This is a genomic window from Anaerococcus sp. HMSC075B03 (assembly GCF_001815585.1).
Lineage (GTDB): Bacteria > Bacillota > Clostridia > Tissierellales > Peptoniphilaceae > Anaerococcus > Anaerococcus vaginalis.
In genome coordinates, this window is the sequence record NZ_KV821187.1 from 1 (window position 1) to 40950 (window position 40950).

Sequence of the window (40950 nt, forward strand, 5' to 3'; positions counted from 1 at the left end):
TTTCATATCTTGTTTCATAAAATCATCCTCTATTAAATTTTATTCAATTTTCCAACCAGTAGCTTTTTCTCTTTTCTCAATAAAGCTCTTGTATATGTGTGATTTTTCCATAAGCTCTTTATGTTTACCAATACTTTCAATATTTCCTTTATCCATAACAACAATTTGATCAGCATTTTTAATAGTTTCAAGTTTATGTGCAATCACAATTACAGTTTTATCTTTTAACAAATTGTTTAAAGCAGTTATAAGTTGTTGTTCATTTTCTGGATCTACACTTGAAGTAGCTTCGTCAAGAATAACAATTCTGCTTGGTTTTAGCATAGCTCTTGCTATAGATATTCTCTGACGCTCTCCTCCAGATAAATTTGAACCACCCTCTTGTAAAACTGTGTCATAACCATCTGACAACTTCATAATAAATTCATGACACTGTGCTTGCTTAGCAACATTAATAACTTCCTCATCACTAGCTTCTGGATTTCCGAACTTAATGTTGTTTTTTATAGTGTCATCAAATAAATAGACGTCTTGAAAAACAAAAGTGAAATTAGATAACAGATTGTCATACCTAAAATCTTTTATGTTATTATCATCAATCAATATTTCTCCAGAATCTACATCCCAAAATCTAGCTATCAAATTACAAAGTGTTGTTTTTCCACTTCCAGAACCACCTACAATTGCTGTAGTCTTACCTTTTGGAATATCTAAATTTAAACGGTTAAATAAGTTCTGTTCGTCATATGAGAAGTCAACGTCCTTTAGATTTATATCTCCTTTTTCAAAGCTTGTTCTTGTGCCTTCTGAAATTGTTGGTAAATTCCTAAGTTTAGCAATTGAATCCAAGTTTTGTATAGCTATTCCTCTAACGTTTTGCATACTTCCAGCCATTTCAAAACCAGAAAAAACAATAAAACTTGACACTACAAGCATTACAGCTTTATAGTGATCAATTTCTCCTATACAAAATCTATAAATAGCTGAAAATATAATAAGACAAATCCCTAATTTAAATATAATTAGAAATATCAAAGCAGCAGGTGCTACAGTTTTTTCAACATTTATAAAGCCTCTTCTATTTTTATAAATCTCTCTGTCCAATTCTTTAGTCATTTCACCACTTTTTCCAAACGACTTAATGACGCTAATACCTTTAACATACTCTAAAGTAGATGCATTTAGATTTATTTTTAACGCTTGTAATTTTTTAGTCAACTCATCTGATTTCTTTTGAAAGATAACATTGCATAACATTCCTAAGAATAAAGTTCCTAAAATTATAGAACCTGTAACTATATCAAACGGAATCATAAATATCGCCATTATTATAGTTTGAATTACTCCCACAAATAAAGTTTCTATTATATTAACTCCTACGGTTTCAAGTTCACCTATAACTGTGGTTAATCCGCCTGAAATGTTTCCAAGGCGATTACTGCTAAAATATCCCATATTCACTTTTTTTAGCTGATCACCTATATATAGCCTGTTTTCTGCTCCCATATTGTAAGTTGCGATGTATTTATTTCTATCAGCCATATAACTAGATAATATTTTCCCTACTACACTTAGTAGAGCTATTGCAAATACGACATAGATGTCTTCTTGTGTAATATTTCTTCCTTCAAATATATTTTGAAATATTTTAAGTAAAAGCAACATTGTAGCTCCAAGGGATATTCCTTCAAATATACTTTTTAATACTTCAAAGAAAAACATCTTGCTAATTTTGGAAGATTCTTTTCCAGCGACCCAATATAACTTGTGAATTAATTCTTTCATTTACTCACCCCTATCGTTTGATAAACTTATGTGTGATTTCCACATTTTTGCATATGTTTCACTTTTTCCAAGAAGTTCTTTATGAGTTCCTTCTGCTTCAATTTCCCCATTGTTTAATACTATGATCTTATCGGCTCCTATTATTGTAGAAAGCCTATGAGCAATCATAATAACCGTTTTGTTTTCAACTAATGCATCTATAGATTTTTGAATTTCAGCTTCATTATCTGGATCAGAATATGCTGTAGCTTCGTCTAATAAAACTATTGGGCTATCTTTAAGCAAAGCTCTTGCTATTGTAAGTCTTTGTCTCTCTCCTCCAGACAAGTTGCTCCCAGATTCTCCAATTATGGTTTCATATCCATTAGGAAGACTCATAATAAAGTCATGACAAGAAGCTTTTTTACAAGCGTCTTTTATCTCTTCAATACTAGCATTTTGATTTGCCATTCTCATATTATCTATAATACTTTTTCTAAATAGATAATTTTCTTGTGATACATAGGTTACAAGTTCCATGTTCTTTTCAAGAGAAACATCTTTAAGATTTACATTTCCTACGGATATTTTCCCTTTATTAATGTTCCAATATCCCGCAATTAGCTTAGCAATAGTGGATTTTCCACCGCCAGAATAACCAACAATAGCTGTAAGTTTATTTTCTTTTGCACTAAAGGATAAGTTATCAAAAACTTTTTTCTTATCATTATAGGCAAAACATACATTTTCAAAATTAATATCGTATGATCTTATTTTTTCCTCTCTATTACCTCGTTCTAACTCTGGTAACTCCATAACATTTTTTATTTCATCTATTACAACTCTTACATTCGCCATAGTATCCATATGACTCATAGCTTTAATCAAAGGTTTGTAGCAGGCATAAGATAATAAAACACACATTATTAGATTGCCTACTTCAATACTTCCATTCATATACAAGTATAAAGAAGTTGGTAAAACAAATAATAAAGTTGATGGTAAAACTTCCATTGCTGCTGTCATATAGAAGCAAACACTTAAATACCAATTTAGCATACTGTCTCTATTACTATTTACAGCATCTACAAATTTTCCATATGATGATGCAGATTTATTGAATGCCTTTATAACTTGAATACCTCTAATATATTCAACAGCTGTTGTATTCATGTTTTTTGCGGCTTCTTGATAATTTCGTGATTTTTCTTCATATCCACCCATCATTAGAATTGAAAATAACACCCCTAGTGGTAATGTAATAAGATTTGCAATTCCAATCCTCCAATCCATTATAAAAATAATAACTACTAAAGCGATTGGAATGATAAGATTAGCTATTACTTCAGGAATAACATGAGCTATCGGTTGCTCAATTTTATTCAAAGTTTCTACCATAAACTGAGTCCATTCTCCACTAGATCGTTTTTCAATTTCTCCCATTGATAATCTATTAATTTTTCTTACAAGTTTCTTTCTTTCATCCTCTATTATGCGAAATGCTAAGTTGTGAGAAATTAAAGTTGAAATCTCATGAAAAATAACACTTCCTATTAACCCAACTAAAATAAGCAAAATTGGTCTTATATAGAATTCTAATTCTGTATTATTAATTGCTATATTTTGAGTAATCTTAGCTAAAGCAAAATATGGTACAACACTACAAAAAACACCAATTACTGCAATAATAACTGATGATAAAATTTGTCCTATATGCTTTTTTAAAACTTCCATTACGCACCTCCTAAATTATTTAGCCTCCATAGCTCTTAACAGCTGTCCTATATTATCAATATAAAAATCTTCTGTTATTATCCCATTCTCTAGTTTTACAAGTCTATCACACGTCTTTGCTATAAATTCAATATCATGAGAAATTATCAAAAATTTTGTTCCTTTTTTTTGTTCCTCTTTGATTAATCTCCCCACCTTATCCATACTCCTGAAATCAAGCCCTGATGTCGGCTCATCCAATATAATAAAAGGTGTTTCTCTCAACATAGCTACGCATAGAACCAATCTCTGTTTTTGACCACCTGATAAAGTTGCTGGATGCTTATCTCTTATATCAAATAATCCAACTTTTTTTAAAAGTTCCTCTGCTTTCGTGATATAATCTTCTCTATTTTTTAACCCAGTTAATAATTCATCCATCAAATCTTCCCCAAATAATTGAGAGTCTAAATCTTGAGGAATATACCACACTTTGCTTAACCTCATCTTTTTATTAGCTTTGAGTCCATTTATCTTTATTTCTCCATCAGTCTGATTTTGAATCCCAGAATAAATTTTACCGAGTGTACTTTTACCTGTTCCATTTATTCCTACTAAAGCAATAGTCTCATTGCTATCAAATTTAAGTGACACATCTTTTAGTACGAAATTATTTTTATATTTTTTACTAATATTTTTCACCTCAAAATCAAAAGAATTGTCACTACTAATTTCTTTTTCTTTAACTTTGTGGTCATCTACAACAATATCATCAAGATTTATTGAGCGTAAGCCCAATGCATTTAAGTCTTTTGAACTAATTTTTTCAAATTCTTCTGCTTTATAACTATTTGTTAAAGATCCATTTTGTATCAATAAATACCTATCAGCTATTCCTTTTAAATAAAATAACCTATGCTCAACAATTACTATAGTTTTCCCTTCATTTTTTAAGTCCATTATAAGTTTTGAAAATTTATATATTGATTTCAAATCAAGATTTGCAGATGGTTCATCAAATACATATATAGATGGTTCGATAGCTCTCGCTGAACAAATTGCTACTTTTTGCCTAATTCCATAGGATAAATTGTATATCCTATTATTTAACAATTTATCAATATTCATTTTCTCACTTGATTCATTTACTCTTCTTATTATTTCATCACGCTTATATCCCAAATTTTCCGGTCCAAATGCAATTTCTCCATTAACTTCATTGGCAAAAAATTGGCTTCTAGGATCTTGAAATACATTACCGACTAACTTTGCTATCTCCCATGATTTTAAATTTCTGATAGATTTACTATCAATAAATACTTCTCCATCTAAATTTCCTTCATAAAAATTTGGAATTAATCCATTTATAGATCTTGTCAAAGTAGACTTGCCACATCCAGACTCCCCTATAATTACACAACATTCACCATCTTTAATGTCTAAATTTATATCTTTCAACTGTTCATCTTTATTGCTATTATACGAAAAAGATAATTTCCTAATTTCAACTTTATTATTCAATGATGCACCTCTCATATAAGACATAATATAAATAAAACAAAGCTTGTAGTTATTATAATTATGTCTAATTTACACAACTTATTGCTATAATATGAATCCCTTTTTATTGGGTTTTCAATTCCTCTAACAATCGCTGCTGCTGATAATTCATCTCCTACTTTTATAGAACGAAAAATTAAAGGAACTATAGCATATTCAAGAGTCCTCAAAGGATTTGATAAAATATGAAAAAAGTTACCTGTAAATCCCCTTACTTTCATAGCTTCTTTTATTGTTCTAAATTCCCCAGCAATTGTTGGTACAAATCTAATAATTACCGTTAATATAAGTACAAAATTTCGTGGCAACATTAATTTGTGAAATATTGAAATTAATTTTCCTGATGGTATCTTAAAAGTTAAAAATCCTGCCATGATTGGAACTATGAATTTATACAACATTCCCAAAAGCATTGGAGAAATTATAACTACACCACTAGGTATCATTTTTAATAACCAAAATGTAGTAAAACTATATATCATAAAATAAATAATGCTCTGCTTGATAAAACCAAAATATGCTAAAAGCATACAAAGCCATCCTACAAACAGAGCATGCATATAGTAACTTTTTGTAAATATTGACACCATACAGGAAATTATAGTTAAAAAAAGACAAGTTATTCCACTTATTTTTTCTATTTTCATTTCCCATATATCTCCATTTACTCTAAAATACCCGCCTTTTTAAAGTGCTTTTTAAGAATTTTTTGTGCAAACAAAACACCTAAAGCAGATAATATAACGGTTATTGTTACACCTAATAATAGTAGTTTTGGTGAAGATACCAAATTATATTGCAATGTTAATGTCTTATCTGCAAACCCACTCTCTAAAGCTTGCTTTTGATAAGATTCCCAAGCTATCCAACATGGAACTCCTATTCCCATGAACATACCAGCACCATAAACACTCCAGCCAATCATATTTCTTATTGGATTTATATAAGTGTCTTTGCCTATCATTACTATTTCACACAAAATAGCAAGTCCAATAAAATATGGAAGCATAAACACATAACCCATAGCTGCTGTGATAAGACCATAAATTAATATCCATATAAATAATAGCCCGTGTTTATTAAGTCTGTTAGCTGCTACTAAGTAGAAAATAGCTCCTATAAACATTTCAATTCCAGCAGTACCATAAATATATACAACCGGAACAGCAACCATACTCATTCCAATAACAATAGATATTGCATAAAATAAAGCAATCATAATAGCTACTGTTACTACATCTTTTGTAGTCATTTTTTTATTGTTCATAAAACACCTCCGTTAATTAATAAAATGTACATAGAATGTGTATAGAGAATATTTACAAAAAAATATCCATCTCAACTTTATTATAAAGTAAGATGGATATTTTTTTTATAACCTGACAGCTCTTTATTTGCTCTAAAAAGGTCAGATGGATTTTTTTCTATATTCTTGAGGAGTTTGCCCAAAATGTTTTTTGAATGACTCAGAAAATTTACTAGGATTCAAATATCCTGACAAATCAGAAATCTCTCCTATCGACATTAAGGGTTTATGAATTAATAATTTAGCAGCGGCTTCTAAACAATTTTCCCTAATAAAATTACCTATTGAGCTTCCAGTTATGTATATAAAACATCTCTTCAAACTGGATTCTGAAATAGCATATTTTTTTGATAAATCAGAAATAGAATATCTTTCAAAAGGATTATTTAAAATCGTCTTATATGATTCTACAGTTGCTTTATATACTGGTTCTGAAAAAGACGTTAACTTAAATGTATCTGAACTTTCAACTAAATTTAAAAATAATAACAACTCTATTGTTTTTATAATTGAATAAGAAAGTCTTATTCTAGAATCTACTCTATAAAGTTCACTAATAACATGGTCTATCTCATGACGTGAATGAATAATTAAAGCTGCACCATTTTTACATAAACGGTCTTTTATTTCTAACAAATCAATTTTTGCGTACGGAAAGTATTTATCAATAGATTTTTGTGCCTTTTCAATATCAATAAATATTGAAAGTCCCACATATTTTTTTGTTGGTATGCATGAATCTTCAAAAGGAACTTTACCTATTTCGATTACACTTAGATCGCCTTTACCTATCAGGGCGCGTTCATTATTTTCAAGTTTAAACTCATAACATCCCTCTAAACAATGATCTATTTCTAAAACCCCGCTTTTAGGATTTATTTTTTGATATGCTGTCTCCATATTTAGGATATTATAAGATAATTGAATACCTTCAAATAAATTGTAGCAGCGCATTTCGCCACAGCCAGTAGAATTTTCAATTGTATAAATTTTACATTCATCAGTAACCTTTTTTTCAGAAAACATATATCCTTCAAGGACATTTTCTATTATATCAATTTTATTTAATCTCAGAATTATCCCCTCCAATATATTAATGTATCCTATAAGACTTTTTCAATTTCATTTATAATTAGCTCTGGATTTAATCCTAATACTTCAGCATGTCCTACATTATCAAAACTAACAACTCTTACATCACTTATGGATTTACTCCTGATTAAATCGATATATTTGCTTGCATAAGTTTCTTTTTTGCCAAACATTATACAAACAGGCATTGTAAGCTTTTCAACTTTATTTTTAATATCATATTTATATGCCATCTTAAAAGCTTGGTATAATGTATCTCTTGTAATAAAAGGATACATCATATGTTTCAAAGTTATAACATCATTGTCTCCATAACCCATTCCTTTTCTCACATCTTCTATTAAATGAATTCCGTTTTTTAAATTATCAAATTGTTCTGCCATAACTTTTGAAAATGGTTCAATCATTTCTCCCATGCTCTCATACTGACCACCATCGATAATTAAGTTATTAACATTTATTTTCTTATTCAAAGAAATTTGTAATGCAATACTTGCTCCTAATGAAATCCCATATGCACATTCTATATTTACTATATCTTCAAGCATCAATGATTTTTCTAAATCTTCAGCAACATCCTCTACTGAACTTAACCTTCCAAGTGTATTGTTTCCATGTCCAGGTAATTCTGGGGATATAATACAATATGTTTTACTGAGTTTAGCAATAATACTCTTAAAACAATTTGCATAACTAAATCCCACACCATGAATAAGCAAAATCTTTTTGTTTGTTTTGTCTCCAACAATATTTAAATTATAATTCACTTTCATAATAATTTTCCCCTTCAAATTTTTCATTTATACTGTAATTGATATTTAAACTGTCAATGTCTTGTATAATTCTATCAATTTTTATGATATCCATAGCATAATATATACCGTTTTTAAATGTATTCTCTAAAATTGACATTGCTGTATAACCCAACACAATAGCACTCATTTCACTACTTGATGAGCTATCAATACTTATTTCAACTGATGAAGTTCTCCCATTTATTCTCCCCCTTCCACAAATATTTAAATAGCTGTATGTTTTACCTATTCCGACCTCTTTCTTAAAGTAATTTAAAATTTCATCTATGTCTTTCTTGTTATCAATATAAATATTTTGTTGCATTTTTTGTACAATCATTTGCATTTTACTTAAAATTTCACTTGAAAATGAACAATTGTACCAATTAGCTTGTTTTAAATTATATTTTTTAGCTACTCTTAATATCTCATTGGTTAAATAGTTATACATTTTATATTTTTTGTTTTTATATTCTTCTATCTTATAACAATTATTATTAATTACTTCCCCATCAATATAACTACTTAAAGATTTTCCGAAACCAGATAAATTAGTTAATATGAAATCCTCAATCGCTGAATAACTCGGTACTTCATTGCTTATATTAAATCCCTCAATCATTAACGGAACTTCGAAATGCTCTGCAACATATTTTAACATTAATCCCGTTAAGCCAGGAAAATACCCAGCAGACAAAATAAATAGATTTTTATTTTTAATATCTTCCAGTCTATCTTCTAAAAAAGATTCTCCTGATGGATCTATATAAGGAACGCCAAAATCACTAGCAATTCTTGCTATATTTTCTCCATTAATAAATGAAGCTCCCGCACAATTTAAAATAATATCGCATTTTTTTATGAATTCCCTTAAAGCATCTATATCACTAACTTCTAATTTCATATATCTACAATTTTTATCATCTGGGACGTAATTTTGATTATAGGTGGCAAGAATTGAATAATTTTTTTGCTTCAATATATCAATGCATCTTTTACCAATTTGTCCACTTCCACCCAAAATACCTATAATTTTTTCCAATTTAACCTCCTAACTTAAAGCTTATTTTTATATTATTATTTAAATAGACTATTTATATGCATTAAAGTCTAATATTCTGCTTAAGTTTTTCTTTAAGTTTTCTCCATTCAAGCAATCAAAATGTTGCCCTACTATTTCGTCGTAAAATATTTCTCCATTCAAATATTCTTCCCAAGTTTCTCTATCCTCAGCAAAGAATTCTCCATAAAAACTCTTTTCCTGTTCCTTACAATAAAAAACTCTGACATTTCCATAATACTGTTTAGGTATATATGTTGATATACAACCGAAATTTTGGGAGAATATGTTAAAAAGCGTATTAAGCATACGTATTTCTGAATCTTGAAGATTCAAAGACTCCCTTTTTATTGTTGAATATAAATTATTAAGCCTTTCAGATAAAGGTGTGTCTTTTAACTTTTTAAACTGTTGTCCAATATATTTATATTCATTTGACAATTGAATAAAGGAGTTAACATTCAAATCTCCATCACCATTAATTACCATATCATAAATGCAATCATTTAATTCATGATCCTTTATCTCATGCCCAGCGTTAGAAATATCTGCATTTATTAGTCTTGCAAAAGTTCGTTCTAACAGAATTTCATTTTTTAAATTAGAGTGCAAAGCTTTTTTATATTTTGTTGGTGAAATATCTCTAAATAGTGTTCTTTCCTGAGCTTTAGGTATAGTCGTACTTATCAAAGTAACATCAATAACCTTTTTATTATTAGCATTTAAAAATTCAGCAGTTTCTAATGCAATTAAACCTCCAACACAATGTCCTATTAATATATATTTTGAGTAATTCAAATCTCTTAAGATTTTACCGTATTTTAATCCTAATAATTTAAAAGTATCTTCTGTTTTCATAGAAATATATTCGGCTTCATCACCGAAAGTAAATCCTAACACAGCTTCATTTGCTTTACTATCTTCCTTTATATAATTAATTATTTCAGTATACGCAGAAAGAGTTCCTGTTCCAGCATGAAAAATAACTTTAGCTACCGATTTATTATTATCTATAGTGGATTTCTTGATAGTTAGCAGTGATGAATCATGATATTCCTCCCCTTTTTCAAACTTGTCTTGTATCCTTTTAGATATTTCTCTAACCGTTTGAAATTGCATCATTTCAGATAACAAGGCACTCCATTCCCAATCCTTAGCCTCTGGAACTTCCTCTAATATCTTTGTGACTATTTGTGCAATCAGTAAAGAATCTCCACCAACAGAATAAAAGTTATCATCTAGCCTTAAGTTTGTTATTCCAAGTTCTCTTGTCCAAATTTTTTCTATTTTTTCTTCAATTGCAGTTTTTGTCTCCTCTATAACATGTTTTTCATTTTTCACGGTATTTTCGAATAATTTTTTTAATGATTTAATATCAATTTTTCCATTAATTGTTGTAGGAATTTTAGATATTATTTTAACATCATTAGGTATCATATAAGAAACCAATTTATTTTTAAGTTCATTGATAACTGCATTCTCTGTTATTGGTTTATATGAATCTTTAAATCTTACTACATATATAGTTTGTCCAAAATCATCTAGTGGACTATCTTCTTTAGGAAATTCATATATTATTTGACCATTATGGTTTTCAAAATTATCCTTCCATTGATTTCTATTAAAAAAAGTTTGTTCATTTAAACTTCTAATATCCGAAAATCCTGTCAATCCATCTTTAAATTCCATAGATGTTAGTAACATATAACTCATTCTAGTTTCATCTAATATGATTAATGAACCGTTTGGTGCTAACAAATTTTTAATATTATTCATAACAAAGTCTATATTTTTTGAGTTATGCAATACATTAGCGCACAATATTATGTCAAATGAAGATATGTCATAATTTTGTTCGTAAAAAACTTGATTTATATCAAAAATACCATAATTAACCCAATTATATTCTTTAAAATTACTTTTAGCTTTATTTAAAAAGAACGTAGATATGTCTGTAAAATAATATTCAACTTGTTCTCCATCTAGTATAGGTATTACTTCTAAGCTTGTCCCTCCAACTCCCGCACCGATTTCAAGTATCTTGATTTTTTTATCTTTATTTCTTTTTACAATAAATTCTATTTCTTTAGCTATAAAATAATTACATATTTTATTTATTTTATTTGTATTATATGAGGCTAGTGCAGGCTTTATATCACCTTTTGGAAATAATAAATTTAATGGATCTTCATCCCCTTTTATAAGCGCTACCAAATTTTGGCTAGATTTCTTTAAATAGTCAACAAAATCTTTACCATAATTAAATTCTTCTTCAATTTTATAGAACTCTTCCCATTGTTTGTCTGAATTTAGACAATTAACTTCTCCTACTAAATAATAAAGTTCATTTTCTCTATTAATAATTTTTTCATTTTCTAATACTTGAAGCCATCTTTTTGTTAATTTTTGTAGTTTTTCAGGTATTCCCATCCCATATATAATTTCTTCAAAAGTGTACTTTTCTGCATTATTAATAAAGAAACCACATTTTTGAAATGTATTCAAAATATCACTTATAACTACTTTTTCAGATGCTTTAATCCATTTTTCAATAAGTTCATCTTTAATATTTTCATTTATACTATTTTCTAACTCTTTTAATTTATTTACCTCTTCATTTCTATCCAATAAATCATCATTGATTATTATCTTTTTTGGTAAAATGGCTGCGCAAATTTTCTTTTCTAAACTATCTACATCAATTGTAAACACTTCAGCTGAATCAATATCTTTGTTTTCCAATAAAGCAGATTTAATTTCGGATAACTCAATTCTATGACCATGTATTTTTATTTGTGAATCTCCATCCTCTCTACCACAAAAAATAATGTCACCATTAGGCAAATAATAACCAATGTCTCCTGTTCTATAAATTCGCTCTCCATCATTGCCTAAAGTCTTGAATTTTTCAGCATTAAGTTTCTCATCATTTAAGTAACCTACAGAAAGCCCTGTTCCTGATATATACAAACTTCCTACAACATAATCTGGACAATCTTCCATTGCTTCGTTTAATATATAAAACTTTTGATTAGCTAAAGGTGTGCCATATGGAACACTATTTAGGAATGTTTCTTGTTTGCTAACCACATGATAGATGGACCATATCGAAGCTTCAGTAGCACCTCCCATACTTATTACTTGTGCATTAGGAAACTCACTATATATTTTTTCAGGAAGATCGATCGGAATCCAATCACCTGATAGTATTATAGTTCTTAAAAACTCACTTCTCCTTAAATTCTTAGACATAGCTAAGAAGTTAGTTATAAGTTGCATTTGAGCTGGTACTGAATTCCAAACGCTAACTCTATATAACAACATTTGATTGTATATAATATTTGGATCTTTTAATGTTTTTGAGTCTGGTAATACTAAAGTCCCACCCGCAAGAAATGAACCAAAAATATCATATACTGATAGATCAAAAGAAAGATTTGCTAGACCTAAAAATACATCATTTTCGTTAATTTTATATTTTTTATTAACATCAATTATAGTGTTAATAGCCGCTCTATGTGTAATCACAACTCCTTTTGGGTCTCCAGTTGTCCCTGATGTAAAAATTATATAAGCTTCATCATCATATGATTTTCTCTTGTTTTTCCAATATTCATATTCTACATTTTGATAAATTATGCATTCTCTCAAATCTATAATCTTTGTATTAAATTCATTTAAATTTGTGCTATTAAACGATAAAATTATTTTAGCATCAGAATTTTCAATTATTCTTTCTTTTCTTTTTATTGGTTGCGAAGTGTTAATAGGAATATACACAGCGCCAATAGCCAAAGTTGCTATTACAGATGCAACTTGCCAAACGCTTTTAGGGATATCAATAATGACTCTATCTCCCTTAGTTATTCCATTTTTTTCTAAATTTTTAAAAATTGAGTATACATATTTATTAAACTCTTCGTATGTGTATTCTTTGTTGTCGCAAATCAATGCCGTTTTATTTTTATGCTCTTTCAATGAGTCAAAATAACAATCTTCTAATCTTTTTATATTAAAGCTTTCAAATGTATCATTTACTGTTTTTCTTGTATCTAAACTGCTTTTACTTAATTTAGTAACAATCTTGTTATCTAAAATATTTTTATCTGATTTAAAATTTTCAATTATGTTAGTAAAGCATTCAAACATATCATCAATAATTTTCTTTTTAAATACACCATCCCTAATATCCCAATTAATTTTAACTCCATTATTTTCTTCCATAATTTGACAATCTAAATATACCTGTGGAGTTTGACTTATTCTGTAAATAATCTTTCTATTCGAAAGTATTGTGTTGCTATTTGATAACCCTATTGTGCTAGTAAAAACTACTGGTATAATAATGTTTTGTTTTCTTTTTTTACTCAATTTTCTCAAAACTTCAACACCTGAAACTTCTTTGTGTTCTAAATCAGTCCATAAATCATCTTGTAAAATCTTTGTTCTTTCTAAAAATGTCTTACTATAATCCATATTTATAGAAGTTATATTAACATCCGTAAAATCGCCTACTACAGAATCAATATCATCTACTATTTGGGGTCTGTTAAAGAAAGTAGTATTTATACTAAATTTTTTATTTGTCGACCAATATGCTATCGTTTCAGTTAGCACTGACATTATTAAAACTGATGGGGTAATATTATTTATCTTAGAAATTGCACATATTTTATCCCATTCAAAATTATTTAGTTGTATTGATTTTTGGCTAAAAGTTTTTACACCATTATTCTGTGAAAGTATGGGTAAATTAGGAGCTTCATAAATAACATCTAATTTTTTAGACCAGTATTCTTCATCTTGATTTTTATTTTTAGAACTAGTTATTGCTTTTTCTTGATACTTAAATACATCTCTATACTTGCTTGGAAAATTGACATAGCTGTTAGGATTTTTATAAAAATATTCTAAATCACTTAATATAATATTTATGCTATTATAATCTGCTATTAACATATCCAATGAAAAATGTATAACTGATACATTAGGTTTTAGAGTAATAGCAATTTCACACATCGGCCATTGCCCCAGTTTATATTGTTTAAATTCTAAGTCTTTTCTAAACTTACTAACCTCTCCATCACCAATTTTTATACTTTCAACTAAAATATTTGGCACATGTTCCTGAACAATTTGAGTTCCATCTTCAAAAACTACAGCCCTAAGCATATCATGTTTTTTTATTACCAAATTCCATGCTTTGTTTATTTTATCAACATCTAAGATGCTATCATATTCTATTTCTATATATGCGTGGCAACCAATTCCACCCAACTCAAAGTACTCATTTCTACCCATTACATAAGATGATTGTATATTTGTCAATGCAAATCTTTCGTATCTATTTTTTGTATCTTCATAATATAAAACTTCCTTATTGTCTAAATAGTCCAAAATTTCTTTCTTATTATTTTTAAGCCAAGATAAAATTTTGTTATTCATACTATCTTTAGGAGCACTAAACTTAAGTTTTTCACCATCTTTCCACACAGTTATCCCTTTTATTTTTAAATTTTTCAGTTTTTCTTCAATATTCATGTTATCCTCCAATATATAATTAAATTTCGTAGATTTCTACATCTTGAATCAAGGTGTCAATTTCCTTTGATAATTGTTTAATAGTTGGAAATTTAAAAATCTTATTTATAGAAATCTTTTCCTTCAACATAAAATCCGAATTTATTTCACTAATAATAGATATTGCTGCTAAACTATCCCCTCCCAATTTAAAAAAATTGTCCTCTACCCTTATATCTGTTATACTTAATTTATTTTTAAATAAATTTATTAAGTAAACTTCTGTATCGGTTAATTTGGGGTTTAAGTTGTTTTGGACAACTTTTTCAACTTTTAACGATTCGTTTACTATTATTTTTTTAATCTCTTCTCGATCAAGTTTGCCATTTTTTGTAATTTTTCTGCTATTACAAATATAATATTCCTCTGGAATCATAAACCTTGGAAGAATTCTATCTAATCTTTCTTTTAAATTATTTATATTGAAGTTATTGCTATTACATACAATATATAATCCAATTTTCATTGAATTATGACAATTTATAACGCTCGCACAGCAATCAATGATATCAGGAAATCCTTTAAGTACAGACTCAACCTCACCAAGTTCAATTCTATGTCCTTTAATTTTTACTTGAGTATCTTTCCTTCCAAGAAATTCAATAGTACCATCATTCCAAAATCTTCCATTATCTCCAGTTCTATACCATCTAAGTCCATCTTCTTCAAAATACTTTCTATTAGTTAGTTCTTCATCTCCATGGTAGCATTTAGCAACACCAACTCCACCAATTAGAAGTTCTCCCTTAACATAATTAGGGCATATTCTACCTAATTCATCTACTACTCTATAGACTTGGTTTTTAAGTGGTCTTCCATAAGGAATGGAAATCCAATCTTTAGGTATTTGTCTCGGCACATTTAAATAATTTGACCAGATTGAAGCTTCCGTTGCACCACCCATAGCAACAACTATAGAATTTTCTTTTTCGATTATCTTATAAAATCTTCCTGGTAAGTCTTTTGCTATCCAATCTCCCGATAACATAACAATTCTAAGTGGTAAGTTTTTCTTTTCACTCTCTGCCATAGTTACGAGCATGTCAAAAAGTATAGGTACAGAGTCCCACACACTTACCTTATATTTTTCAATAATTCTAATCCACTCATCAGGATTACGATAATTATCTTCATTAGTTGTTATTAGAGTTCCACCTACACCAAGTATTCCAAAAATATCATATACTGATAAGTCAAAGTCTATTGCTGATACCATAAGTAACGTATCATTTGAATTAATAGAATATTTTCCATTTAAATGATTAATAGTATTAATGGCACTTGTATGCATAATCTCAACACCCTTTGGCACTCCTGTAGTACCTGATGTCATTATTATATAGGCTGAGTCAAAAGGACTTACTTCTATAGGCTTATCAAGACCTAAGGATTTGTCTATAGCTTTGTCTAAGTCAATTAAAGAAACTTCTCCCGTATCTAGTTTGCAATTTTCTATTGTTTTATTTTCACTGATGACAAACTTTATACCAATTTGTTCGTATATTTTAGTTCGTCTTTCGCTAGGCTGATTTATTCCAACAGCAACATATGCCGCTCCAGAAAAAAGTATTCCAAATATAGCGTAAATTTGCTTGCTTGATCTTGGGAGAGTAATGCCTACATAGTCTCCCTTTTTTATTCCATTTTCCTTTAAATATCCTGCTACATTTAAGGATTTTTCATATAAGTCTATATAAGATATTTCTTCTTTAAATTCTGAATCTATAATTGCAATTTTGTTTGGATTTTCTTTTACATTTTTTATAAATCCATCATATAATCTCTCATCAGGAAAGTTTAATGGAAGAATTGATTTAAGCTCTTTTTCTCTTGCTAGTTTTTGATTTTCTGATAGTACATCAAATTTGCTTTCCCAATTTTCCTTTTCTGTTAGTCTTAAAAGTTGTTCTTCTAAAGAATTTAACATGTCATCTAACATATTTTCAGGGAAAAGTTCATCTACACTGTCCCAGCATAATACTAAATCTCCATCTTTTATATATGATTGGAAATCTAACCATAATCCTGGAGTTTGTGATACCATATATGTAATTTTGCCCAAAGCTTTCCTTGAAATTTCAGTTTCTATTGGATAGTCTATGTTGCACGCAAAAACTACAGGTGCTACATTAAGGCTTGTACCCTGTGATTTTGATATATCTCTTTGAACTTGAACTCCACTATAATACGAATGGCTGGCATTTTCTATAAAGGTTTTGCTTATTCTATTCAAAGTTTCTATGAAAGTGGTATCATTTTTTCTTTCATGCTCTACTAATAAGATATTTGTAAAATCTGCTACCATAGCTTTTAAGTTTTCATTTGAAAGATCTCTATTAAATAATGGTAAGTTTATAAAAAACTTATCTTGGTTAGTCCATCTTTCTAGAATTAAAGCATACGCAGTTAATAAAACCATTGATGGTGTAGATTTATAGCTTGCTGCAAGCTCTTTTATTTTGCTCCATTTATCTTTTTCAATAACTCGTTTCCTTCTAGTAAATCTCGTTTCTTTAATTTGTTCAGGAGCTTTCTTTAATGGTAAATTAGGTCTTTCTATCTCAAATGAGTCTATTTTTTCTTTCCAAAACTGTTGGTCTTTTTTATAGATTTCAGAGTCTACTTCAAGATTGTTTATATAGTCTTTAAAGGTATAATTGTTTAGATTGTCTAATTCTTTTCCTAAATACGATTCTCCTAATTCTTTCAAAAGAATACTCATACTCATGACATCGGCAACAAGTAAATCTAAATCAAAGAAAATTTTATTTCTATTCTGTGACAGATTTGCAAGTTTTAATCCTGCGACTTCTCCCATTTTTACTCTGAGTTTTCTATGAGATAAATTTTCTCGTATTTCATCTAGTCTAATTTTGGTATCTTCTTCATCTAAATTAGATAAATCAAAAACTTCAATTTCTTCGCCAAAAGGTTTATCTAATATTTCTTGTTTTCCATCCTCTGTGAACCTTGCTCTAAGCATTGGATGTCTATATTGAAGTTTATTCCATGCATCATTCAATCTTTTACAATCTATTTCTTTTCCATCTATTTCAATATAGGCGTGGCAACCTACTCCTCCTTGTATTTGATTATCATGACCACCTACAAGATAAGCATACTGAATATCAGTTAATTCAAACAGTTTGTTTCCTATGACTTTTTTATTAGAATTATTTGGATTATTTAATTTACGAGCATTTTTTATTGCAACTTCCCATTCAGCAAAACATGGCTTTTCCATTAATTTAGAAAACGATACATTAATATTGTGCCTTCTTAATTTACTTATTATTCCCATAACATTTACTGAAGTTATTCCCAACTCTATTAAATTATCATGATTTTTTATATCATCTTTATTTATATAACTTTTAACTTGAATTTTAATTTCATTTAATAAATCGTATAAATCAGGCATTCTTTCTTCTCCTATCAAATATTCTAATTTCCATAATTCTCTATTAGCCTTTTTCTATCTATTTTTCCCGTAGCAGTTAGCGGCCAATTATCAATTATCTTCATACAATCTGGAATCTTAAATTCTGCTATACCAGTTTCTTTAAGTGTTTGAATGATTTCAGAAAACATCAAATTTTTGTCTTTTTCTAGTATACATACGCAAATTTTTTCTCCTAATATTTCATCAGGAACTCCGACTACTTGAACTTCTGATATCTTTTTATTCTTTAGCAATAGGTTTTCTAATTCAGAAGGAATAATTTTTTCTCCGCCTTTAATTATCATTTCTTTAACCCTACCAGCTATTTGATAGTTTTCGTTTGATAACTTTCTAGCTCTATCTCCAGTTCTAAAGTATAATTCTTTGTCTAATATAGAGTTATTAACATCATTCATTCCACCGTAATACTCATACATTGTATACGGCCCCCTTATTAATAATTCACCATAATCACCAGTATTTACTTCTTCTCCAAACTCATCTACTATTTTTACACTATCACCAATAGATACAGGTTTGCCCTGAGTATTAAGCCTGGTGTCCATGTTATCATCAAATCTCGTACACATAACTAGTCCTTCAGTCATTCCATATAATTGTGAAATAATACACCCAAAACTCTTTTCGATTTCAAATGCTTTGTTATATTCTAAAACTGATCCACCTACTTGTATAATTTTTAAAGATGAAATATTAATTTTTTCGAACTCTAAAAAATCCATACATAAACTTGCTAAAGCTGGAACTAAAGCCATTGTACTAATATTATGCTCTTCTATATTGTAAATTATTTCGTCAGGACTTGGTGTCATAGATATTACACACTTAGCTCCATGATAAAATACTCCTATTATCCCTGGATAAGATAAAACAAATTTATGAGATAGAGATAATGCCATCAAGTATATTGTAGCATCTGAATAATTTAGGGCACTTCCTATTGCTATAGCCGAACAAATTAATTCGCAATGTTTCATTGGTATCATTTTAGGACTTCCCGTTGTTCCACTCGATAGCATGAGTAGAGCCATCTCTTTATAATCAATATCTATATACTGAGATGAATAATCTTTATCATTGAGTTTGTAAAAATTTTTATATCCTTGATTATCTCCAAGAATATAAACTTCAAAATCTATATTTAATTCTTCTCTTACTTCTCTTATCATATCAACATATGAAAAGCCAAGATATTTATCCTTAGCTATATATGCTTTTGCCCCTGATTTTTCTAATATTCCCTTTATTTCATTTTTCCTATGAGCTGGAAGTGATAATACTGGAATCACACCAATCTTAAACATGGCAAAAAGGATAATAACAAATTCGTGACAATTAGGAAGTTGAAGAACGATTCTATCCCCCTTTTTAAATCCAGCTTTCAATAAACCATTGGCATAATGGCAAGCTTTTCTATTTAATTCTTGATATGAAAGTTCAACGACTCCATCTACTAAGGCAATCTTATCCCTATATTTTTTAGCACAATCTTCAATAAATTCTCCTAAAGTCATATGCGGCCATACTTGTTCATCATAAAATTTTTCCAATTTTTCTTTTAATTCAATGTTCATTAATTCTCCTCCAAGCATATTGCCCCGACATATTTGTCGTCATGGTTCAATGACTTTAATCTGCTTATTGTATTCCTTTTACTATCATTAATTTCTATAAATTCATTTCCAAAAGAAATTATTTCGATCTCTTTTAAATTCCTTACAAGACCAATACCATCACATTTAAGATAGGCTTCTTTTGCAGTCCAATATCTATAGAAACTGATTATGTTATTATCTATATTTATAATTTCATCTTTAGTAAAACAATTTTCTAATATATCCTTAAACTCAAATTGATAATTTATTTTTTCAACATCTATTCCTACTTCTATTTTAGAAAAAGCTAACAAGACCAAGTCTTCTGTATGGGATATGTTAAACTTTAATCCTAGAATGTTTTCTACATAAGGCTTATTGTTTTTATCCCTCTTGACTCTTAAATCATTAATTCCTTTTTCGAGTAAACCTTTTAAGGTCAAATTAAGTATTGCCCTTGATGCTAGATAATTAATTTTTGCTATTTCTGATTTATAATCTTCTGATTTTATTATCTCCTCTTTAGTTAAGTAAGGAAGTAATTTTTCTTCTAATAATTTATCTGTATAAGCCTTAATTAGTATTAAATTATTACTAGCTAATTTATCTTTTAAATCTTCTAAGGTAAGAAAATCTTTAGTATTTCTTATCTCATATTCTTCAATTTTCATTTACTTTTATAAACTCTTTTATCTCTTTAATGACACTTTCAGGAGATGTATTGACAAACATATGCTTGCCATCGATGTATCTATAAGTGAATTCTTTTGTGGTATAATCTTGCCATTTTATAAGTTCATCTAAAGTCATTTCTTGATCTTTATCTCCCATAAGACCTAGTATAGGTGATTCTAATTTCTCAAATTTTGTGTCTTGATAGTCTTCATCTATTACAAAATCTGCCCTAAGTGTTGGCAAGAAAATAGAAATTAAATCCTTATTGTCTAAAATTTCTTTTGGTGTTCCTTCATATCTTCTTAAGCCTTCTATAAATCCGTCATCATCAAGATGATAAATTGGATGAGGTTCTTTATATAATGGTGCTCGTCCTCCTGATATTATTATTCCTCTTGGATTTATGTAATCCGAATTTTTAATTCTTAATGCAAGTTCATAGACTATTTTTGTTCCCATACTGTGTCCAAATAAATAATAAGGTTTTCTAAAATCAAAATTTTCTTTCATATCTTCAAATAAATTATCCACTAAGATGTTAATGTCACTTATAGCCTTTTCAGAAAACCTGTTTTCTCTTCCTGGATACTGGGCAACAAGTAATTTTATATCTTCAAATTCATCTTTCCATTTTCTAAAGGCAGACACCCCGCCACCTGCAAATGGGAATATAAAAAGATTTGCTATTATATTATTTTCATTAATTTCTTTATTTAGTATTTCAAAGTTTTTTGACATAAATTCACCTTTTTATTTGTTTTCTGTTAGTATCGGCTAACTCAAAATTATTATATACCATTTGATAACTTTTATCAATGGGTTTAAGGTGTTTTTAAAAATATAATTTTAAAGATAAAAATAGCATAGATATCTCATTATGCGAGTCATCTATGCTATTTATTATAAATTGTAATCAAAATGTTTTTTTAATTTTTCAAAAGTTTCATCAGAAATAACATGCTCTATAAGACAAGATTCGTTTTCAGCTTTTTTCTCATCTATTCCAAGTCTTATAAATACGTCCGTTAAATATTTATGCCTTGTATACATTTTTTCGCAAAATATTTTTGACTCCTCTGTTAAACGAATTATTTTATCTTCACCATAAATAATCAGCCCTTTATTTTCAAGTTTTTTTAGCATTCTTGTAACAGTAGGTCTTTTATATTCTAAGTAATTAGCAAGATCCATATTTCTTACTTCCTCTTTTTCCAAAGATAAAATATATATAGCTTCTAAATAATTTTCCTCTGCAAATTCCCTGTGTAGAATAGATTACCCCTCCCTCAAAATAAAAATAATTACATACAAATTTGATAAATACGAAATTCAACAACTTAGAATATGATTTCCTTAATATTTATACTATCTCATTATACTTATAAAAATCCCTATTTAAAAGTAAATTTTGCAATATTCCTCTAGATTTGTCATATATTATTTATTAACTTCACTTATACTATTAGTATATGAGCAAGCACAGTAAGTGCATATGCACTTACTAAAAATGAAATAAGAATACTACGATCATATCGCTTATTTTTTCCATTTTACTTGTTGGGGAATATCCCCAAACCCCTAAATTTATAATAATTAAATTCAGCAACAAACGCTTATAATAGCTTCAACGTAAACTTGAATATTATCTCAAAAAATGATAAAATATAAGCAATAAAAAATTAAATCAGGAGATTTCCAGATGAAATATATAGAATAAATTAAACCTGTAAGTCAAGTTATCCTACTTGAATTTACAGGTTTTTCTTTTTTATTTCGATTAATAAATTTATTAGGAAGAGGAACTTCAAGGAAGTTTACTACGAGCTCTATATATACAATTATTATCCCACAAGAAAGATGGATTGAGAACAAAATGTAGTATTTTATTACTACAACTATAATATACGAGGAGGTTAAATTATGACAAGTAGATTTAGGAATAACGGAATCTATTTAATGTTATCTGATGAGGAGTTAGAATTGCTAAATGAAAAATATAAAGCATCTAAGTGTAAAACTCTTAGACAATTTATTATGAAATGTATTTTAGAAAAGGATATTTATGTACTAGATATGGATGTCTTTCGTGAAATGTCAACAAATATAAGTCGTACTTCAAATAATATAAATCAAATTGCTAAAAGGATAAATACTACATCAATTATATATAAAGATGATGTAGAAGATTTAAAAAGCTTATTAGAAAATCAAGCGAAAGATATTTTCTCTATGCGTAAAAAAATATACTCTCTTACTAATTCTAATAGCATAAATACTGAGAAAAAATAATGGCAATTACTAAAATTCATCCTATAAAATCCACTTTAAAAATAGCACTTGATTATATTATGAATAGTGATAAAACAGATGGAAAAATTCTAATTTCCTCCCTAAACTGTAACCCTATAACTGCTCATTTAGAATTTGAACAAACAAAAATAGAATGTAATTCTAAAGCAAAAGTTTTGGCAAGACATTTAATTCAATCTTTTTTCCCCGGAGAAACTACTGCTGAAGAGGCTCATCAAATAGGAATAGAACTATGCGAAAAAATCTTAAAAGGAAAGTATGAATATGTTCTTACTACCCATATAGATAAGGGACATATTCACAACCATATACTATTTAATAATGTTTCTTTTGAGACTGGTAAAGCATATCAAAGTAACAAAAAAACTTATCACCAAATTAGAAATCATAGTGATAATTTATGTAGAAAGTATAAGCTATCAGTTATAGATGAAGATTATGTAAAATTTAAGGAAAAGTATAAAACCAATGGTAAATCCTATAAAGAATATATTGAATTTAAGAAAGGAAAATCTTGGAAACATAAACTTCAAATCGCTATTGATCATACAATTAATAAAGCAAATAGCTATGAGAATTTCTTAAAGCTTATGGAAGAATATGGCTATGAAATTAAACTTGGAAAATATCTTTCTTTCAGGCATAAAAAACAAGGAGAAAAAGGGCGATTCATTCGTGCGAGGGAAACTACTCTTGGAAAAGATTATACAAAAGAGAAAATAAAAGAGAGAATTGAAAATAAGGTAAATGAAAATTACAAAAATAACAAAATTTGTTATGATGAAAAATCTTATAAGAAATTTGATAATATAATAGACATAGAAAGTAATGAAAAGGTTAAATCTTCTAAAGGTTATGAAATATGGGCAAGAAAACATAATATGAATACTATGGCGAATACCTTAAATCAGCTTAGAAAATACGGTCTATCATCTAGTATGGATTTGGAAACTAAACTCCAAGAAGAGGCTGTTAATAGGCAAGAAATCCTAAATAAGATTAAAGATGTTGAAAAAGTTATGAGCGAAATTTACGCAGCTATTGAAGGCATTAACACTATAAAAATAAATAAGGTTATCTATAAAACCTATAAAGAAAATCCAAATGATAAAGATTTTTATAGTGAATATAAGCCTCAAATTATCGCATATGAAAAAGCAATAAATGCTTTAGAAAAGTGTCAATATAAAAATCTAAGTATAAAAGAGTTGTCAAAATTATATGATGAATACAAAAATAAAAAAGATATTCTTATGGATGACTACGCCAACGAGAATATATTGATAAATGAATTGACTCAATTAAGAAAGAATACTGATAAGTATATTTATAATGAATTGTATAAGTAAGGATCTGGTGTATCAGCTTCTTCGGATAGATTTTGAGCTGATATTTTTTCAATATAACCCATCATTTTTCCTTAAAGACAACCAATAAAAAAATATAGGAGGCAGACTAAAACCTGCCCCCTATAATCTTTTACCTTTCTATGCTATTATCCTTTTTCTTATTTTCATCCACTTTCATATCCCCTTTAGTCTTAAATTCCTTTAATTTCCCTATTGTTGATGCTTTTGCTTTTGTATGCTCTTTAGCTTTTAATAACTTTGCAGAGTATACTTTTAGACTTGTGTATTCCTTATTATCCTTTCCCATACTTTTCTTTTCTTTTCCAAATAGGTGTACAAAATCTCCTTTTTTCAAATTTTTTACTTGATTGATTTTGTCATTATAGGCGTAGCAGCTGATGAATTTTGCATTTCCTTCCTTGTCATTTTCAGCAATAGAAAAGGAGGCTACTTTAAAGTCCCTCCCATCTTTCGATTTTAAATCTTTAATTTCTATATCAGTTGCTATATTTCCATCTATATTTACTGTATCCTTTTCTTTATTATCTATATCTTTCATCTCTTTATCTCCTTGTTCTTGATTAGCTTCTAAATTTTCTTTTAACTCTTCTTCGTCTATATATTCAATAAACTTTTCATCAATAAGACCCATAACTGAATCGTTCATATAATTATCATAGGCATTATTAAGAACATTTTCATTTTCTACTCCTGTTTCAAGAGATATAATACCTTTTACAAATTCTTTATGATTATATTCTGCTAAAAAATCTATTGTATTTTTCATGCTTTCAAAATTTGTATTTTCCATATTTGCTATTGTTTTTATATCACTTGCGTATCTAACAGAATTCCATTCATACTTTCCACTTTCTTTATTAAACTCTACTCCTGTGGCTAAAATAAATTGATTTCCGTCAAATAAGGTAGCTTGATTATCTTTCACATCCAATACCATAGTGTCTCCAAATTCAGTTTCAATTACATTTCCCTTTTTTATATTCATTTTTATTCCTCCATTTCTATTTTTCTCTCTCTTATCTGTTAAATCTTTTATTTCTTCTTCCTTTCCATCACTAATAATAAATTGTTTTATTTCTTCAACTGTTGGATCATCAATTGTAGTCTGAATAAATTCAACTAATTTATCTTCTGAATCGGCAAAATTTTTAATTCCATATTCAACTATATTGTTGATTATTCTCTGAGTATTACCATCAAAAGAAAAATTTTCTCGAATAAATTCATTAAATCTATCTCTATCAAATTCCATATTCTTTGTCCTCTAATAATCTCATTTAAAGTTTTATCTGCCACATGGTTCACTATTATTTATTTCTTTTATATTATTATTTACTACTAAATTTCCCTTATATTCCTTTAATTTATCCATAATAGATGTTTTTTCTTTCCTTTCAAAATCTCCTATTTCCTGCACTTTACTATCTCTAAAGTCAGCATCATTTCTATCTATTATTCCATCTAAATCCATATCTTTAGATAATGGATCATAAAAGTTGCCATCATCATCTATTTCAAGTCCCATTACTTCTCTCAGTTTTTCTTCATTTACTGATACAAGCTCACTAAAATCCCAAAAGCCAATAGATGTCTTTATCTGTACTAGCTCTTTTAAATCACTTGCATCTAAGGGATCATAGGTGTATTGAAAGCTGTCAATTAGGTTCTTATCTACATAGGTGTTCATCTTGTAATTTATTAAATCTAAACTTACTTGTATTTCATGTTTTTCATCTGGTGTAGTTGTATAAGCTATTCCTATATCTGTTAAGTCAGGAAATATAGTATCAAAGTCCTCTAACCTGTTTTCTTCATCATATTCTCTGTTAAGGAAGTCTATCAATTCTTCCTTTACTTCTTCTAGTAATGGATTATCTTGGCTTATATCTTCACTTTTTCCCATATCTAGTAAATTATTTACTTCTGCAAGTCTTAGTGTCTTATCCTTTAAAAGTTCAGCTTGTGGAAATGTCTTTTGTATTTCAATTTTAGCTGTTTGAAATTGCTCTTCTGTATCTTTTAGTTTTGAAATTGTATTTTCTAATCTTTCTGGTAATTTATCTAATACATTATCCATTCTTGTAATATTACCTATTTCATCTGTTCCAAACTCTCCTCTATATTCTCCCTTACCTTTTAATATAAAGTTATATTTATTGAAAAAAGAATCATATTTTATGGATAAATCAAAATTTCTATATTCACCTATTTTTTCTCCATCTTTATCCATTTCCCTATATATTTTAACTCCCTTAATTTTGTTCAACAAAAACTCTCCAGCTATTTTCTTATCTATATACTTCTTTCCGTCAATAATTAGAGAGGTAAATTTATTATCTTCTTTTAAATTTTTATCTACTTCTCTATAAGGCTCAACATTTTTAATATCTTCCTTTAAGTTCTCTATCCTTTCTTTTAATCTTTCTATTTCCTTTGGATAAAATTTAACTACTTTATCTTCCAGCTTGTAAAGATTTGATTTAAAATTGGACTCTAGCATTTTAAGTTTAGAAACTTCAACATCAAGGTCCATCTTCTCCTTTATTAATGGATTTCCTGTTGCAAGAGCTTTGATTTCGGCATAGTTTAATGTGGCTTCGTCTACATCTTCTGCTACTCTTACTGGTGTCTTTGAAGTCATAATTTGGGAAATATATTTTTGTTTGTTCTCTAAGGTTTGAAAAAGATAGGCATCAAAAGTATTTTCTGTTACATATCTAAATATATGGACTTCCTTATTCTCATTCCCCTGCCTGACAATCCTACCTGCCCTTTGAGCAAGGTCGGCAGGTCTCCATGGTATATCAAGATCATGGATAGCGATTAATTTATCTTGAGCATTAGTACCTGCTCCCATCTTCTGTGTTGAACCAATTAATACTCGTATTTCTCCCTTTCTTACCTTATCAAAGATAGCGTCTTTTTCCATATTGTTTTTTGCCTTATGAATAAATTCTATTTCATTTTCAGGTACTCCCATATCTATAAGTTTTGTTTTAATATCATCATAGATATTAAAATCACTACTTGGTGTAGACATATCACAAAATATTAATTGAGCAGATTTTTTATCTTTATATTTATCCCAAATGCTAAACACATTTTTTATACAGGTATTCACCTTACTATTAGGATCATCAGGAAGTAAAGGATTGATTAATCTTTGATCTAATGCCATCTTCTTCCCATCATTTGTTATTAATAGCATATTATCAACACTTGAATCTACCTGCTTATCACGAACCTTATCTGCTCTCTCGGAAAAAGTTTCAAGAATTTCTTTTTGTTCTTCTGTAGGCTTTGTTTTTATAGTTTCATAATGGGCAATTGGTGTAGGAAGATTTAAAACATCAGCTGTTTTAATATCCATAAATCCTTTTACAGTATTCATAAGTTCAGGAAGATTATAAAATTTTGCAAATCTGGTTTTGCTCCTATAACCATTACCCTCAGGATTTAATTCTATTGCCGTTATTGTTTCTCCAAAGGTAGACGCCCAAGAATCGAAATGTTGTAATTTCATCTTTTTTAATTCATCATACTGTAAATATCTCTGCATGGTATAAAGTTCAGCCATACTGTTGCTTACTGGTGTACCTGTGGCAAATACTAATCCTTTATTATTAGTAATTTCATCCATATAGCGGCATTTCATAAGCATATCTGATGATTTTTGTGAATCTGTAGAAGTAATTCCTGCTACATTCCTCATTTTAGAAAATAGATAGAGGTTTTTGTATGCGTGGGCTTCATCTACAAATAACTTATCTACTCCCAGTTCCTCAAAGGTTACAACGTCATCTTTCTTATAATCAGCATTTAATTTTTCTAACTTTGTCTCTAATTTTTTCTTTGTTTTTTCTAATTGCTTTACAGTAAATCTTTGATCCCTTTCTCTTTTATATTCATCTATATAGTCAATGATTTCATCAATTTGACCTTGCAATTCATATTCTTGTCTTTCTTTTGATATAGGAATTTTTTCAAATTGACTGTGCCCTATAATAACAGCATCAAAACTTCCTGTAGCAATACGACTACAAAATCTTTTTCGTCTATCTGGTGTGAAGTCTTTTTCTGTAGCACATAATACATTAGCTCCTGGATAAAGTTCATTAAATTCTCTTCCAAATTGCTCTACAATGTGGTTAGGAACAACAAACATTGACTTATTACTCATCCCAAGTCTTTTTGACTCCATGGCTATACCTATCATTTCAAAGGTTTTTCCTGCTCCTACTTCATGGGCAAGTAAAGTATTTCCACCAAACAAACCTCTTGCTATGGCATCTTTTTGATGTGCTCTTAATTCTATTTCAGGATTCATTCCTTCAAAAGTAAGATTAGATCCATCATATTCCCTTTGTCTTATGGAATTGAATCTTTCGTTATAATCTTCTACTAATCTATTTCTTCTTTCCACATCATCAAATATCCAGCTTTTAAATTCTTCTTTTATCATCTCTTGCTTACTTCTTGCAAGCATTGTTTCTTTTTGATTAAGCACAGATTTTTTCTTCCCATCACTGTCTTCTACTTGGTCAAATACCTTAGTATCTCTTAAATTTAAAGTATCTTCTATCAATTTGTAGGCATTTACCCTATTTGTACCATAGGTAAAAGAAGCAAGGTCATTGTCCCTATCAGAGCTTTTTCCTTCAACTCTATATTCTCCTGTAAAGTCAGAATACTTAATATCTATATTCCACCTTGATGAAACTGGTGTTTTCAACAAATCAAACATAAATTTTTTGTAATCTTGTTCCGGTATCCATGTTGCACCCATTCTAACTGTAATCTCACTTGCATCTAGTGCTTCAGGCATTACTTCCACTAGCTTTGCTTTTTGAAAATGTAACTCTTCTAATTCTATTTTTAATAGTTTACTATCCTCTAGATTTTCTTCCTTTCCTAACTCTTTTTCGATGTTTTTAATATAAGAGTCTACAACTTCAATTTTATCTCTTATATTTCCTGACAAGTATTCATCAGCACTTACGTAAGGTCTTGAAAAATCTCCTAGCTCATTAGCAGACTTAAATGGATTTATATCATTAGGTTCAAAGGAATCTAAATTTAAAAATATTTCTCCCTTTAATTCTTCTATTAATTTATCTCTTGTTTTTCCTGTCAATTCTTCCATATAATCAAAATTTATTTTACCTTTTTGACTAATAGAGAGTACCAGAGCATCTATTGCCCTATCTGTATGATCTATTATTACAGCTTTTTTTATAGTTCTCTTGTTAAAGATGTCAGATTTTCCTATAAAGTTGCCTTCTTTATCTAATTTTTCCAAAGTTGAAATTAAAGAAAAATTGGCATCTTCTCTAAATAACTTTTTATTGTTTTTTGAATTTAGTCTTCCATGTTTGCTATTGAAATCATCGTAGAATTTATTTAGATTTTCTTGTTCTTTTTTTATCTCTTCATCTGAATAGTCTTCTCTTTGATAGGTTATAACTTTCCTTAGACTTTCATTTAATCTTAAATATTCTTTTACCTTATCTTTATCCTTTTGGTTTAAGGATATTCTTTGCATAATTGAATTTTCTCTAAAATATATTTCATCATCCACTAAAGCAAAAGAATAGTTTTTAACACTATCATCAGCTGGTATTATTTCTTCTCCTAAATCATCATTTATTTGAGCTTCTTCATACCTACCTTGAATATTTTTAATGGCTTTTTTTAGTCCTTGTTCTAAAGAAATATCTTTATTTTCAATACATGCAAGGCTTGTCCCAAATCTTGACGGTATTTCTTCCATAGTCCCTATTACCATCTGAGGATTATCTACAAAGTATTTATTATATATTAGTCCTTTTTCGTTTTCATCTAGCTTTACCCAGTCTTCATCTATCTTTAATAGCCTATCTCTCTTTTTTAAAAAGATTATATCTGAAGTTACTTCTGTACCTGCTACTCCTTTAAATGTTCTATTAGGTAGTCGTATTGCTCCTAAGAACTCCGCCCTTTCTGATATATATCTTCTAACATCTTCACTTTTTTTATCCATTGTTCCTGAAGATGTTATAAATGCAATGATGCCGCCATCTCTAACCTTATCTAAAGTTTTAGCAAAAAAATAATCGTGAATTAGAAAGTTATTTCTTTCATACTCACGATCTGCTACTTTAAATTCTCCAAAAGGAATATTTCCTATGGCCACATCAAATAGGTTATTAGAAAAATTGGTTTCTTCAAATCCTTTTATTTGTATATTGGCATTAGGGTAAAGTTCTTTGGCAATTTGTCCACTAATCCTATCTAATTCAACTCCATAAAAGTTTGACTCTTTCATTTCTTCAGGTAGATTTCCTATAAATCTCCCTGTCCCAGCACTTGGTTCTAATATATTTCCTTTTTCAAATCCAAGATTAGAAAGACTTTCATAGATAGCGTCTATAACTACTTTCGGTGTATAAAAAGCTGTTAAGGTTGATTCTCTTGCCCTATTATATTCTTCCCCAGTTAGATTTTCTTTTAAAAAGTTTCTTGCATCAAGCCATTGACCTTCCTTTTCTTCATCAAATATATCAGAAAGTCCTCCCCAGCCGATATATTTTGACAAAATTTCCTGTTCATCTTTTCTTGCACTTCTATTTTCTTTTTCTAAAGCCTTTAAGACATTTATAGCTTCAATGTTGTTTTTTAATCTCTGTGAAGGTGGTAGGTTTTCTTCTTCATTAATAATTTTATAGTTTTCTAAAGAAACTTCAGAAACCCCTTCTATATTTTCTCTATCAGTCCTTATTAAATCATTATTTTCTTTCCATTCCTTATATTCTTCTAACTTCTTATCAATAGTTTCTTTTCTATGAGTGGTTAATTTTAATGAATTACCATCTCCGTCAATTTTGTCAATTCCTTTGAGGTAAGAAAAAGGTAGAGTAAATTCCCTATGATTTTTTGGATTAGATGAACTATATACTAAAAATTCTTCCTTTTCATTATCAACTCTTACTATAAACTGATCAGCAACAAGAGAAGATTTATTATTTATTACATCAAGGCTTTTATGTAAAAGCCCTGAATTGTCTTTTTTAACTTTTTCTTCGTTATTGTTGTCGATATCTTCAAAGCTAATTTGTTCTACTAATTCCTCTTTATCGATAGATTGTTTTTTACTTAATTTGTCTTTTTCACTAGATTTATATTCTTCTAAATCTTCCTTTCTTACAAAGATATTAGAAACAGGTCTTTCTCTACTATATATTACTTCAGTAATACCACTCTTATCTATTGTACTTAAAGCTAATCTACCCATTCCAGCTTCATTAAATTCGTTTTCTTTAATTAAATATTCCTTATTTCTAAATTGAACTGGTAATCCTAAAAGACTATAATCTTCTATTTCTAACGGAATTAATTCCTCTTTTTTTATAACTTCCAAATCAAGATCTTTGTAGTCATTAAAAATAATTGTTTCGCTTCCGGTAATAAACCCATTCATTAGTCCTGTACTATCTTCCAGTTCTATAGTTTTAGGACTTTTAGCATCGTTAATGGCGGTTATAGTGTATTCTTTCCCTTTGTATCTAACACTCATACCTTCTTTAAATGGATTTTCTTCTTGCCTTGTTCTATCATTTTCTATTTGCTGATTTAAATATCCATTTAAAAGCACTTCTCTATGTTTGTCATCAAGTAAATAAGGTAAGTTGCTTAATATGTCCTTATAACTTTTATATTTTATAGCTTGATTAGAATTTAAAATATACCCATTGTATCGTAAATTTTGTTTAAGAGATTTTCCCTTAACATCTAAGATTAGCTCTACCTTATACCCTTCTTTTCCATCTATAATATTTTCTGGTTTTTTTAATAATCCATCTTCTATTTTCTTTGACAGTAGTAAGTATTCTTCATCTTGAGGATCAAAATAGTATTCTCTTTTTTCTTTGATATCCTTATCTATTAACATGGAAAGAACTTGTTTCTTATCTCTTATTTCTTCAATTTTGGATTTTTCTTCTTGCGATAAATTTATATTAAAAGTGATTTTATTTTCTTCATTTATATGTGCTAAATTTTGATATGCTCCATTGATTTCAAGATTTTTATTAAAAACATATATATCATTATAATAATCTGGAAATTGCTGATTAAAGCTTTGAACATCTATATCATAGCCTTCCTCAAATTTTGTAACTTTATCATCAGTAATTTCAAATAAACCTTCCCTTTCCAATTCTAATACATCATTTAAATTTGTAAGATTTGCTTCTTTCATTTTGGCAGTAATTTCATCAAACAAACTGTCTATTTTTTTGCTATCTTCAAAAGATTTCCCTTTATATAAAGTATAGATCTTTCCTTGTGAGTTTTCCTTTCTTGGATAAACTCTAATTCCTGTTTCTTCTAATTCTATATCCTTTGTTTTATATTTATCTACTAAAGCATAATAAAATCCTACTTTTACTGCTATTTTATCTTCTACAATCTCTTTTGTTAATTTTTCTTCTACTTCATTTCTTAATACTTCTAAAGCTTTTAAATCGCTTTCTTTAAAGGAATGTGAGAATAGTTTTAAGTCCTTATCAAAATAGGCATCATATGAATAATATATTATTTGATTATGGTTATTATCATATCCACTGGAAATATCTTTTATTTTTAAATATTTATTATCCTCTGTTTTAACTATATCTCCCACTTTTATAGAGAGTATCTCCTTATCATCTTCTATATTGTTTTCAAGTGAATTATTTAAATATTCTCTATATCTATTTTCTATTCTAATGCCTAATTCTTTAACCTTATCTATTGACTTCATATCATCTGGAAGATTTCCCTGCTTATCGGCAACTTCTCTCATGATTTTTGCATATTCTCTTTGGAATACAGAGTTAAAACTTGCTAAAGTATTATTTCCTAAGTTTTCTCTTGCCTTTATAATTTCATTTTCTAAAACTTTATCCTTAACTAATACATCGAAAAGTATATCTTCAATTTGGTCTATGGAAATTATTTTTTCATCTATCTTATTTTCTTCTATAGTTTGATTAAGTTCTATCTGACTTTTTCCTATTTGTTCATAAAGAAATTCAAAGTCTCTTTGGTTGATCTCATTTCCATCACCTATGTCTATCTTATAGTGATCAACTATTTTCCCATCTACTATATGGTTAAAATAGAATTTGGAATACCCCTCCCACTTATCAGTCATCTGCCCATATTCATCTTCTCCTAAGGTCTTATTATGAAGTCTTATCTTTTCATCTATTTCCCTTATTTCATCTAATAGTTCTTTAGTCAGCCTTTGTCCTGCATAATCTTTTTCTATTAGACTTGAACCCTCATTAAACTCAATTATCCAATAATCATCTTTTCTATGGCTATCTAAATCAAAACCTATATTCTCTTTATTTTTATTAGGATAAAATTCCTTAAATTCTTCAAAACCATTTACTATATCATCATCTATAACTTCTTTGTTAGAATTAACTACAATATTTGGAATATCATCATATCGACTTTGACTTTCTAAAAGGTAATATTCTCTTCCTTCTATTTCTTCCTTTTCTTTAATATAAAAAGTGTCATGTATTCCCTCAAGAATAATTCCATCGTCTAACTGGTCTAATGGTATATCTAATTGTTTTTCAAAGGCTATGGAATATATTTCTTCTTTTAAAAAGTTTGGCATAAATTCATCATAAATGATAAGTTTTCCATCATCACCTATACTTGCTACAGACTGTCCTTGATAATAATATATAGAACTATTATTTGTTCTTTCTATATATACATCATTATCAGTTGGAGGCAAATCATCTTGATAATTTATATACTCCTGGCTTTCTTTTTCTGTTTTATTTATTTCCTGATCTGTTTTTTTCTTCCTATTTTCTTCAAAACTTTCTTCATCTATATATCTATTCTTTTTAATAAGGTCATTAATTCTTCTTGCAACATTAGACCAAGATAGTAGTATTTCTTTTGCATTACCTTTATTATATTTTATTCCCTTCGCATCGTGCCACTCACCACTTTCTCTTGCAGCAGATAGTGCATGAGAACTTCCACCTACGCCATATTCATTTTTCAAGAAATCTGCTTGTTCTTTTAAATCATGCTTTTCAGTAAAAAATTCATATATTCTTTTCTTTCCATCAGAAAACCCGCTTCCTCTTTTTAGGCTTTCATCTATTTCATCTTGTGTTATAAAACTCTGAATAGGTGCAATATCCTTTAAATTTGACCTATATAATTTTCTTTCTATTTCTAAATCATTGATATCATTATAGATTTTAGATAATTTATAATGATGAAATCTTAAAATATCAGGATTAATCTTATATTCTTCTAAAAATACCTCGTATTCTTTTCTGAGTTTATTTATAAAATTTTTATCTTCAAGTTTTTTCCCGAGATTTTCTTTTTCATCTGGGAAGCCTCTTCCTTTTATATCATTAAGAATCGCTAAATATCTATCCTTAGTTTCATCAGTAAGATCTCTCTTTAAATACAATAATTTTTCTGCTATTTTTTCTCTTTCATATGTCGCACTTTCTATAACCTCAACATTGCTAGCAAATTCTCCTCTATCTAATAAATTATTAATATTATTAGCTAAATCTTTCCAAGAAACTATTTGCCCTTCTCTATACCTTGCCTCATCTCCATCTTTAAAAATTGCTCCTTCCTTTCCAAACCATGCAGATATCTTTCTTCCTTCAATTTCAAGACCATTAGCTCCCTTATATATTTCTTTCAAAAAGTTTACCTGTTCTTCTAAAGATTTACCCTTAGAAAATTCTGCTATTACCCCTAGTCTTCCATCTTCATGATTTCCTCCATGTATTAAAAATGTATCTATTTCTCTTTGACTTATTGGATTTGAGAAGGATATTTGCTCTCCCTGATTTTTAGCAGAAAAAAAGGAAGTAGACTCTACTTCCTCATTTTTTAGATTAGGATTATCTCCCTTTCCCCTATTTCTTGTAGGGTCATATCCATGTTCTTCTTCAATCTCAGATATTTCAGATAGTCCTCTTCTTTCAGTTCTTCTGTCAGCCCCCAAGTTTCCATCATTTTGACTTCTTCCCTCGTAATAAAGTCCTCTATCTCTTTTTCCTTTGATAGAAGATGATCCATCAATATCCCTTGCAAATACATTATCTGATAATCCTCTTCTTTGTTCTCCTTGAGAAAGTTCAATCTCATCCTTCCCCATCTGTTGAGTTTCTTTAAATCTATTTCCTCGGGAATTGCCATATTGGGTATTAGGACTTCCATGCCTTCCTCCAATTCTTCCATCTTGTATGTCCCTCCCTGTCTCTCGAAGGAATTCTCCTTGACGATTGGTGTGTAAATCCCCTCCTCCATGAGGTATTCCTTGCCTGCCAATGTTACTTTCTCGTTCATCTTCCAAGCCTCCTTTTTTAAAATTTATTTCACCGTTTATATCAGAACTTAATTTATTATAACGCTCCTTAAGCTCTTTTGTCTGCTCCAAATCTTTTCTTTCTTGAATTTTCTCTAAAATTTCTAATCTTTTTATTTCCCTTCCCAAGTCAAGTAAGATATTTTTACTTATGTTAGAGCTTATACTTAATACTTTGTCTATGTCAGAACTTGATATTTTAGATAATAAAGATAAGTTTTCTTCTTTTAGCTTATATGAGACCTCCATTCTCTCGCTTATGGAAATTTTTACGGATTCTTTTAACAAATTAAAAAGGTCTACCTTTTGAATGCTTTTTAAACTTTCATCAGATAGACTTTCTAAAATTTTATTGAATTTTCCTCTAACATTACTTTCTACTAAGGCATCAATTTTATCTTCTTGGCTTAATAGAAGCTTACTATCTTTTTCTTTAAACTTATCTATCAGTTCATCTAGTAAGTCTAAATGCTTTTTGCTATCATATTTCCATAACTTTACCTCAGAAATATTATGATTAATACTTACTGTTTGCCTTATGTCGAATATATATTTTATCCTTCCACTATCTATATCTAAAAGTGGTATTCCTTTTTCGCCTCTTTTAACGCTTCTACCTATACTTTTCCAATAATCAAATTCTGCACAGGCTGTTGCTTTTGGATCCATATTGTATATAGATATTTGATGTATATATGGATACTTATAGTTATTGCCTGATACCTTTAAATATTCCTCATATTTTTTTATATCTTTCTTAAATTCTTCTTTTGCAAGATAGATTGTTCTACTTAAATCTACTATATCATATCTTGGCATTTTATCCCTCCTCATTATAGTGATAAAAATGAACTATATTTTTATACCTTTATTTGTTAAACTTTATTTCTTTCTATTTTTTTAATTTCTGTAAGCAAAGGATAACTTTAAATGTCATTTACGCTATCTTTCTATTTCAATAAAAAAACGATTAGATTTTTTACTTTTCTAATCGCTTTAACTTCCTTTATTTTATTGTTTCCAATCCAACATTGCTTTTTCTAACTTTGAAAAATTGCAATTTGCTCTTCTTATAATTCCTGTTTTCTTTTGCTTTTGGTATATTTTTTCTACCTTTATCAAGACCTTTGTTTTTACCTTTAAACAAAAAGCATATTCTTTTTGAAATAAGTCTTTATATCTGATATCCTCAAGCTCATTAAATTCAATTCTTTCATAACAATCAGTCGGTACAGGAATCATTTTCTTAATATCCAATATAGATAATATGTGCATTTTTTCTTTATCAGAATAATATCTGTAAATATCTCCATCTATAGTAATACTATCATCGATCACTTCATAAATTAAAAAATGCTCATCAGAAACATTCTTTCATTTTTTGCGTTTTCCTTTGCAGAAGAAATTGGAATAAAAAAATAGAAAGGTTTTAACCTCTCTGTTTGCTTTAATATTTTACCTTTGGGATGTAGGTAGTGATACACCTTCTTTAATGCTCCACCTTTAACGGTAGCGGGACACCATCTTTATCTGATAAGAGTATAACGTATATTTATAGTAATGTCAAATAAGCAAATTTCCTAATGCCTACTCTTTTATCACTTATATTATACCCTATTTCTTTCATAAATCATTCCTTTCTTCATTCCTATAATTATATTCAAGTTTTTATAATCAATTTACTTATAATATTTACCTATAGTATTTTCTATTTCTTCTTCAATTTCTTTTAAAAAATTCTCTTTATATTCCTTACCCTTTGCTATATCACTTAATCTCATTTCCCATTTTGCTGTTGTCTTTGGAGATTTAAACTCATCTATAACTATAGTCACTAGGTTTAATCCCTTTCTAGTTGATATTAGATTTTTCTTTTCTCTTTTTATATAACCTTTGTATATCAAATTTTCTATTATTCCCGCTCTTGTAGCAGGAGTACCAAGTCCTTTTCTCTCAACTTCAACATCCTTAACTAATTCATCATTCCCAGCTATTTCCATTGCTTTTAAGAGTGTGTCTTCAGTGAAGTGTTTAGGTGGATTTGTATACTTCTCTTTTATATCTTTATTTTCAATATATAAAAAATCTCCTATTTTTACATCAGGAAGTTGTATATCTTCTTTCTTCTTTGATTTATATTCTTCTAAATATTTTGTAAATCCTTCTTCAGCAATTATTTTATAAGTGTTTATAAATTCAAACCCGTCAAATTCAGCCACTATCTTTGTTGTATTTTCTACAAGTGGATATCCAAAACTTGCATAGAGTTTATTTGTTATAAGTCTATATACTTTGGCTTCACTTTCCGGGAGATTTGAAATATCCTTATTTAATGAACTTATCGTTGGAATTATTGCATGATGATCTGTAACTTTTTCAGAATTAAAAACTACCTTAATTCTTTCTGTGTCAAAATCATTTTTCCCTATAATATTATTTACAGTGCTTTCTATCATGTCTACTGTCAAATATCTTGAATCTGTTCGTGGATAGGTAATATACTTCTTTTCATACAGGCTTTGGGCATAATCTAGGGTTTGTTTTGCACTGTATCCAAAATACTTATTACATTCTCTTTGAAGTGTTGTTAGATCAAAGGGCAGATTAGGCTTTGTAATCTTTTCTTTTTTAATTACATCTGTTATTTCAATTTTTTCTCCGATTAAATTTTTAAGCTGCTCTGCCACTATCTTGTCATCAATTCTATCTGTCGACAGTGTAAATCCATTCATGGAAATCTCCACTGTATAATATTTTTCTTTTTTAAAACTATTTATCTCATCATCTCTATTCACAATCATTGATAAAGTTGGTGTTTGTACTCTGCCTACACTATAATTTTCATTATATAGACAGGAGTAAAGTCTACTTATGTTCATTCCAACAAGCCAATCAGCTATGGCACGAGCCTTAGCTGAATCAAAAAGATTATCATAATTACTTCCATCTTTTAAGTTGCTAAATCCTTCTTTTATGGAAGAGTCTTCCATTGAGGAAATCCAAAGACGTTTCATTTTCTTCTTACAATTTGCCATCATATATACAAGTCTAAAGATAGCTTCTCCTTCTCTACCAGCATCACAAGCATTAATAATGGTGTCAACTTCATTACTATTCATTAGTCTTTTAAGAATATTAAACTGTTTTTTAGTTGTCTTCGTTACCTCATACTTGTATTCTTTTGGGATAATAGGTAAATCTTCAATTCTCCACTTCTTATATCTTTCATCATACACATCAGGATTTGCCATTTGTACTAAATGCCCAACACACCATGAAACAATGTATCCATTCCCCTCATAATATCCATTATTTCTATTTTTTGCTCCTATAACTTTTGCTATTGATGCTGCAACACTTGGTTTTTCTGCGATTACTAATTTCATTTTTCCTCCTTTAGTTTTTTAATAAAAAAATGAGAGATTAAATTTTCAATCCCTCATCTTTTTATAGCTCTACTGATTTTTTATTTTTTCTATAATATTTATTCCATTATCTATTACATCTTCAAACTTTATGTCTCTAACATAAAGATTTTTCTTCGAATAAGAATTCCATCTGTATAAAAAAGCTTGATTCGTTTTTAGCATTCTCATTAAACTTATGATTTTATCTATATCAAATTCTTAATTATACAATCAATCATTTCAACTTAGCTTCCCTTATATATTAAGTTTGCGCTGTCGTTTTGTTCATCGTTTTTTATTAAAGTTCCAGAATTCTAATTGTACTTTTTTTATAAATTTATACGATAATTGAGTTTATTGTTGTCCTTAATCTACTGCTTAAATCATTGAGAAGATTAAAATTCATCTTCATCTGGAATAATTTCTGTATCTTCCTTATCTTCAAGATCATAATCCTCCCCTTCAGATTCATAATCATCTTCTAATTCATTATAATCTTGCTCCTCTTCAAAACTTTCCTCTTCATTTTTTTTATAGATTTTGAAGTAATATCCTGCACCCATTACACCAACAATAATTAAACCCATAAATAAATAAAGTCCTATCCCTGATTTCTTTTCTTCTTTCTCCTCTTTCTTCGGTTTTTCCTCCACCGGTTCTTCTTTTTTCACTACTTCTTCTTTTGGCTTTACTTCACTTTCTCCTTCAATCATATTTAGTAGATCTTGTTCTCCAACTTCTGTTAGTAGTTGCACATTTTCTTGATTTTCCGAATGATCTACAATGAGGTGCATAGTTTTTCCACTCTTTGTTTGAAAGGTTAAAAATTGTCTAACATCTATTGGATTTTCCTTTTTTTCATCTCTTGATGTTTGATCTTCTACTTTCGGTGTAATATCCTGTCCATTTTTATCTACATTTTCTATAACTGTTCCTCTTGCCTTATTTTCTTTTGTAGCTAATGGATTAATTGCTTTAGTATTGCCACCTTTAACAAGTTTAGATGGCTTTTCTTTTTTATCTACTTGCTCATTTTTTATGTTATTTTCTTGTATTTTCGGCACTTCCTGATAAGGAATTTTTTGACTCTCATTAGATGGTTCATATATATCTTCATCAAATAAGCTTTCTAATTCTTTACTTTTTTCTGGCAAATAAATATCATTTGACTGATTTTTTATTTCATTATCATTGCTCTTAGCTATGGATATGCTTGGCATACTTAATAGTAAAAGGAGTAGCACTAAGGCTACCCCTAATCTTTTTTTCTTCATAGTTATCTCCTTTTCTTACTTTATATTCTTAAAGACATAAACTGCCTTTCTGCTATTATCCCATTCTATACTTTGATCTTTTTCATCTCTTATATCCCCACAGCTTGCATTAAAAGCTTTAGCTATATTGGAAATAGATGCGTGAATTCTTCCATTTATAATTACAGGTTTAGTGTCAGAATGATAAATGTTTCCTTGACTATCTTTCATAACACCAGTATCTATATTTAATCTTAGAGTTTTTTTAGGTAAGGCTGTATTTTCTTTATTTGAAAATATAGCCTCTCTCTTACCATCATCATATTCTACATTAAACCCAAGAGTATAGGCTGCATATCTAACAGGTAGCATAATGCGATTATCCTTAATATATGCTTTTACATCCATATACACAGTAGTTTTCTTTCCATCTTTTATAATGTTATAAAAGTTTTTGTCTACTTGAAAAACTGCAAATTCTTTTTCATCTTTAGCTTGTTTTTTGTCCTGTTGTTTATCTTGCTCTTTCATCTTGTTAAGATCAAATTGATTTAAGATATTCTTGTCATCAGCTTTCAAAAGTTCGTCCCACTTCTTATCTTGAGATTTCTTATCT

General features: G+C 28.7%; 22 protein-coding genes and 1 pseudogene. 2 read left to right on the top strand and 21 right to left on the bottom strand.

Annotation, left to right across the window (positions count from 1 at the left end):
* Nucleotides 1–39 precede the first annotated feature (39 nt).
* The 14 genes from HMPREF3045_RS05270 to HMPREF3045_RS05335 form a co-directional block, all read right to left on the bottom strand.
* Nucleotides 40–1785, bottom strand: a complete 1746-nt coding sequence (locus HMPREF3045_RS05270; protein WP_006701969.1) for an ABC transporter ATP-binding protein — start codon at nucleotides 1783–1785, stop codon at nucleotides 40–42.
* The gene (locus tag HMPREF3045_RS05275) at nucleotides 1786–3498 is read right to left on the bottom strand and encodes an ABC transporter ATP-binding protein (protein ID WP_070737626.1); all 1713 of its coding nucleotides are present in this window, start codon (nucleotides 3496–3498) and stop codon (nucleotides 1786–1788) included. It lies immediately after the preceding gene.
* Nucleotides 3499–3513: 15 nt separating this feature from the next.
* Entirely contained in the window at nucleotides 3514–5022 is a 1509-nt protein-coding gene (locus tag HMPREF3045_RS05280; protein ID WP_070737629.1) for an ABC transporter ATP-binding protein, read from the bottom strand.
* On the bottom strand, nucleotides 5010–5684 hold the full coding sequence (locus tag HMPREF3045_RS05285) for an energy-coupling factor transporter transmembrane component T family protein (RefSeq protein ID WP_070737632.1): 675 nt from the start codon (nucleotides 5682–5684) through the stop codon (nucleotides 5010–5012). The genes HMPREF3045_RS05280 and HMPREF3045_RS05285 overlap by 13 nt, the downstream gene beginning before the upstream one ends.
* A gap of 17 nt (nucleotides 5685–5701) precedes the next feature.
* Entirely contained in the window at nucleotides 5702–6304 is a 603-nt protein-coding gene (locus HMPREF3045_RS05290) for an MptD family putative ECF transporter S component (protein WP_001060382.1), read from the bottom strand.
* Nucleotides 6305–6445: 141 nt separating this feature from the next.
* The gene (locus HMPREF3045_RS05295) at nucleotides 6446–7417 is read right to left on the bottom strand and encodes a helix-turn-helix domain-containing protein (protein ID WP_036738595.1); all 972 of its coding nucleotides are present in this window, start codon (nucleotides 7415–7417) and stop codon (nucleotides 6446–6448) included.
* A 29-nt stretch (nucleotides 7418–7446) separates the two neighbouring features.
* On the bottom strand, nucleotides 7447–8208 hold the full coding sequence (locus tag HMPREF3045_RS05300; RefSeq protein WP_070737635.1) for an alpha/beta fold hydrolase: 762 nt from the start codon (nucleotides 8206–8208) through the stop codon (nucleotides 7447–7449).
* Complete coding sequence (locus tag HMPREF3045_RS05305; RefSeq protein WP_019117149.1) at nucleotides 8192–9271, bottom strand: NAD-dependent epimerase/dehydratase family protein; 1080 nt, start codon at nucleotides 9269–9271, stop codon at nucleotides 8192–8194. Before HMPREF3045_RS05305 ends, HMPREF3045_RS05300 begins: the two co-directional genes overlap by 17 nt.
* Before the next feature lie 48 nt (nucleotides 9272–9319).
* A complete protein-coding gene (locus HMPREF3045_RS05310; protein ID WP_070737638.1) occupies nucleotides 9320–14830 on the bottom strand; it encodes a non-ribosomal peptide synthetase in 5511 nt (1836 codons plus the stop codon).
* A gap of 19 nt (nucleotides 14831–14849) precedes the next feature.
* Nucleotides 14850–18290, bottom strand: coding sequence for a non-ribosomal peptide synthetase (locus HMPREF3045_RS05315; protein ID WP_070737641.1), 3441 nt, complete (start codon nucleotides 18288–18290; stop codon nucleotides 14850–14852).
* 23 nt (nucleotides 18291–18313) lie between these two features.
* Nucleotides 18314–19906: an AMP-binding protein gene (locus tag HMPREF3045_RS05320; RefSeq protein WP_019117152.1), complete on the bottom strand. Its 1593-nt coding sequence runs from the start codon at nucleotides 19904–19906 to the stop codon at nucleotides 18314–18316.
* Entirely contained in the window at nucleotides 19906–20598 is a 693-nt protein-coding gene (locus HMPREF3045_RS05325; RefSeq protein WP_070737644.1) for a 4'-phosphopantetheinyl transferase family protein, read from the bottom strand. Before HMPREF3045_RS05325 ends, HMPREF3045_RS05320 begins: the two co-directional genes overlap by 1 nt.
* Complete coding sequence (locus HMPREF3045_RS05330; RefSeq protein WP_070737647.1) at nucleotides 20588–21340, bottom strand: thioesterase II family protein; 753 nt, start codon at nucleotides 21338–21340, stop codon at nucleotides 20588–20590. The genes HMPREF3045_RS05325 and HMPREF3045_RS05330 overlap by 11 nt, the downstream gene beginning before the upstream one ends.
* A 162-nt stretch (nucleotides 21341–21502) precedes the next feature.
* Nucleotides 21503–21874: a metal-dependent transcriptional regulator gene (locus tag HMPREF3045_RS05335; protein ID WP_083316583.1), complete on the bottom strand. Its 372-nt coding sequence runs from the start codon at nucleotides 21872–21874 to the stop codon at nucleotides 21503–21505.
* A gap of 648 nt (nucleotides 21875–22522) precedes the next feature.
* Between HMPREF3045_RS05335 and mobC the strand changes: the two genes are divergently transcribed.
* Both mobC and HMPREF3045_RS05345 read left to right on the top strand, forming a co-directional pair.
* Nucleotides 22523–22891 (top strand): plasmid mobilization protein, encoded by a 369-nt coding sequence (gene mobC, locus HMPREF3045_RS05340; RefSeq protein ID WP_002838925.1) that lies wholly within the window; start codon nucleotides 22523–22525, stop codon nucleotides 22889–22891.
* Nucleotides 22891–24261, top strand: a complete 1371-nt coding sequence (locus HMPREF3045_RS05345) for a relaxase/mobilization nuclease domain-containing protein (RefSeq protein ID WP_070737653.1) — start codon at nucleotides 22891–22893, stop codon at nucleotides 24259–24261. The genes mobC and HMPREF3045_RS05345 overlap by 1 nt, the downstream gene beginning before the upstream one ends.
* Nucleotides 24262–24391: 130 nt before the next feature.
* Here the strand turns inward: HMPREF3045_RS05345 and HMPREF3045_RS05350 are convergent, their stop codons facing one another.
* The 7 genes and pseudogenes from HMPREF3045_RS05350 to HMPREF3045_RS05375 form a co-directional block, all read right to left on the bottom strand.
* On the bottom strand, nucleotides 24392–25534 hold the full coding sequence (locus HMPREF3045_RS05350; protein WP_070737656.1) for a single-stranded DNA-binding protein: 1143 nt from the start codon (nucleotides 25532–25534) through the stop codon (nucleotides 24392–24394).
* 33 nt (nucleotides 25535–25567) lie between these two features.
* Nucleotides 25568–33934: an SNF2-related protein gene (locus HMPREF3045_RS05355; protein WP_373880584.1), complete on the bottom strand. Its 8367-nt coding sequence runs from the start codon at nucleotides 33932–33934 to the stop codon at nucleotides 25568–25570.
* Nucleotides 33935–35196: 1262 nt separating this feature from the next.
* Nucleotides 35197–35655 carry a TnpV protein gene (locus tag HMPREF3045_RS09515; protein ID WP_204370181.1) on the bottom strand — a complete coding sequence of 153 codons (459 nt, stop codon included), beginning with the start codon at nucleotides 35653–35655 and terminating at the stop codon, nucleotides 35197–35199.
* A gap of 1030 nt (nucleotides 35656–36685) precedes the next feature.
* Nucleotides 36686–37092, bottom strand: a pseudogene (locus tag HMPREF3045_RS05360) (type III toxin-antitoxin system ToxN/AbiQ family toxin); the annotation flags it as partial.
* 261 nt (nucleotides 37093–37353) lie between these two features.
* The gene (locus HMPREF3045_RS05365; RefSeq protein ID WP_070737662.1) at nucleotides 37354–39060 is read right to left on the bottom strand and encodes a DNA topoisomerase 3; all 1707 of its coding nucleotides are present in this window, start codon (nucleotides 39058–39060) and stop codon (nucleotides 37354–37356) included.
* Nucleotides 39061–39476: 416 nt separating this feature from the next.
* Nucleotides 39477–40355 (bottom strand): CD1107 family mobile element protein, encoded by an 879-nt coding sequence (locus HMPREF3045_RS05370; RefSeq protein WP_070737665.1) that lies wholly within the window; start codon nucleotides 40353–40355, stop codon nucleotides 39477–39479.
* Nucleotides 40356–40370: 15 nt separating this feature from the next.
* A partial coding sequence (locus HMPREF3045_RS05375) for a stalk domain-containing protein (RefSeq protein ID WP_143269980.1) occupies nucleotides 40371–40950 on the bottom strand: 580 nt, incomplete at its 5' end.

Coding starts and splice junctions, on each gene's coding strand:
- HMPREF3045_RS05330 (WP_070737647.1), bottom strand. CDS start 21,340: ATGTCAAAAAACTTTGAAATACTAAATAAAGAAATTAATGAAAATAAT.
- HMPREF3045_RS05310 (WP_070737638.1), bottom strand. CDS start 14,830: ATGAATATTGAAGAAAAACTGAAAAATTTAAAAATAAAAGGGATAACT.
- HMPREF3045_RS05370 (WP_070737665.1), bottom strand. CDS start 40,355: ATGAAGAAAAAAAGATTAGGGGTAGCCTTAGTGCTACTCCTTTTACTA.
- HMPREF3045_RS05325 (WP_070737644.1), bottom strand. CDS start 20,598: ATGAAAATTGAAGAATATGAGATAAGAAATACTAAAGATTTTCTTACC.
- HMPREF3045_RS05345 (WP_070737653.1), top strand. CDS start 22,891: ATGGCAATTACTAAAATTCATCCTATAAAATCCACTTTAAAAATAGCA.
- HMPREF3045_RS05350 (WP_070737656.1), bottom strand. CDS start 25,534: ATGGAATTTGATAGAGATAGATTTAATGAATTTATTCGAGAAAATTTT.
- HMPREF3045_RS05270 (WP_006701969.1), bottom strand. CDS start 1,785: ATGAAAGAATTAATTCACAAGTTATATTGGGTCGCTGGAAAAGAATCT.
- HMPREF3045_RS05355 (WP_373880584.1), bottom strand. CDS start 33,934: ATGCCAAACTTTTTAAAAGAAGAAATATATTCCATAGCCTTTGAAAAA.
- mobC (WP_002838925.1), top strand. CDS start 22,523: ATGACAAGTAGATTTAGGAATAACGGAATCTATTTAATGTTATCTGAT.
- HMPREF3045_RS05285 (WP_070737632.1), bottom strand. CDS start 5,684: ATGAAAATAGAAAAAATAAGTGGAATAACTTGTCTTTTTTTAACTATA.
- HMPREF3045_RS05290 (WP_001060382.1), bottom strand. CDS start 6,304: ATGAACAATAAAAAAATGACTACAAAAGATGTAGTAACAGTAGCTATT.
- HMPREF3045_RS05315 (WP_070737641.1), bottom strand. CDS start 18,290: ATGCCTGATTTATACGATTTATTAAATGAAATTAAAATTCAAGTTAAA.
- HMPREF3045_RS05365 (WP_070737662.1), bottom strand. CDS start 39,060: ATGAAATTAGTAATCGCAGAAAAACCAAGTGTTGCAGCATCAATAGCA.
- HMPREF3045_RS05280 (WP_070737629.1), bottom strand. CDS start 5,022: ATGTCTTATATGAGAGGTGCATCATTGAATAATAAAGTTGAAATTAGG.
- HMPREF3045_RS05275 (WP_070737626.1), bottom strand. CDS start 3,498: ATGGAAGTTTTAAAAAAGCATATAGGACAAATTTTATCATCAGTTATT.
- HMPREF3045_RS09515 (WP_204370181.1), bottom strand. CDS start 35,655: ATGAACGAGAAAGTAACATTGGCAGGCAAGGAATACCTCATGGAGGAG.
- HMPREF3045_RS05300 (WP_070737635.1), bottom strand. CDS start 8,208: ATGAAAGTGAATTATAATTTAAATATTGTTGGAGACAAAACAAACAAA.
- HMPREF3045_RS05320 (WP_019117152.1), bottom strand. CDS start 19,906: ATGAACATTGAATTAAAAGAAAAATTGGAAAAATTTTATGATGAACAA.